Here is a 53,009-nt window from a genome sequence, read left to right as displayed (position 1 = left end):
GCTCGACGGCAATGGCCACCAGTCCGGCACGGGCGCCACCCAGCCCCAGCACGATGGCTTCAGACCCTTCTGGCGGCACGCTGGTGTGGCCGTAGTTCTGGAAGCGCTCGACATCATCCGCCCCTTCGTCTGCCAGCACCTTGAGTTGCAGGTTCTGGCGCTGCAGGGCGTCATTGACCAGTGTGACGATGGCGCGATCGGCAATCAGGCGCAGGCGGCGCTGCAGCGGGGCCAGCAGCTTCTGTACGTCACGAATACTTACCATGTGGTCACCTCTTTGGTCTGTTTCTTGGTTACTTCTGCGGGGATCAGCATCGCCTCGCGCGGGGTCAGGTTGATGATGGCCTCGCGGCCTGCCTGGTCGTCTTCCATCAGGGTTACGGAGACGATCAGCCAGTTAACATCCAGCCCCTGGATCTCGTCCTTCACTTGGCACATGCGGTTGATTCGCCAGAGCGGGCCGCTGTCTCCTTCCATCCCCTGAGTGCGCCAGCCAGCGACGGTGATCTCGGTCTGGGTACCTTCGCCAATGCTGCGCTGTTTTTGCCACTGGCCGCGCTTGCTGGCACCGGCCACGGTGGTGACATCTTCGGCGATGATGATGCGGGGGCGATAGCGCGGCACATCCGGATCGCTGATGGTGGCCTTCTGGCCGCCTATTGTAGTGGTCGGGGTGTTATCCCACGTCGTGCCGCCGCCGTAGCTGCTACCTTTGACGATCCATTCTGATGCCCGATCTCGCATGCTGAAGTTGCCACGGGCCGCCAGAATGTTCGTGCCCAGGATAAGGCTGGCGCCCATCTCCTGTTCGCTGGCCTGCGTCAACACCAGCTGGCCTTTCTCGTTGGTGGTGAGCAGCACTGCCCGCTGCTTGGCCAAGCGATCGAGCAGCTCGAAACAGGTCTCACCCTGCTCGATGGCCACGCGGGGGAAGGCAGCGCCCAGATCGCACTCGACCACTACCTCGATATTGAACGGCTTGGAGATATCGCGGGCCACCTTATCTAGGGTGACGTTCTGCCATTGGCCGCTCTTGTAGATGGCCGAGCAGTCCACCAGATCGCTGGTCTTGCTGCGGCCGCTGACCACCCAGCTCACTTCCTTGGCGTCATAGCTTGGGGTGAAGTCGTCCACGTACCCAGTCAACACCAGATCGTTGCCGATATGCACGGTGCAGGCGCTGCCTTCGCGGATGGCCATCGCTTTGGCGTCATCCCATTTACGGGTCATGGTCAGCTCGAAATCACCGGCAATATCGCGCAGGCTGCGGGTGACGCGCACCTTCTGCCAGCCACTATAGAGCTGACCATCCACGCGCAGGGTAATGGGTTCAGCCATTGGTCACCTCGTCAATCACCTGAATGGTGGTGCTCGGGGTGATGAAAGCAGGATCGCGCAGCTTGTTGCCCATCACCAGCCGATCGCGGTATTCGGCATTGCCATACTGCTGCCACGCCAGCAGCGCAGACGCGGTGGTGGTGGTCAGGGTAATCTGACGGCGGCGCGGCAGCTTTGCCCCCCGTTCGCGGCTGTCGTTGAGCAGGGCAAGGCGCAGATCGCGCAGGGCGCGCCAAACATCGCTCTGCTCGGCCTCTACCGCATCCATGGCCAGCTCGGCCAATATGTTGGCCCAGTAGTTTGCCAGCTGCTCCAGATCGTCTGCGGTGAGCAGCAGGTTGCGATCTGCCCCCACTACGCCATCCATGGTGACCGGACGGCTGATCTGGTTGTTGACCTGATCGCCGGTAAGCGACTGGCCGATAGTCACCTGACCATTCTGGTCTGGGGTAAAGTCGCGGTTGGTACCGAGATCCGCGCTGGCAATGGCACTGGCCGCCGCCGTAGCGGTGGCACGGTCAATCAGCGCGGTGAAGGCCTTGCCATTATCGAGCGCGGCATTCAGCTCGGTGGGGGTGTCGATGGTAGGTACTGACGAGGCCACGCCGGTGGTAACGTCGCTGTTGATGCTGGTCGGCAAGCCGCCAGTGATAGCCAGCTCGGCGCGCATCCCTTCCCAACGGCGGCTTACCTGGTCATAGACAGAGAGCGCTCTGATGGGGTCAGTCACCACGCCTTTGACATCCTCCACGATGCCGGTCACCTCGCGGGCAAGTTCGCCCGGGTAGGCCAGCAGCGATCCGACGCTATCCTTGGTGCGCATCAGGCGATCGGTCCACTCTCGGAACTGGTCAGGCAGGGATGGCAGGCCACGGGTCAACTCGTCCAGATCGTCGAGGAAGGTATCGACCATCACGCCCATGTTGTCGATGCCGGTGACGAAGGAATCGAGGAATGACTGCTCACTGGCACCCTGCGCAGCGGCGGCCGCATTGCCAAGGGTGGCGGCGGTATCGATGACAGCAGAGGGGAACAGGTTCTTGCCCGCTTCCCAGACCGTGAAGGTCACATAAGCAACGCCATCCTCTTCGTTATCCAGCCGGTGGCTAACGTCGCCGACCTGCACGGTGCGCACGCCCCACCACGGATGGATCATCTCGCCAGTGCCTGGTTGGTTCAGGGCATCGAGCAGGGCGCGCAGCTTGGATAGATAGTCTTTGCCGACCAGCTTGCCGGTGATCTGCTCGTTAGTGATCGCGGCGCCGTTGTCTTCGGTCCAGCTGCTTTCGCGCTTGGGGTATTCGCGGGGGATGGCACGGCGACCGCCTTTGCCTTCCACGGTATTCAGCAGGAATTCAACGCCCCTGATCGAGGCGGTCAAACGCTCTTCAAAGCTCATTCAAACCATCCTTACGGCATCAATGAAGGGCCGTTATCCACGCGCACCTGCAGCCCGGGAGCCGCATCGCGGGCACGAACGGTGATACGGTCATCGCTGACCTTGATGTCGATACCAAGGTTGTCAGGGCGCGGTGATGGCGTGATATCTCTGGTGAAGAATGCCTTCATCTCATCAAACACATCGAGAATGCCTGGGGCCGGAGAAATGCCGTCAGTGCTAAGGTTGAAAAGACCATTACCCTTATCAGCCAGCTCCTTGGCGCGCTCTTCCTTTCTGCTCCAAGATGGCAATCCACCGAGTTCAGGGATAAGCGAAACGCCATACAGCGCAGTTCCGCCCGCGATCAGCTTCTGAACATTAAGAACGCTCTTGTTGCCAGCCTGATTGCCTGCCGGAGTAAGAGATCCATCTCCAAATCCAGAACCCGGCATATTGACCACATAGACTGGCGTTGCACCCAGATCGGCCATGGCGTCACCAATACCCCCAGCACCGCCCTTTCCTTTCTTGAAAATTGCACCTGCAGCCCAACCACCGGCAGCAATAGCCCCCTTGGCAACCGGAGCAAGCAATCGGCCTCCTTTGTTGAGCAGATAGATGCTGCCCAGGATCTTGGCCAGATTCTCATAACCGCCAACCATGTCAGCGATGCCGCTTGCCGTCTCACCAACCGACTTAAGTACGGGGATCAGTTCTGCGCCAAGCTCCTTGGCATCACGGATTGCCTCAGCGGCGGCCTTGAAGGCATCAACCAGATTCCCACCAATCTTTTCGACCAGTTCATCGTATTCTCCGGTCTTCTTCATCTCGTCCAGCTGCTTGAGCAACGATCCAAGCTCCTGCTTGAGCACGGTAAAGGCGCCACTATCCATCACATCGGTTTTGAACATGGTCCAGCTGTCGCCCATATTGGAGATCATGCCGTTCCAGCTCTCCATCTGGGTTTTCGCTGCCCCCTTAGATGCCAGCCCCATCTGATCGATAAGGTCCTTGATCGCTTTCCTGGTCAACTGGCCTTTACTTGCCATGTCCTGCAATTGCTGGGTGGTGTAACCAAGGCCGTTATTCTTGCCAAGCTCCTTGCTGGCCTTCTGCAGGTAGTCCCAAACTGGCACGCCACGTTCCAGCAGCTGCAGCGCCTCTTCGCCCTGCAGCTTGCCTTTCGTCCATGCCTGACCAAGTGCCAATGAAATGCCATCCATCGTTTCGGCTGTGCCGCCCATCATGGCGGCCTGATCGGCAATGGCCTGCATGGTGCCATCCATCGGATCGAGGCCAAACGCCTTCAATCTGACGAATGATTGGGTCACCTCGTTGACGGCATAGGGGGTATCTTGGGCGAACTGCTTGACCCAACTCATTGCCTTGGCGCCACCTTCCGGCCCACCTTGCAATTTGTTGAGCATGATCTGATACCGCTCGAACTCGGCAGCGGTCTTGATAAAGGTACGTTCAAAGGCGATGGCAGATGCAGCACCGGCCAACACCAACCGATTGCCAAAGGTATCAATGCCCTGACTGGTCGCTGCCATGGTCGAGTTCATCATCGCCAGCGCGTTCTTGCTCTGGGCGGCAAACTGACTCATTGACTGACCATATTGGCGGGCTTTGACGGCCATATTGCCAGCCAGATTGATGACGATATCGGTAACAAGTTTATCGGCCATGATGACCTCTATTTACGACGTGGTGGTGATGGCGGGCGGATAAGTTGCTCATGGATCTTGAGCAAGCGACGGATGGAGTAACATTTCAGCTCGCTGATAGGGAGGCGATTCCCCATGAAAAAGAGAAACGCCTCCAAAGGTTCAGCCAGCTGCTTAAACTCGCCCCCGCTTGGCAATCTCCTCCAGCACCAGTCGATCAAGCTCTGCTGCTTTGTTTTGCAGCAATGTCAGATCATCACGATGTAGATTGCGCAGCTGTTTCATATTCAACGGGCCTTGAATTTCGCCAATATATTCAACTTGGCGGCAAAGCATATTAAGGCCCATGCGAACATCAGATGTATAAGCGGCAACTTTACCGCTAGCCAATTCAACTACCTGCTCAGCTTCAAGTTGCGAATCAATAATGTCACTGGCGGTTAATTCGCGTAGGCCAACTTCTTTTTCAAAAGTCTCCTGACCATCAGAACCAGTAACTTTATAACCATGTTCAAGATTGAAGGTCATGACAGCCATAATTAAATCCTTACAATCTTGCGACCCATGAAGCTGGTTTTAATATCGCCAGACTCTTCATTAAGCGTTGCCTGACCGCATACACAACCGGTCATCATATAACTGACGCCGTTATCACCATCCCAAACCAATTGGGCATTGCTGATGGCTTTGATATCGATGATATCGACATCTTCATCAGCGGCGATGGACAGGTTCTCAATCTTTGGCGGCAAATACTTTTTGGATTCACCCCATACCACACCAGGGCCGACATGCTGAGTCCAGTCGTTACCGCCCGGATCCAGAGTAGAACCGCCCTTGGTCTTGATTTGCTTGCCATTCACACGGATGGTCACTTCACCGAGGATTTGTCCCATGGTGTCCCCCTTAGAGTTTGAACTGGATCAGCGCTGCGAAGACGCGCAGCTGGTTGACGACATCCGGATGGCACACGCAGTTGAGGCGGTTGCGATCGGCGGTGTCGCGATAGACGCTCAGCGTCTCTTTGAACAGGTCGAAGTTTTCCATCAGGCCAGCGGTCACCCAGTCGAGCGCCACTTCCAGAATCGCCTGCTCCATCAGCTTGGGCGTGACCACCGGCTGTGCCGGGTCAATCTGCGCCAGCACGTTGTCATCGGCCAACTTGTGGCGCGGGAACCGGTTGGTGACCATCACCTTGATGTCGTAACGCATCTTGCCCAGGGTGGCCGGTGTGGTGATGTCGAGATAAGAGGGATCAGGGTCGCCAAAGGCGTTCTTCTGATACATCGACACTTCGCGCTCGATGGCCACCACGTCACCGGGCTGCACCTGATAGGTGGCAATGCCGGATTTGAGCAGGTTGTTACGCTCGTCAAAGGCGAAACGGTCAGCCTTGGCCGGCGCCAGAATGCCTGGCAATGCCAGCGTCTGCAGCGGGCGAGCCGGGTCAATGGCCAGCTGATAAGAGGCCACGCCGCAATAGCTGGCCGCGAACTCCCAGCTCGGGCTCGGTGACTTGCTGGTACCCATGCAGGAGAGCAGGAAGTCGTTGCGCGCTTCGCCGAATGTGATGGTCTCGCCATAGGTACCACGGAAGGCGGTATAGGCGATCGCCTCAGACATCTTGAGCGGTCCCCAGCGGGTCAGCAGTTCATCGCGCAAGGTGTTGAGGCTGGCAGTGTCGTTAAACGGCGTCATGATGTGGTTGTACCACTCGTCCGGCATGGCAGCGATCAGAGCGGCCATATCGGGAGCGCCGGAACCATTGGCCATGCCGGTATAGGTAATGGTGACACCGGGCGGCAGCTGCTCGCCTGCGTAGTAGTTGTAACGCAGGTCGATATCGTTGCCGGTCAGGCCCTTCCACTTGGCGGTGACGTTGACGCGGGCGGTGTCGGTGCCATCCACGGCAGCGGTCACCGGCAGGTTCTTGTTGGCATTGATGGCGGCCGCTGCCTTGGTGGCGATGCTGGCGGCGGTATCGGCGGCGATAACGCCAACCTGCACCGATTGACCGGCGATCAGCAGATAGACGGTACCGGCCTGAGTGGCAGGGCCACCGAAGATATAGGAGCCTGACGCTGACGCTCCGGCAGTCAGGTTGCCGCTGGCGATAGCAAAGGTGCGGGTGTAGCTGTTGGCCTTGCGGTAACGCTTGGCAGCCAGCGCCATCATGGAGCCTTGACCGAACAGGGCATCAATGGCCGATTCACTGACCGGGATCTCGACCACGGTCTCCGGATCGGCGGTACCGGCACCGGTACCCGATTCGATCATCTGACCGAACAGCAGCACGTTCTGATCCTGGGCGATGTTGCCGCTCAGGGCCTGCGAGTTGTTGATCTCGATATAGACGAGCGGCACGCGCACGTCATTGGGGATAGTTCCGAGAGCCATGGTCACTCCTTCGCTTGCGGTTTCTTGGTGGCCTTGGCGGCCGGTTTAACTTCGTTCACATCACCATCGGCCAGCCGTTTCAGCCAGAAGCTGGTGCGCGGTACCTTCTCGCCATCGGCGGCCAGCTTGCTGCCATCCGGCTTTTTGATGACCAGCCCGGGGGCCGGTTTCAGATGCAGTTCCATCATTGCTCCTAAGGTGTTGGGCCTGGCACGGTGATATCTGCCTCGCAGACCGGTGAGCCATCGCCCTGCTCGGCGCGCCAGTTCATACGCAAGAAGTCATCGAGCGTGGCGGGGTCGATGGGGTTATCCAGCGGCCAGTCTTGCCGCCATGTCACCGACCAGATCGCCAGCCCCAGCTTGTCGATGCCGGTGGTGTAGAGGTTGTCCATCCGCACGCCTTCCGGCGCTTTATAGGCACCAGTGCCACGCCAGCCGCCGGTCAACATCAGGGCGGTGGCCAGCCGACCGGCAATCACCTCGGCGCGCTGGTCTTTGGCATAGCCGAACTGGTCAGCACAGAACACGAAGGCGACAAACTCGATAGTGCCGATCAGGCTGCCTTCACGGCGCATCGATACCACCCGCTGGGCGCAGATACGGATGCCGCCATCGCGGTTCCCCATCCAATACTTGATATCGTCCGGCTCGTTGAAGCGGCCGATATGGCGCTCCACGGTTTGCACCCGGTCAATCAGCCGATCCGCGCCGGGGCCGGTGGCCTCCAGATAGGGCTTGAGGTAGTTCACTACCCCTTCGCAGGCGCTGACGGTGCTGCCGATGGTGCCAAAATCAGGGCGGCTCATAAGCCTGCCTCCTTCATCACGTCTTGCCAGAAGTCGCCAATCACGGCGAGCAACTCGGTCTGGTTATCGCTGGAGAGGCCCAGAAACTCGCGCTGGGGGATCTCCATCATGCGGGTAAAGCTGCCGACCGACTGATAGACCGGGAACTTGAGCGCCTTGCCAAACGCCTGACTGATGCGGCGAACGTGGGCAGGCACCTGCACCGACCCGCTGAAGCCGTCCTGATGCACTCCGGAATAAGCCAGCGGCGAGCCGACCCGCACGCTGTTTCTCTGCACCTGATACTCGATGCTATCGAGCAGGTCGCCTTCACCCTGCAGCAGGCTTTGGCCGCCGTGGCGGGTCTTGGCGTAGGCATCTGACCAGGGCGCCCATGGCGTACCATCCGGCGCGGTCTTCTCGTCACTGATGCGGCGGCGGGTCTGACTTTCGACAACTGCGCCGATGCTTTCCAGCAGCTCGGCCTTGTAGTCGTTGCGGCCCATGGTATCGAGCAGGCGCTGATAGCGCGCCAGCTCTTCGCCCCGGGTCGATACCTGCACCGAGATCGCCATCAGAGCACCCCTTTCAGGCTGTTGCGGGTGAACAGGCGCTCATTCTCTTGCACCAGCTCAACCTTGCCGACGCTGCCCTCTGGCGGCATATCCGGCGTGGGCAGGCCCAAGTCAATCTTGCCCGCCGCAATCTCTTTGATTTTGGCGATGGCGCGGTCATAGCGTTCGCGCAGCAGGTCGGTGGCCTGATTGTCGCGGTCGGCCAGCCAGTAGAAGGCGATCACGATGGCGTTGCGTTTGAGCAGATCCGGCACGGTCGGCAGCGGCAGCACAAAGCGACGAGACAGGTATCCATTGATTTCGTCATCGGCGGTGGCCAGTGCCTCATCAATCCAGACATCGTTCAGGGTGTCGGTGCTGCGGTCGAGCGCGAAGTTGTAGAGCATCGAGCCGTCGCGGTCTTCCAGATCCTGCTTCGTCGCGTAGATGGCCATGGTCAGTCCTTGATATAGCTGCTGATCAAAACTTGACTAGAAACAGTGGCGGCCGCTGCCATCAGCGAACCAGCTGCGGTTTCAAGCAGCTTTGCGACTTCTTTATCACCAGCACCGCCAAGCTCATTGACCAGTGGCATCAGCTCGTTCTGCATTTGGCCAATGATTGCGTTGGCGGTCTTCATCAGCTGGTCAATTTTGACCAACTTGGCAGGCGGCAATGCGATGCCAGCCAGTTTCTCTTCGATAATTACGGCCATGGTTATGCCCCCATCACTTCATATTCGGTGCAGACCAGCCACGGCTCGTGATAGACGCGCTGGGCCTGTTCTGCTGTCAGGTAGCAGCACGGGATCTCGCAACTGTGGTCGTGCGGCACATCGGCCTTGGCGGTAACCACAAAGACGCGGGTCGGGCTGGAATGCAGGAACTGGACCTCGCAGCGCCAGAAACCGGCCGGAGACTTGGCCTTGACGTCGAACTGGCCGAGCAGCCAGTCAGCGTTGATCTGATTTGCAGCGGCCTGCTGTTCGGCTTCGAGACGGGCAGCTTCGGCGGCTTGCGCTTCGGCGGCCAGTCGGGCCTCTTCGTCGGCCTGCGCTTCGGCAGCCAGTCGTGCCTCTTCGGCGGCCCGCTGTTCAGCTTCGAGACGCGCAGCTTCGGTATCAGGTTCTACCAGCACTTCGCCATCTTTCTTCTGTTGGGGCTGCGCTTGTACCAACTCGGTACCCGCGCCCACTGCTGCAGCTGCCAGCTGCTGGCTTTTGTCGTCACCGGTCGGGGTGGCTTTCTTTTTCGTGGCCATTTCAATGCTCCTTTAAACGGTCGTTACTAGCGGTTTACACCGCCGATATCACGGTTTCAGTGGTGATCTGCTCGGCTATCAACAGCACGCCGGTCAGGTTGAAGGTGCCACCATTGCTGCGGATCACCGGCTTGGTGCCGTTGAGCGCGATAAAGCCGTTCTTGTCGATAGAGAAGAAGGTCGCCAGGGTGATGACATCACTGGTGACGGCGACATCACGACTGGCCACCAGGCGGTTGCCATTGGTGCCGACAAAGTCGAGCTGCATGGAACGGTTGGTACTTCCGCCAGTCCAGCTGCCTTCCAGGTTGAGCTTGAAGGCCACACTAGCGTTGTCGTTGTAGACGTTTAGCTTGTCACTGGTTGTATTAAAAAACGGGGCCAGCGCGCCAGCAGCAGGAGCCGGCAAGGCTTTGAGCAAGGCAACAAGATCGCGGTTGGTATCACCGGGGATAGATACACCGGTCAAGCCAGACCAACGCACTTCGCTTTTCTTGCGCGCCGGCAACGGTGTGCTTGGGCCCTTGAGGAAGCTGTCTCCAAACATGGATTATCCCTCCACCACAACCAGCGGTCCGCCAGGCTGTTGCAGCGCACGGGCATAGATATTCTGGGCCGGGTCAAAGCTCCAACTTTCACGCTTTCCGCTCTCCAATGTCATGCCAACCATTTCAGTGGGCGCCGGCAGAGTATTGCCAGTACGAAAAATCATCCTCTGGCCTGTCTGGTTTTACATGGTGCCGCTGACAGCACTGGAAACCAGCACCCAGGCGGTCGTGCTCAGCGTCTTGGTGGTCGTGGCCATGTGGTTCTCCTGGTTGGATAAACAGTCGGGGCTTCAACGCTATGGTGTTGCCAGCTCCACCCCGACTGGATTGGTTACATCAGATGACCGGTCACACCAGATACGGGCTGACCACGACCTCGACGTTGTTGTAGTAGATGTTGCTCTGACCGTTATCGAGGAACTCGCGTTTGATCAGCTTGCGGGCTGCCGCTTCGTTGCTCGGGCCGACGACCAGAATGCGCGCCATGGTACCGATGGGGGTTCCGTTGGACTTCTTCATGTTGGCCAGCTTGGTCTTGGCCGCTTCGAAGTTGGCTTCATCCAGCGCAGCCTTGGAGCCGATGGCGGTCTGCGGGAAGCCGAAGCCGTAGCCATGGCGACCGTCAACACCCGCCGCGAACTTGTTGTTGAACCAGGTGTATTCGCTGGTTGCGTTCATGGTCTGGAAGTCAAACGGGCGACGTTCCTGGAACACGATGGGTTTGACCACCTGCATATCGTCGATAACGAACCACGGGGCACCGGTATCGGTTGCCGGATCGCCCACCACGTTGGAGAAGGTGGTGGCCGGAGTGGTATCGAGCGGGTGGTCGGTATCGAAGAAGTTCTGACCGTCATAGCAGAGGGTGGTAAAACCCGCCGCCAGCAGACCATAGACGTTCTTGTCAGGGAACTGCGCCGCTTCACGGCCGAAGTTCTCGGAGATGACCGAATACTTGCCGATCTGGTCGTCTTCCACGTCTTCGCGCTTGATGACGATGGATGATTCGAAGGTCTTGTTGAGGATCTGATAGCCATGGCTACCCACCTCGACCAGCTGGCGAGTAGTCAGCCACTCCTTGATTGCTGGCAGGTCTTTCAGCCAGCCGTAGAAGTTGGAGCTGCCAGCGCTCGGAACCTGAGTGGCCACGCGGTTCCACTGCGGGGAGATCGAGCCAAGACCTTTGGTATAGGCGGCGGACATGGAGACGGTCAGCGCCTCCAGAATTTGCGCTTCGGTAAATGCCATGATGGATTACTCCCCTTGTTTGGCTTTCATGGCTTGCTTGGCAGCCAGGAACTCTTCGGGCTTTTGGCCCATCTTGCGGCACAGGGCCAGTTCGTCAGCGCTCAGCGCACCGGTTTGCTCGGTGCTGGTCTTCACCTTGCTGGCATCGGCGATCACCGGCGCACGGCTGCACCATGCGGTGAACTGCTGGCGGCCTGCTTCGGTACTGCACAGACCGACATACATCGCTTTGTCAGCCGGGGCGACCTTGCCTTCGGTGATGGCAGCATCAACCAGCGCATCCACCTTGGACTGTTCGATTTCGGCCAGCTTGGTCTCCAGTTCCTGAGTGCGGTTCAGGGCCAGCTGATGGGTGGCAGCAGGAACAAACTTGGTCGGGTCTTGCTGGGCGTTGAGCGCGATCTGGTTTTGCGCTTGCATGGCGTTGATGGCTGTCACGGCCTGTTCGGCAGTGGCATCCTCAGCCAGGCCCAGCAGCTGGGTCAGGATAAGGGGCAGTTTCACAGTGTGATCCTCTTGGTTATTGAGGGCGGGGACATAGAGATTGGGTTTGTTGGTCAGGCCAGCGCTGGACATTGCCACCACCCGCCCATCTACCGGTGAATAGTCAAAGGCCGGTGAGTAGAAGCCGAACTTCTTGCCTTCAATCAGCTCACTGCCTTCGGCGTTCCACTCCACACGACCCCAGATTTCGCCGCTGCGGTTCTGCAGCTCGACAATCCAGCCGACCGCCTCGGTGTTGCCTTCGCGGGTTTCGGTTGCGTGTTCAACATCGAATGGCAGCTTCATGGTGAAAGCCGACACCACGCCATCCGGATCAGAGTTGTTCCAGCTGCGACCGTCACGCCCGGTAAAAATCCCGGTCGGGATCATCGGCAGCCAGTTGCTCTGGTCTTCTGCCACCATGCGGGACATGTCAAAGCAGATGGCGATGTGGGTACGTTGGTGCATGATCGCTCCGTCACATAACAACCTCCTGCCGGGTGGCGGTTGGTTGGGTGAACAAATGTTTGGACGAATCGATAATGGGCCAGCTGGGGGGCTGGCCTGTAATGACGCTTTTCGCGCTATGCAGAGGGGTAGTTGATGGTGGTGACGCGGTGATGACCGGTCATCACAGGATACAGATGGCGGGTCAGCTTGCCAATGTGATCGGGTCTATCTGGTCGCCGTGGTGACGATCACCGCTGGCGGGTGGATGGTGGCGCAGGCCGAAAACAGCACCCTCGACACCACCACACACCATCTTTAAAACCGATTTAAATCGACTCAGATTCAAAAGCTGGGTAATTGTTCGTGCGCTGGTAGCTAAAAACGCTCACAGAGGCTTAGAGAGCGTTTGGCGCAATGTTTGCTCCTTGGCTTTCAGGTCGGCTTGCAAGGCCTGCTCGCGGCGCTTGCCCGGGTTGTAATCCCACCCCGGCTCGATCCCCTTCGGCAGGGTCTCGACTTCACCGGTTCGCTTGTTCACCCACTCGCTGGTGCCATCGTTTGGCGGTTCAAATTTATATCCGCTATCGCTCTGCAGCTTGGCGTATTCAAACTTGCTGGTCTGGCGCACTCCGCAATGGCAGCCCCAGCCGTTGGGCGGCATATGGGTTTGCCACCATGGGTCATCCACCGGCAGGGTAATCCCGCGCCAGCTCAGGTGCAGGGCGCGGTGTTCCCGCGCTGGCCCGATGGTGTAGGTCAGGTATGGCATCGCCCGCTTGGTGCGCTCGATGCGTTGCCACTGGCCAGCGGCGCGGGCGGTGCGCATATTGGTGCGGTAAATGATCTTTATCCGCCCTTCACTGCCCAGTTGCACCGGCTTGGTTTCGCCGGTCAGCGGGTCGTCCAGCTCCTGCACGCCCCACCATCCCGACTTGACCAGCAGCGGCTTGAGCACGGCGGCGAACTGCTGATAGGTCTGTCCCTGCTCCAGCGCCTGCTCCACCAGGGTGCGCACTTCGACCAGCAGATCGGCGTTGAGCATCTTGGCGACGGTGAAGGCGTTGCTGTGCTCCTCCTTCCACACGTCGCGATAATCAAACCCGGGCTGCAGCCCCTTTTTCTTGAACCAGTCGAGCGCCTCTTTGGGCGGAAAGGCGGACGCTTTAGGCTCAGGCATCTTGCACATCCCCCATGCCGCGCATCCGGAACAGGTAATCGGCCAGCTGCGGGGTGAACTGCTCGGCGGTCAAGGTCTCTTGCAGCTTCAACAAACCATCGTTGAACTCTTCAAAACTCTGGGCCTTGGCCGCCAATTCGAGGATCGGGTTCATAAAGTCATCGCCGCCTACCTCCACCCAGTCTCCCATCGCCTCTTCGGTCAGCTGCTCGATTGCCTGTTCATTGGGCTGCTGGATCCGGTTGATGGCCAAGCGCTTAGGCTGCTGGCGGTTAAGGGCCAGCGGCTGCGCTGCTGCCACCTCCATCGCGCTCAGCGGTTGCAGCACAGCCTCATCGGCTTTCGGGTCGGCCAGACCGAACTTGTCACGCACTTCGCTCTCGCTCACCTTCATGCCGCGATCAACCAGCGGCATCAGGCTATCGACCAGCATCTTGAGGTCTTCCGGCTCCGGCACGCGGATGCAGACGCGGGGGTAAGCCTTCTGTTTGCCCCAGTTCAGGATGATGAAGTGCTTTACCAGGTACTCGTTGATGGTCGATTCGAGCTGGCGGGCATCCCACTTGGCGATATCCAGCCGCACTTCGTTATGCACCGTGGCCTGCGCCCGGCTGCTGCCATCGTCGGTGGTCATGGTCTGGCCGAGCACCGCCTTGCTGGTCTGCTCGTCGGCCCAGCGCACTTGGTTCTCGAACAGGGTATCGCCGCCGTTGCCCTTCGCGGTCTCGACAAATTCGACCATCATGCTATCGGGGATGATGGCCCCGGCATCGCTGGCGATGGTGGCAATGGCGCTCTTGAGGGTAGCAATCTGTTCGGGGGTGGCGTTCGGCCCGTACTTACCCACGCGAACAGGGATGCCGAACACTTCGGCAAACGCCCACCAGTCACGCACCGTGAAGCTCTTGAGCATATACATCACGGCGCACAGGCGGGTCAGGCCGTTGCGCCAGATGCTGCCAGACTTGGTGCGCGGCAGATGCACGATGAACTTGTACGGCTCCAGCGGTTTGCCCTGGGGCGCATCGTCACTGATCAACAGGATCTCGCTCAGGGTCTCGGCATCCGGCCGCAGATAGCGGGGGTCAACCCATTTGTAATCCTTCGGCACCCAGGGGGTGACGGTGGTATCCCACAGGATCTGACAGACCCCCATGCCCTTGCCAAGGCCATCGAGCAAGTCGAAGAACAGCTCGGGGATCTGGTCGCTATCCATCAGCTTGCGCACTTCATCGGCCAGCCGCACATCCGCAGCGTCATCACTGGCGGCCTCGACACTGGGCGGCAGCGCGGCCACTGCCAACTTGCGGGTACGCAACACGGAGGCGTAATGAAGATCCCGCTCTTCGATCTCCTCGGCCAGCGTCATGTAATCCTGCGGGTTGTTGCCATCCACCACTGATCGCAGCAGGCCAGCCAACCGCAGCGGGGTGATGGTGCTGGCCACGCTGTTGGGGCGCGGGTTGCGCACGCTGGTCGTGTGGGCCAGCGCGATATCTTCGCTCAGTTGCGGCTTGTCGGGTTTGATGGGGTTGCCCCGGCTATCGAGAATATTGGTCACAGTAATCCGCCTCCGCTACGCAAGCCGCGGGTCATGTTCATTTGCCGCTGGCCATCGCTGTCTTTTGCTGGCGCACCCACCTTGGCGATGCGGTGCAGTTCGTAAATCTGGTTTTCGGCACGGCTGGCGAGATAGGCCAGAAAGATGGCGACCGCCGAGTCGCCGTGGCGCTTGTTGCCATCACTGCCCTGGGTGCGGCTGTCGTCGATGCCTGGGGTGCCCCGGTAGATCTGGATTTGCCCCAGATCGGTGATGATGTCTTCGTGCCTTGGCAGTTCCAGCTCGTCATCTTCAAAAGCCGCCTTGAAGCGCGGCATGTTCTCGCGGTAGAAGCCGACCGACAGCATCACCTGCACCACCTCTTGGCCGTAGCGATAGGCGGCCTGTTCGGCCAGATACTGGCCGTTGCCACGGGCATCGAGCCAGATGCCATCGCGGCGCGGCAGGCGATCGCAGATGAAGTAAAGGGCCTGTTCCTGCTGTTTGAACGGGGTATTTTTCAGCTCGACGGTGAACGGTACCCGGCGGCGGGTATCCGGCAACACCTCAATGGGGGCGAACACCGTCAGGTCACCGGAACGGGCGAAGTCTTCGCCCAGGGCGTGGCGATGGCTGCGATCCAGCTTCATCAGCTCGGGGAAGACTTCGGCCTCCAGCCACTCCTGCATTTCGGCGTTGCGCTCAGATTCGCTGGCGCTGTTGAAGGTTGCCGAGCCGGTAAAGCGCAGCACTGGCCCATCGACCCGGCAGGCCCGTTCGCGCAGACCACGGGGCAGATAGGCACCGCCGCCGCTCTTTGGCTCGCAGTAATACTCCTCCCGCGCATCCTCTTCGGTGGCGGTGTCTTTGAGCAGGTTGCGCAGCCACTCGTCCTGCAGCTCTTGGCTCCACTCCTGTTTAGTGACCTGCCTGATGCGGCGGAACAGCCCCTCGTTGATGGCCGTCTCGATATCGATGCGATGCACGCTGTAACGCTTCTTGCCGGCGCGGCTGTCGATGATCAGGGTGTTGAACAGGTTCTCGATACCGTTATGGGTCGAGATGATGCGCACCTTGCTGCCCCACATGGTCAACGCCAGCGCGGCCTTGAGGATGGCGGCAAGGTCTTTGTGGAAAGCCCCTTCATCGATCACCACGTTGCCCTGCATACCCCGCAGGTTGCTTGGGTTCGAGCTGAGCGCCTTGATTTTGAAGCCGCTGGCGAAGTTGATGACATAGACCAGGATGTCTTTGTCTTCGTTCTCCAGCGCCTCTTCGCTCACCTCGCTGGCGGCGCAGTTGTAGGCGCGGGCCCACATGGCGCAGGCGTCGATAAACTCGCGGGCCATGTCCTTGGTGGTGCCGACATAGAAGGTATCACTGCCGCCTGCGGCCGCCGACATGGAGCCGGTCAGGGCAGCATCTGCCGCCTCTGCCCAGGTCAAACCGGTTCGGCGAGACTTCTCGGCGATCTTGAGCGGTGAGGTATCCGCTATCCAGCGCTTCTGATAGGGCAGCAGTACCTCATCAGGATTGAACTGGCCGCCGATAATGGCGGCCGCAGACTGGTTGCGAAGCTGGTTTTCTGCGGCGGTAAGGTGGTTCATCACGCAATCCCCAAGATCTGCTGTTTAATCTGGGCGGCGGTCTCTGCCGTCAGCCCTGCCTGCTTCACAATCTTCTCGGCAGCGGTGGCGGCCTCGGCAGCGAACGCGGCGCGGATCTCCTTCTCGACCTTGTGGCTGGTCATGGCGGCCTGCTCCACCCGCTGGATAACCAGCGCCAGCTGGCCAAGCGATTTCGGGTCAATCATCTTGCCCTCTTCGCCGTCGCTGGCGTCCATCATCTTCATGGAGGTTTCAAACGCCATGGTGCGCACGAACTCCTGCAGCAACTTGCCCACTTCAGAGGTGGGAGCCTGCCCGAGCTTTGAGGTCCAGACGGCGGCCACTTCGCGGGCCTGCTCCATGCGGCTGCCAGCTTCTGCCATCCGCTGGGCAAAGCGGTTAAGTCCGGTGCGGCTGATCTGCTCTTCCGGCGGAAGGCCGGATTCGACGATCAGCTTGTTCACTTCGGCCAGAATGTCCTTCTGTGACATGGAGCCAGATCGCAGCATCGCGGCCAGCTGGCTGCGGATGTCGTCCGGCAGCTGCTGGATCTTGCTCTTGGTGTTCTTCTTGGGGGCCATGATTACTCCAGCAGCTTGTCAATCAGCGGGGCGGTGCAGCCCCACAGTGCAGAGACGGGATCGCCGAGCATGACCAGCGCCAGCAGATAGCCAGTCACCATCATGGCGGCGATATCCAGCAGGCGGGCTTTCATCAGCGCCGCCCAACCTTCGCAAAGCTAATAACAAAGCAGACTCCAATAGCTGCCGCACCTAACACAATCAAGCCGAGCGGAATACCAATAACCCATAAAAGCCAAGTCGGAATAGTAATGCTCATGGTATGCCCCTCACTCCGGACGCGGTTTCTTGACACCCGGCACGGTGGATGCGCCAGTGGCGACATCAATCCCGCGGCCGGTCAGTTTGGCGATCAGGGTGTTGCCCAGTTCGCGTTGGGTAACGAGGCCCTGTTCGGCCAGCCAGCTGATGTGGGTGCGCACCGCATCGCGGCTAATCTTGTGGCCGTACTGGTCGAGGCAGGAGTCGAGGATCGATTCATTGGCCTCATAGCCCGGCATTTCGTTTAGAGAACGCAGCATCACCAGACGCTGATCTTCGGTAACAAGCTCTTTGAGCGACATACAACCCCCGTTTATTTGTCTTTTAAACCCTGCTCAATAAGCAGTCTCGCAAGATGATCAACCTGTCTAAGGGACTCTTTGAGCCCCTTCATATCCCCGCGAACGTCAGCTATTTCAAGGCGCAGGGCATTTACTTCATCCCGCGTTGGCAGGGACTCCAGTTTGTCTTCGATGTTGGCGAGGCGGTTGCTGTGATCAGCCATGGTCTTCTCCACCTGTTTCAGCTCCTCACGGCGGACGAACGTCTTGCTCAGCCACAACATTGCCACAGTGGCCAGCACCGCGACGGCCGTGGTGATAACGCCCCACCAACGAGGGATCCAGTCAAACTCCATAGCGATGTCTCCCCGCTTTCTCATTACGGCTCTGGCATGGCACACAGCGCACTGCTGCCGGTTCGGCCTGCAGTCGCTCGGCGGCGATCTGCTCCCCACAGCTCAGGCAAAAGCGATTCCCGTGCTCGTCCTGGTCTGGCTGCTCCTGCGGATGGCGCCTTGCTTTGGCAATGGCGCGCTCGCGGAACTCTTGCTCTTGTTGTTGTGCCAGGTCGAAAATGTCGGTCATTTGGCCCTCGTCATCAGCTTGGTGACAGCGCCGGTGATGGCCGCGCCGACCTTCTGGCCGCTGGCCTTGGGATGCGGGGCGAAGCCGTCCAGGGTGCGCAGGCCCATATAGGCCCAAGCCGGGGTGAGCATCAGCATGGCCATTTCGAAGTCGGGGCCATCGCCATAGCCAAAGGCATTCAGCACGGTGAACAGCACGATATAGAGCGCCCCGGCTTGCCAGCTCTGGCGCGCCATCAGCGGGCGGGTGTGGCGCACGTACTCATCCTTTGCGCCATCCCCTTCGCGGATGGTCTGCTGGGTGGTGGCCTGCTCGGCCTGCTGGTCGGCCAGCTCCAGCTCGCGGCGGCGGGTTTGCTCCTTCTCCAACTCCAGCTTGAGCTTTTCAAGCTCGGCACGTTGTTCCGGGCTGTAAATGCCGCCAAGCTGCCGCTCGATAGCAGCCTGCTGCTGTTCTGCTGTCATGCCGACGCCGGATACCTGCTCGACAATATCGGCGACCTTGTTCGCGGTTTCGCTGCCACCAAACAGGCTGGCAATGCCCCGGATCATGGCGGGGCCCTGCTGCACCGCCAGCGCGGCTAGGGCGGGGATTAACGGGAGTGGCATGGTGGTTCATCCTTCTTGAAAAGCGCACGCAGCCTGGCGCAGTGCTCTGCGGCCTTGCCGTTGCAGTTGGTGAGGATATTGAAGCGGTGACGGTTGCGGGCTTCGTAGATCTCGGATGGCGTCACGGAACACCATCCTTTTTTGAACTGGCTTTGCATGGTGCCGTCACGGCTATGGAGCGGAACACGGCGATCGACATCGCACTCGGCGATGCCCTGCTCGGCCGCCTCGCGCTCCAGTTTCAGCCGCTGCTCGCGGCCATGGTTAAAACTCCACTCCCAGTTGCGGCCCATATCAGCCCCCGTACACGCTGGCCCAGCTGCCGGTGCGCATCTGTTCGGCGTGGCGCTGTGCCCGCTTGGGGGTCTGCTTGGCCCAGCGGCTATCTAGCATACCGGCGGCGGCTTTGTCCCAGTTGCCACGGGCCACGGCGGCAAGGGTGTTCTTGAAGTTGCCAAGCCCATTGACCCCCAGCTGATAGGCCATGGAGTAGAGCACGGCAGTACGGGCTGGAGATGGGGCGCAGGTATCGAGCGCATCGGCCAGATGCGGGATGGTGCGCATCTCGCGTTCCATCTTCGCCAGATATTCATCCAGCCACGCTTCGCCAGCGGCCAGCGGCAAGGTGAATTGATAGAGCTTTATATCCGCGCCTTGCGGGCCGATTCGAAAGCCAAAGCCAACGGTGGGATAACCTTCGGTGCAGAGATAGGGTTTTTCGCGCCAACCCTCTTCGTATTTGATAAGCGCATAAATGGACATGACACACCTGAGAAATAATGAATTTCGTTGAGTGTGCTTTTTATATGCTCGGGTGGTGTATTGACGGATATCGTATAAAGCGCAGGCAAAATAAAAGCGGCCAGTTGGCCGCCTTTATTTGCTATCGAATTGTCGTTTAATACGCCCTACCATTACGCCGTCCATTTCCATCAGCAACCGGATCCAGTCCGGTGAACATATCAGGCTGCACTTTTCGCAATTCGCTGCGGCGCATCCGTGCCAGCACAAATTGAATTTCCCGTACCGATACCCCGAATTTACGGGACAGCTCAAACTGATTCTTGCCGTTGAACTCTTTCCAGATCTGGATGGAGCGCAGCACCGTGGTCAGCGTCTTGCCGTTCGGCACGTAGAAGGGGGCCCCGCCGAAGGTGCGGCAGAACTCGGAGAGCATGACGAACGACAGCATGGGCGAATCGCGGTGTGCTGCTACCACATGCTCAATGGTGTCGAACATGGCGCGCAGCTGCTCGCTCCAGCCCGGTGCGGTGTCATCACTCAGCATGCGGTAGGTTTCCGGATCGATGGCATTCAGGTCAACCCCTACGCCAAACAGATCAACAGTGCTCAGGTCGGTCTCGTCTTTCATATGGCCCCCAAACGGCGTGCAAACGGCAGATAAAGCAACACCCGGACGATGCCGGGTGTTTGTATGATAACGCAGTGGATCTGGGCGCCCAATTCAGGCCGGTTTATCTCTGCCTTCTATCAACCTTGGATAAACTTTCATGCCGAGGTTCTCATAGATCTTGATGGCAAGAGCATAATCAGTTTTATTCAAGAACACCCTGTTCGTGTCTTCAACAGACTCAAACCACTGTCTTACAAGGTGCAGCTCTTCATCGGTAAGTTCCATATCTCACTCCAGATTGACGATAAATTGAACATTATCATCGCTGTACCAGGTCACGCGATAGGGCTGGATCCGCTCAGCCACCGTGGCATTGCACAGGCGAGCTGCGCCAAACTCTTCACTATCTGGCCGCTGCGCTGGATTGGATACCGCCATTCCGTTCAGCAGCTTGCCCAGCACTTCGACCACCTCCGGCGCATCACAGGCTGGCAGCGCTTCCTGGCGCATGGTGTTGAAGGTCATGCCGCCAACCAGCACCACGACCACCGCCAAGCCGATCCAGCGGTTTCTGGGTGCCGGCGCCTGCGCTGCCGGTTCCAGCTTGTTGCGCTTGTAGAGGTAGTAAGGCAGCGCGATGATCCAGATCACCGCCACGAACACCGCCCAACCCGCCGGATTGCGCGCCCCTTTCTTGTGTGAATCAAACAGCACCCAGACCGCACAGGCCAGCACTACCAAACCGATAAATAACGTCATAACGCCTCCAATAAAAAGGCCCATATTGGGCCCTATTTGTCATTTATTCCAGGGTATTGCATTGCCATCGATCACCATTACCTGTGCGGGCCGCCAGCCGGGGTTTTCATAGGCTTCTCGGATCAGGTCATAACCCGGCATCGCATCAATCTGGTGACCGCGTGAGGCGGGGACGATATCCCCGCGTTCGATAATGGCGGCGGTCATCAGGCGGATATGCCACTTCTTCAACGCTTCCAGTACCCGCTCTGCCTGCGCCGATGTTAACCATTCTGCCCGATTGACGCCAATCCCGCCGTTGGCATTGGCCGTCATGCGGCGGATAAAGCTGCCCAGCGCGTCCTCTGAACCATCTTGCAGCAGGCCATCATTGCTCATGGTGATCCAGATGGCGCGCAGCTTGCGCACCTCCGGCGCCTGCACTTTGGCAGAGCTGGGCGGGGAACGGCGCCCGTTAACCTGGGCGCCCCCTTTGACTTTGAACCCCAACCCCTTCATGGCGGTGATGACTGCTTCGAGCTTGGCCGCGCTCAGCCACTTGGCAGAGCGGGCTCCGGTTACCTGCTCCAGCAGGGCGCGATATTCCTCTTCATCCAGCCCCAGTTCGCGGCGGCCGACTTGCACAATCTTGAGCAGACGCTTGGCATCAGGCTGCATGGCGGCCCCCGTTTATCTGGCAGATGTTGACGAACTGGGCGAGGTGGTCAGGGTCAACCTTGGACAGCGGGATATAGCGCAGCGTTTTGCTGGCTTTTCCCATCTTGGATAACTGATCAACCTGCTCGCTATGGATGCGGCTCTCATTATGGATCGGGAATCCAGCCTTCTTGCAGGTGGCGATTAACTCACGCAGTTTGCAGCGCCTTGCCGATTTTGTTGAAACGCTGTTGGCGCCCAGCACCTTCTTCACCAGATTGTCGATATGGCAATTTGTTTGCGGATTATCCAGCAGCTTATTCAGATGGTGGTAACGGGTGATTTGCAGCAGGCTCAACGGGCTGGCCTGTTCAATCTCTCCCCGGGCGCGCAGGGTCGCCATGGCCCCGTAAAGGTAGCGACCAGACAACCCCATTGCTTTGCCAAGTTCATCCGCGCTCATATGATTCCAGAGCGGAACAGCGATTATCTCAGCCTTGATGCTGGCCAGTCTTTTTTCTGTCAACTTGCAGTTCGCTTTAACAATCATCGTCTTCTTCCCAGTCGTCTTTGCTGACGGTCACAATCACTTTGTTGGTCTTGGGTGGCTGGCCTTCGCGCCAGCGCGGTACCGTTTTGTCTAGCCAGGCCATGGCGACGCCATCGGCCTGTTCATCCAGTTCACGCAGCTTGGCTTTGGTCATGCCTTTGTGGCGGCGCTTTGCGTAGCACGGCATATTGGCTTTGACGTAATTCACCATCCTGCGCTGGTAGCGGGTCAGTGCCATGGCGTTTGCTCCTTCGCTGCATCCATCCCTCTTGTTCGCAGGCCTTGCAGTAGTGCTGCAGGCCATCTTGCGAACGGGGATGATTGTTCGCAGACCAGAAGGCGGTGTCTTGGGGCCAGTAGTCGTTGCAGCAGGTGCAGAACTTCTCCAGTCCCATCTCGGGGTCGATGCGGGCTTTGCCGCTCTCCAGCCGCTTTTGCAGCAGTCCCGCTTTCATCAGTGGCGTGTATTCACCGTGCATACGGCCCCCTTGCCATCCATCAGCTGCAGGCGATCCGCCTCCAGTTCCGCCAGCAGCTGCTCTGCTTCACGTAGGGCATCACCGGCAATATCGTGGGCGCGGTACTTTCTGGCGCCCCGCGCCAGGGCGATAAAGCGGCGCTGCAGCACCACTTTCTCTTTCCAGTTCAGCGCTATGGCCATCTCGCCATAGAGCCGGTTTAACAGGTTGTTCAGCACATTTCGGGTCATAGCGTCCTCGCTTATCGTGAGTGGGTTATGACCGGGCCCGGTCGGCTGCTCATCAGTGCCCAGCCACCACGCTGGGCAGACCATACCGGGCAACCCCGGCATGGTTTCGCTTAGTTGAAAATTCGCTTGATGATGTTGATAAAACCGCCTGTGCGCTGATTGGCGCTCCGCTTTCTTCCATCTGCTGCAAAAGCAGGGATGATGCACACGGCATTCTCCAGCTCGATCACCACGTTGTGGCGCTCTGCCGCTGTCATGCCAACCATATCCCCGCACTCCAGCGCGCTATGCAGGCCATGCATAAATCCCATCAAGAAACTCAACTCTGACTCGGTGTGCTTTGAGATCTCTTCACCTGACAGCAGGGCATTAATCTTGTTGACATGGATAGCAATCTGGCGGCTCAGCTTCTCGGCTGCTGTTTGCATACGTGCTCCTATGCGTTCTTGACGAAAGGTGCGGCGGCTGATTTTCATCACGCTACCCCCAGTTTTTTCTGTTCTTGACCACTGACACCGGCATTCAGCTCCACATCTTTGGCCGCTCCCCAACCATGAAAAGATGCAGACTGGTCGCGCACCGTGGCCTTGGCTTCGCGGGTTTTTCCGGTGGCAAGGTTCGGGTGGTTCTTTTCCATGTACTGCGCAACCAGCTGGGTTTCCTGTTCGGTTGGCACCAAGGCCGTAACCTTTTCCCATACGCCATAGCACCACCCCTCACAGAACAGGTCAGCGCGGGCGGTCTTGGTGCTAGTCTTGAGGCGCTTGTTCAGCGTGGCGATGTATTCGCTGCGAGCAGCCTTGAGCTGACGGGCCAGCACGGTGTAGACATACCCGGCAATCTCGACCCGATCCGCTGGGCCAACAAACATCACCTGCGCGGTGGCATGGCCCATCAGGTAACGGCGGCTGAATATCACCTCAACACCAAAGACACCTTTCACCACACTAGCCAGCAGGATGCTCCACTTCGGCTGGCGCTCGCTGCTGTTGGCCGCTTTCACCTTGGCGGTATCGATATCGCTCAGGGCTACGTCTTCGCTGGAGAGCTGGTGCTCTGCCATCAGCGCCTGCACCTTCTTCATCGCGTTGGCGGATTCGTGCGGATTGCCGCGCTCTACCATGGCCATCAGCTTTTTGATCTTGGCCAGAATGCGTTTGTCGCTCATCACGCTGCCCTCTTGCCAAAGCGGTGGATACAGGTCAGGCAGAGATCGGCGCGCTGGCGGGCATACTCCACGTTGAGCGGGTTCTTGGCGGCCTTGGCGGCGGCCTTCCACATCTCCAGCGCGGCGGCGTAACGCTCTTCACGCTCAAGCTGGGCGGCCTGGGTGGCCAGTGCCAGATAACCGTTCGGATTCTTTGCGACTTGGCGGGCGATCTCGTCGCCCTTCAACACTGCATTAGCCATGGTGTAACTCCTGTTCAAATCGGGTTTGCTTGTCGTATACGGTGACGATGGAGCCGTTTTTCAGGATGAAATAGGCATCGTCACATTCGAGGATCCGGCGCGGGCTCCATCCCGCCTCGCGCTGCCGGATCCGCCGCAGCTGGCGTTTGCTTGGGCGCCATGCCCGTGACAGGGCGCCCAACATCTCCAGTTCGCTGCGGCCGGTACGTTGCACCCATCGCTCGAAGGCGTGGCGGGTGACGTACAGCGGGCCATAGCGGGTTTCAAACTCCATCTTGTTGCTGGCCAAACATCTCTTGATAGGTTTCATGACCCATCACCGGCCCGCAGTCAGGGCAGCCACGGCAGGTTGGCCCCATGGTCTTGCACTCGCTGGCTTTCACCAGACGGTTTGCTTCCGCCACGATCTCCGGGTATTCCTCCGGATTGAGGGGCGCCGCTGACGAGATCCAGCCAGCCACCCACTGCATGGCATCCCGAACGCCATGTTCATAGGTGCCATCTTCAAAGTCGGTACCGACTGTTTCGCTGCGTTCTGCCAGCAGAATTGACATCAGCAGTTGCTGCTTGAACTGGTCGCGGTCGATATCACACACGTCATGTTTGAGTGCATCTGCAGCCTGCTTGGCTGTGGCGGTGATGGACTCGGTAGTCCATCCCTCCATGCCGTTCTGGTCTTCCCACACAACCTCGAACTCGTCTGATTCGATGTCGTTGCTGGCGGTACTGGCGATCACTTCCAGCAGATAGATCAGGTTCTCGTTTTTCATGTCAGGCCTCACAGCTTCGACCAGTCGATAACGATGGCCTTGTAGCCCCCGGTGCCGGTCTTCTCGTAGAACCGGATGTATTCGGCCTTGCCGACTACGGTGATTGCGTCGGCGATTGCCTGCATGGCCTCCTTCCATTCGGCGTCCTGAATATCCAGTTTGCGCAGAGAGAGCACCTGATTTACGTCCACATGGCCGCCCTTGTTGACGCGGAAGGCGTGATCCACCAGGGCGCGGATCTCGTTGCTGCTGCCCTCGCTCCAGCGGCCTATGCAACCATCGATCAGGGTCTTGGCGGTCTGCAGGCGCTCGTCAAACTTGCGGTGCTCGCCGATGGCCCGCACCACCTGAAAGCGGCCGTCAAAGCTGGTCAGGGTGACGTTTCCCTTGGTGCCGCCGTACTGCACGCCGTACTCGGCGGCAGACAGGTCCATAAAGGCTTCAATCTCCTGGGCGATGCTGGCCTTGCGGGCCAGCAGGCGCAGCTGCTCTTCTTTTGCCTCGGTGCAGAGGCGGGTAGTCAGGTCATCGCGCAGCAGATCCACCGCAGGGATCAGGGACTCAGGCACGAAGTGGCCAAGGGCGTTTTTGCGCATTTTGTCGGTCTGGTTGGTCATTACTGTGCTTCCTTCTGTGATTCTGTTTTGTTGCATTCGCACATGCCGACCATGTGAACGGTCAGGGCATTTGGCTTTCCTTGATGCTCAAGGTGTTCTAATCGCAAGGTTTGCAGTGGCATGCGTGGCACTTTTACTGCAGCAAAATCGCCTTCAATCCATTGCACGACACCATCTTTGGCAGACATTCGGATCACTCCCTTTGCACTGCGCGTCGTGTTTATGAATGAAACCTTGTCACCCTCCTTGATTGGTTTTTTCTCCAACGCATCAGGCAAAAACTTCAGGCACTTCTCGCATCGAATAGTCATGATTTTTGCTCCTGTTAAGCGGGGAAACCGGCGGCCCGATAGGCCATGTATTCGCTGGCAGACATCTCTGCGGTGCGCTCGAACTCGTCACGGGTGGCCGCTTCACGCCAGTGGACGATGCAACCGTTCAGGCGGGCGGCGTAGGCGCGGCGGCGCAGGCCATCGACCTGCTCGATGATCTCGACGGCACCCTGACGCAATTCGTCAGTGGGGTATGAAATCTCGATCAGCGGGCGGCGCGGGGTGCTCTTGATGGCCAGCACTTGGCAGCCGAACTTGCGCAGGCGGCAGGCGACGCGCTGGGCCTTGATACCGATGGTGGTGGTCTGGATGTTCATGCTTGCTCTCCTTGTGAATCACTGTTCAGCGGCGCCCAGCTCAGGTGCAGGCGGTCTTCGTCATAGCTCTGTGCCCAGCCTTTCTCGTCTTGCATCACCACTTCGCCATCGCTCTGCCCCACCACGCGGCCCTTGCGTCCGCTGAGCAGGTTGATGTGCGTCCATGGCGCGGTCTTGACGCCGTAGAAGCTGGTTTGTTCCTTGGGTGCGTTCATTACTTCCCCTCTTGTTGTGAGGCAGGATGTGATGCTTTCAGATCTGCCCCACAAAATGGGCAGTAGTTGAAAATCACGCCGCCTTGGTACTCGCCACTTCTCAATCCGAAAAGCCGCCGAATCTCCGTTGGTTTCCCTGTCATCTGGGCGAAATGCCATTCAAAAACACCGCCGCCACGCCTTCCGGCAAAGTTCCCTTGGCTGGCCTTGGCCAGAAATTCACACGGGATGACGCGCATTCCCTCTACTCGGCACGTTTCCATCACTCCCCCTCCAGCTCGTTAAAGGCGTACCTCAGTACCTGTTCGGTCAGCGGCTCTCCGCCAGAGCAGGCCACAGCCAGTTTCAGGTTCTTGCTGACCAGACGCATGGCGCCTGGACGTTCGCTGATCTGCACCAGCAGGCTGCGCTCGGCATCGCCGTCGATATTCCAGGCGCTGGCGACGGCCATCACGTCGGCTTTCTTGGCCTTGGTCAGGGCGCGCTTCTTGGCGACGCGGGAGTAAAGGCGGGCGAAGTCCTCGCTGCGCTGGCCGCCGGTCAGCTGGGTGTAAACGCGGGAGTTGCCGACCAGCACCATGCCGATCCCCACTTCTTCAACCAGGATGCGCAGCTCTTCGAGGGTGGGGCGGTCGAGGTGATCCGCTTCATCCACCACAATCAGGCCTTTGGTGTTGAGCAGGCGGCGGCGCAGGGCGCGGGCCAGCGGGCCACGCAGGCGGGGGGCGTTTTCCATCCCCAGCTCCATGGCCAGCTCATACATGCATTCGGTCATGGTGCTGCGGCTCGGGGAGGTGGTGATCACCCACACGTTGTTGTTGGTGCGCTGGAACTCGCGCAGGGCGGTGGTTTTGCCCACGCCAGAGATGCCGTGGATGATGACGATGCTCTCTGTCGCCAACGCGTAGTTCATATCCGCGATGATCTGTTTGGCGGTCTCGGTCATCACAAAGCCGGGATCGCGGGGGGCATCAGCGCGCTGGTCGCGGGCGGTCAGCCAGTTGGCCAGCTTTTGCATCATCGGCGCGGGGTCTGCCTTATAGTTGCCGTTCAGCAGCTGGTTGACGGTGGATGGGCTAACGCCAATCTCTTTGGCGATCTGCGCCTGGGTGACGATGCTCTGTTCCAGCAGCGCCTTGATGCGGGTGATAGCATCGGTATTGCCGGTTTGGTCTAGTGCGACTACATTGGTCATTGAATTACTCCTTTCAGGCGGCCCGTATGGCCGCTTTTTTTGTGGTTTAAATGCCGGTTAAATCCGGTTTTTCTGTTTTGCAGCCATGGCTGCGGCGGCCTGTTGAAAACGGGCCTCAAAGTCGATTGCGGGTTCTGCTTCGCTGCGTGGTGTGGCGACCGGCTGAGCCATCGGCTGGATAGCCACGGCGGCATTGCCAACGCTGACCGGGCGCACCATTTCGACCACTTTGGCCTCTGGCGCCTCTTCGTCGCTGATGCTTGGCAGCAGCGCTGCGGCCTCCATTGCCGACATGCCTCTCTTGGCCAGTGCGGCGGCCTTGTTGGCCTTGACGAACTGGGTGCGCTTGCGGGTGTGCTCGCGGGCCTCTTGGGTATTGCCGAAGGCAACTTTCTCTTGGCATGCCGCTTCGCAGATATGCAGGCCGTTGAGAGTGGTGACGATCACCGCGTCGTGCAGGCGCTGCGGGTCGAACCGTGCCACTACCTTCTGACCCTGATAGGCGGCCAGATCTTCGTGGTAATAACGGTTGCTGCGGTTGCGAATGGTGCCGCCAGATTCCAGCTTGATGGTGCCGTGTTTGCTGACGCGGCAGGCTTCTGACTGCAGCATCATCATGGTCAGCTGTTCGCTGGTCGCCTTGCGCACCGCTGCCTGCATATAGCTCTGCTCGAATGCCTGGTCGAAGCTCATGACGCCGTGGCAGGCCTCGGTATTGCGGCCCAGCTTGCCGTTGTAATGGGCAACCCCTTCGGCAACCACGCGCAGAAACTCCTCTGCATCCACCGCCCGTTCACCATAATTCTCTGGCTTGGCCATCGGGTTGGGGCCGGTGTAGCAGCCAGCGAGCGCCGGATGCTTGTCGATGATTTCATCCAGACCGCCCACACCGAAGGCGCGCTCGATCGGCTTGGCCTGACCGTGGCCCTTGCCCAGCAGCACGCTGGACCAGTGCAGCTTGATGCCGAGCATGGGGATCATGCCGAGCGGGTCATCTTCCTTGACCTTGAAGCGGTAGCGATTCGGCACGCCGCCGGTCATCCATTTGTTGGCCGCTGCCCGGGTGTTATCGATGGTGATTTCACGCGGGATGCCGTATTTGCTGCACACATCCATCAGTGACAGGCGGATCGAGTCAGTGTTTTCACTGATATCGGTGCGCCAGCCGATGATTTTGCGGCTGTAGATGTCCTGCCAGAACCATGTTTTCGGGCGCAATATTTCGCCGTTGAACCAGCGCACGAACACGTTGTGCAGGTAGCCATCGCCGTTAATCCAGCTCATGGCGTCCAGCCCTTCGATGGTGCGCTCCTGCGGCGGGTACAGCTGCATCATGGCGTGCTCACCTTCGCGCAGCATGACCTGCTGGGCGTGCGGTACTTCCAGATCCATGCGGCGCATCAGGCTGTTGAGGCTAGGCACCACCAAGTTCTGATCGCGGGCGGCCAGTTTCAGGCGCTCGTAGCAGCTGGCGGCGTTCGGGCGCTCGTTGCGCAGGTAGTCAGCTTTGAAGAATTCCCAGGCCTGTTCGCTCACCTTGGCCAGCTTGCCAGCACGGTTTTCGAGCGCGGCCTGCTGCTGTTTTGGCACCAGCACGGCCAGCCAGTCGCTATCGTCAAAGCCTTTCACTGCTGAGCAGTGGCGGCGCAGGGTCGGCAGGGCGATCCCGAACTCGTCAGAGATATGCTGATAGGCCTGCATCAGGGTGCTGCCGCTGGCAACCATGGCATGGACGGCCTGCACGGCCTTGACCCGTTCCTTGGCGGTGGCGTGCGCCTTGTCGTTGGCCTTCTTCCAGTTGGCCCACAGCTGCTCTTTGCAGTAGCGCGGGGCCTTTGGCTTTGGCAGATCCAGCGTCAGGCCGCCGACCTTGACCTTGCCAGACTTGCGCAGCAGGGCGGCTTGGACGACAGGGGGCAAAATGCTGATGTGGTATTCGAACGCCTTGGAGCCTGCTTTTTTGCGCTTCTTGTCTTCATCGCAAGAGCACAGGCGATCAAGTTTGGCCCTTGTTTTGTGGACGTCAGTTGGCATCACTGAAATGCCAACGCAGTCTTTTGCAGTTACCCATTCCATAACCGGCTCCTTTACGCGCACTTGCTTTCGTAACGGGATGGCCAGATCTGGTCAGGTGTTTTGCCAATTGCTTCGGCAACAATGCGCTCGTACTTCGGGCATCTGAAGCGGAAAACATTGCGAAGAGTTGAAGGAGCAAGGTCATTTTCTCTGGCCAGTTGAGCCAGATTCGTCCCTGCTTTTGCCAGCGCGCATTTCACATCCGCGCTATGCCAATCTGTATTGCCTTGAATCATTTTGATACCCTCCGAAACTACACCACTGCGCAACTTTCTAGTGTTGCGTTAACGTGTAACACATCATTGATCAGAAAAATTCGCAGCGCAACCCCTTTGCGAATTTTTCTATCAGTAAGCGCGCAGATAAATAAACAATGGTATTTGAAATGAAATCAGGCACTTACGAAGAAAAATCCCAAGAGTGCGAGAAAAATCCCGAAGGAATTTTTCTTGGCATGCGAAAAATTCCATTTGCCGAGAGGTTGAAGGAAGCGATCGGAGAAGAGACGGTGCGCAGTTTTTCGCGCAAATGCGGATTATCTGAGGCGACACTAAGGGATTATTTGAAGGGAGCAAGCTATCCGACCATTGACAGGCTCCAGAAGATAGCCAGCACGGCCATGATGCCGATGACTTGGTTTATTGATGAGGCATTCGCTGTAAACGAAATGCCTGCTTCATACATGGATGATACTGGATTTTCAGACGAGTTCGCGCTGATTCCTGGATACAGGGTGCAGGTATCGGCAGGCCACGGCAGCCTGACGCAGGGCGAGCTGGAGCCGTGCAGGCATCTGGCATTTCGCCGTAAGTGGCTGAGATGGCGCGGGTTTGACGAGAAAGATCTGGCGATCGTCTGGAGCAAAGGCGACAGCATGGAGCCCACCATCAGCAACAACGACACCCTGGTGGTGCATCTTGGCCGAACGCGGCCAGTAGATGGCCACATCTATGTAGTGCGCAACGATGACCAGCTATGGGTCAAGCGCCTGCAGGTGCTGCCGAGCGCCTGGCTGCTCCTGAGCGACAACAAGCACTACCAGCCGATCGAGGTACCAAAAGACGAGCAGCATACCTTTGAGGTGATCGGACAGGTTGTTCACATCGCGCATGACATAGGGGAGTGAGATGGAGAATAGAATAGAGAGAGCCAAGCAACAATGGCAAAGAATTCAACGCACTAAGCGCGCATTGCCATACCTGCTGTATACCCTTGGCCCAAGCAAGGTGCCTTGCCATCCTCAATGGGATGGCGTGGTTCTGCCTGTTGATGATCCATGGTGGGAAACGCACTTCCCACCCAACAGCGATGAATGCAAGTGCGGGGTGAGGCAGATATCAAAGTATGAGTACCAGAAGCTGCTGGCATCAGGCAGAGCAAAGACCAAAGTTTAAAGCCCGTTTAAATGCCGATTCACAAATTCTCCAGTGCTCAATCTACTAGGAATTTTCGGCCGATTTTGGATCCAGTGATCAATCGTGCGATCTCCCATAACGAACACGGCCTGAAGAGTCTCAACAACTCTGCAGGCCGCGCCACTTCTGATTTGATCCCACTTTATCCCTGCTGATCCCACTTATTCCCTAACCATACTCTCCAGTGATCAATTCAATAGGTTCTATACAGTCGGCTACTTGAGTCATCTGCTGGGGGACTGGCTCACTCCGGCGGGCATTCCGCTCTTCTGGCCCATCAAGCGCCGCTACCGCCTGCCGGGCTGGCCGCTCAAAAGCGGTGGCACCATCGAAACCGGCTTTTGCACCCTCACCCTGCTGGTCGCGGGCTGGTGGTGTGGCTGGCACCTGTAAGCCAGAAACAAAAAAGGCCCCTGACCGAAGTCAGGGGCCTAAACAGTGGCAAGTGCCACTAGAGGATCAGAGCATGATGCCTGCGATAACTGCGGAGAGCAGGCTGACCAGCGTAGAACCGTATACCAGCTTCAGACCGAAGCGGGAGACCATGTTGCCCTTCTCTTCGTTCAGCGCTTTTACCGCACCGGCGATGATGCCGATGGAGCTGAAGTTGGCGAAGGAGACCATGAAGATGGAGAGGATGCCGACGGTGCGCGGAGAGAGCTGAGCAGCAACCTTGCCCAGATCCATCATGGCCACGAACTCGTTGGTCACCAGCTTGGTCGCCATGATGGAGCCCGCTTGCAGCGCTTCACCACTCGGGATACCCAGGATCCAGGCGATCGGGTAGAAGAGGTAGCCCATGACGAACTGGAAGTTGACGCCAAATGCCATCTCGAACAGGTAGTTGACCAGCGCGATCAGGGCGATGAAACCGACCAGCATGGCAGCCACGATAACGGCGACGGAGAAACCGGCCATGATGTACTCGCCCAGCATCTCGAAGAAGTTCTCTTTCTTCGGAGTATGGTGCTCGTCACCCTCGGCCAGCGCCTTGGCGTCGGTCACGGTATTGTCCGGCTCGTAGGGGTTGATCAGCGACAGCACGACGAAGGTACTGAACATGTTGAGCACCAGCGCGGCGACCACGTAGCGCGGCTCGATCAGCTGCATGTAGGCACCGACGATGGACATGGAGACGGTGGACATGGCTGTGGCGGCCAGGGTGTACATCTGCTTCTCGTTCAGGTGCGGCAGGATGTTCTTGAGCGCGATGAAGTTCTCGGACTGACCGACGATCATGGAGCTGATGGCGTTGAAGGACTCCAGCTTGCCCATGCCGTTGATCTTGGCCAGCACGGTACCGATGCCACGGATCACCAGCGGCAGCAGACGGATGTACTGCAGAATACCGATCAGCACGGAGATGAAGACGATAGGCATCAGCACCATCAGGAAGAAGGAGAAGGCCCCTTCGTTGACCAGACCACCGAACACAAAGTCGGTACCCTGTTTGGCAAACTCCATCAACTTGGTGAAGCCGGCGGCAAAGCCACCCACTACTGCCAGACCCACTTCGGAGTTCAGCATGAACCAGGCCAGCGCCAGTTCGACCACCAGCAGTTGGCCGATATAACGCAGCTTGATCTGTTTCCAGTTGTGGCGGTTAGCCAGCAGAGAGAGGGCAAGGACCATTACCAGTCCGAGCACAAAGTGAACGTATTCCATACCAGTAGCACCTGAGTAAATTGTATTTTTTGACGGCGCCATCATAGACATTTGCATATTTAAAAATCAGATAGCCATCACAATCCTGCTCAATAATATGCATGCTAGATAATACAAACGTTTTTAAATTAATTAAGCAATAAAACCATATTAATCATGCAACATCACCGCCAACAAACTTCATATAAAACATAATGATAGAAAATAAACGGATGTAAGCAACGATACCGACCGATATTTTCATATCATTTTCATAACAGCCAGTTAATTGCTCTACCCCCATTTGCGCCGTTTTTTCACCCGATAATTTAATCAACCCAAGCGAAAAACGTTTATCTGTGATGAATAATTAAAAACACGTTTAAAAAATGCCTGCTATTTATTCCCGGTCTCGCGTGTTTGTTACTTTGGCGACAAATGACCCCGAGATGACCCGATGCGGACCAGTCGTTCAAATTTCCGCCACATCCTGCGCCGGATTCTGGTATGATGCGCGCCCCTGGCGCCATGGCGCTGCCCGTTTTTCTCCGAAATAGAGCCTTTTTGTGAACAACAGCGAATTTAGCAGCCTGAACCTCTCCCCCGCCCTGCTCGAGAACCTCACCACTCTGGGTTATCTGCAGATGACCCCGATCCAGGCTCAAAGCCTGCCTCTGGTACTCGACGGCAAAGACTTGATCGCCAAGGCAAAAACCGGCAGCGGCAAGACCGCAGCCTTCGGCCTCGGCCTGCTCTCCAGCCTCGACGTCAACCGGCTCGAGGTACAGGCGCTGGTGCTCTGCCCGACTCGCGAACTGGCGGATCAGGTGGCGACCGAGATCCGTCGTCTCGCCCGCACCCTGCCCAACGTCAAGCTGGTGACCCTGTGCGGCGGCACCCCGACAGCACCGCAATCGGCCACCCTGAGCTTTGGCGCCCACATCGCCGTCGGCACCCCGGGTCGCATTCTCAAGCATCTGGAGCAGGGCACTCTGGAGCTGGACAGTCTCAAGACGCTGGTGCTGGATGAAGCGGATCGCATGCTGGACATGGGCTTTGGCGAAGATATCAACCGGGTCATCAGCCATGCCCCGCGCGACCGGCAGACCCTGCTCTTCTCCGCCACCTATCCGGAGGGTATTGCCCAGATGAGCCGCGGCGTGCAGCGCAATCCGGTTGAGGTAAGCGTAGAGGCGCTCCATGAAGAGAGCGCCATCGAACAGAAGCTCTATGAAGTACCGGCCAGCCAGCGCCTCGACGCCCTCACCTGGCTGCTGAGCCACTATCAGCCAAGCTCCTGCGTGGTGTTCTGCAACACCAAGCGCGCCTGCAATGATGTTGCCGACCATCTGGCCGCCAAGGGCTTCTCGGCACTGGCGCTGAACGGCGATCTGGAGCAGCGCGAGCGGGATCAGGTGCTGGTGCGTTTTGCCAACGGCAGCGCCACCATTCTGGTCGCCACCGACGTGGCGGCTCGCGGCCTCGACATCAAGGAGCTGGGCGCCGTCATCAACTACGAGCTCACCTATGACCCGGAAGTGCACGTACACCGCATCGGTCGTACCGGCCGCGCCGGTCAGCAGGGTCTGGCCCTGAGCCTCTATCAGCCGAATGAAGCGCAGCGGGTAAACCTCATCGAGGAATACCAGCAGGCACCGATGCCGCTGGGGGATCTCGATGCCATCGGCCGTGCCATCAAGCCGCTGGCGCCGCAGATGGTGACCCTCTCCATCGATGCGGGCCGCAAGACCAAGGTGCGCGCTGGCGATATCCTGGGAGCCCTGACCGGTGAAGGCGGCATTGCCGGCGCCGACGTCGGCAAGATCCAGATCTCCGAGCAGTACTCCTACGTCGCGGTCAAACAGAGCGTGGCCAAGGCGGCGCTCAAGCGGCTGCAGGAAGGTAAGATCAAGGGCCGCAGCTACCGCGCCCGCAAACTGGGCTAAGGTTCATCCAGCCCGGACACAGGCGCCGTCACGGCGCCTGTTTCATATCCATCAATGCCGCTATCCGGCCAGAGAGACAACATGCCCCGGACAACCCAGCCAGCCGTCAGCTGCCAGAATTGCGAAGCCTGCTGCTGCCGTCTCGAAGTGATGATCATTACCGATACCGGCGTGCCGGATCGCTATATCGAAGAGCGGGAAGGCGAGGTGCCGGTTATGCACCGGCTGGAAGATGGCTGGTGCGCGGCGCTCGACCGCAACACCATGATGTGCCGCATCTATGAAGTCAGGCCGCTGATCTGCCGCGATTTCGAGATGGGGGAACCCGACTGCATCGACGAGCGGGACAAGTGGTTTATCAACCTCAGCTGACGTGAGTGGCTCGGCTGTTCACTGCGCAGAGTGATAGCTCCTGCTCCAGCCAGCGAATGGCGGCCCCCTCCTGCTCGAAATAGTGCACCGCCCGAAACGGCAGGCCTTTGAAGATTTGATCAGCCAGATAGCGCTTGAATCCCCCCGACAGCACAACCGCCAGAAAGAGACAGCCGTTCTCGGCACACCAGCCAAACTGGCGGCGAAAACGGCTCAGCACCTCAGGCCCGGCCGCTTCAAACTCGGTCGCCACCTCGACGATTCCCCAGGGATGCGCCGCCAACCCGGTCAGCTCACGGGCAAAGTGCGCTTCATAGGCGGCGGCCCCCGCCAGATTGAAGGGGCCGCTCGGCCGGCAGATCATCATCTGCCCCCTGCGTTCCATCTCGAATTGACCGTGCGGCTGCATCCTTGCGTCCCTCTTTTTATTGGCATCCGAAATCGGATTGTTACCATAACGTAATAATTTATATAGGAAAGTCCAGATAAATCTGGTCTCCCCCCAGCCCTTCCCGAGCGGGTTATGTCGCGAATATCCCGCTGGCGGCACCGTCTCTCATGGTCAGACGAATAGCCAGAATGTGTGATTGCAGTTAACGAAACGTTGCTGCTATTATCCGCGCCACCACAAACCTTCCACCTACAGAAATGTTTGAACACTCAACAAGGACGGGCAATGAAAAGCAGGGATTCTAACCACTACCAGCGGATCTGGCGCTGGCACTTCTATGCAGGGCTCTTTGTCGCCCCCTTTCTGATCCTGCTGTCACTGACCGGGATCGTCTATCTGTTCAAACCCCAGCTCGACAACCTGATGTATCCCGAGCTGATGAAGGTCACCCCCGCCAGTCAAACCCTGAGTGCCGACCAGCTGCTGGCCAAGGCGATGATCGCCATGCCGGACGCCAGCCTGCGCAAATACCTGCCGCCCGCCAGCCCGGATGCCAGCGCCCAGTTCATCGTCAATCAGGGGGATCGCGAGCTGACCCTGTTTCTCGATCCCGCCAGCGGCGCCCTGCTCGGTACCATGGATAACAAGTGGAATCTGCAGGCGGTCGCTCGCGCACTGCACGCCGAGCTGCTGCTCGGTACCACCGGAGATCGGCTGATCGAGCTGGCAGCCGGCTGGGGCATTGTGTTGCTGTTGAGCGGCCTTTATCTCTGGTGGCCGCGCAAGGGTCCCGGCGTGGGCGGTATTCTCTGGCCCAGAGTCAGCCAGCGTGGCCGCCTCTGGTGGCGCGATCTGCACGCCGTTGTCGGCTTCTGGGGCGCTGGTTTCCTGTTGCTGCTGCTCTTGAGCGGCATGACCTGGACCGGCTTCTGGGGCGATCAGTTTGCCGCGGTCTGGAACCGCTTCCCGGCCGCCATGTGGAACGAGGTACCCAAGTCGGCACCGCAGGCCCGCAGCCTGAATCAGGCCCACGAGCAGACTGTCCCCTGGGCGGTTGAGAACACTCCCATGCCCAGCTCGCAGCCGGTTGATAAGGGACACGATCACGGCGCCATGAACCACGGCGAGCACGAGGGAATGGTGATGGCCAGCCAGCGGATCCCGCTGCAACAGGTGGTGGATATCGCCACTGCCCGGAAGGTGACTCCGGGGTACAGCATCACCCCGCCGGTCGGCACCACCGGTGTCTATACCATCGCGATCTTTGCCGATGATCCGCGCAACGACGCTACCCTGCATATCGATCAATACAGTGGCAAGGTGCTGGCCGATGTGCGCTGGCAGGATTACGGCCCGGTCGCCAAAACGGTGGAGAGTGGCGTCATGCTGCACATGGGCAAGCTCTACGGCTGGCCCCACCAGCTTGCCATGCTGCTCATCTGCCTGATGGTGCTGGCCAGCGCCGTGAGCGGCCTCTGGATCTGGTGGTACCGCCGCCCGCAGGGGCGTCTCGCCGCACCGCCGCTGCCCACCAAACTTCCGCCGATGCGTGGCGCCATCGCCCTGCTGATCCTGCTGGGCATTGCCTTCCCGCTGGTGGGCGCTTCGCTGGTCGCCATCTGGCTGCTTGATACCCTGCTCTTCTCCCGCCGGACTCCGGCGCTGGCCAAGGCCAGCTGAGCTGCCTCGATAACGATCAAAAAGGGCTCCCGTTCGGGAGCCCTTTTCATTTATCGCCGTTCCATCCAGCAGGTCAGGAGAGCGCCAACCCGATGGAGAGCAGCAGGCTGAACAGAAATGCGCTGATGGCGGTCTTCTTGAGGGCACCGGTCAGCACCTCGCCATCGAAGCTTTCACGCAGGGTTCTGGCAGCATCGGTGAGCGGCTTCATGGCAGGCAGGAAGATCCACGGCCAGAAGCTGGCGGGCTGGGTCAGGATAAAGGCGATGGTCGCCAGCAGCGCCGCCCCCAGCAGCACCCAGTGATAGGCGATGGCACGATTGCGGCCAAGGCGAACTGCCAGAGTGATCTTGCCGCTGGCGGCATCAGTCTCGATATCACGCACATTGTTGATGTTGAGCACCGCGGTCGCCAGCAGGCCACAGGCTGTCGCAGGGAGCAGCAGATCCAGCTCCAGCGTCTTGGTAAAGAGGTAGTAGGAGCCGAGCACCCCGAGCAGGCCAAAGAAGAGGAACACCGAGATATCGCCAAAACCGCGGTAGCCATAGGGAGTCTTGCCAACCGTGTAGGTCACTGCCGCGACAATGGCCGCACCACCCAGCACCACGAAGGTTAGGATCTGCAACCACTGGCCACCAAAGGCGCAGCCGAGCAGCAGCAGGCCGCTGGCCACCGCCGCCAGCGCGGTCAACGCCATCGCCACGCACATCTGCTTGCGGGTGATCAGGCCGGAAACGACCGCCCGTTGTGGCCCGATCCGCTCACCATTGTCGGCGCCGGAGACCGCATCGCCATAGTCGTTGGCCAGATTGGAGAGGATCTGCAGCAGGATGGCGGTCAGCAGGGAGAGCGCCATGATGGTGCCATCGAAGGCACCGCGGCTGGCAGCCAGCCCGGAGCCCAGCAGGATGGAGGAGCAGGCGAGCGGCAAGGTGCGCAAACGCGCCGCCAGCAACCAAACAGATACGTTATTTGTCATATTGTGATGGCCAAACTATCGGATATTGATCGGATTAAGGGTTATCGAACCGGATTTGGGTATACTTGGCCCCTGAGAGTGCAGCACCCTCGGGCGATTTACATGGACGAATGGGCAGATAATATATAGGAAATCATCGCCTTTGGCATAAACCTACGGCATCCCGCTGCGGGATCGGCCGTTACTATCCGGCTCAGACAAGAATCCATGTTGGCTCAGACCCATATCAAGCAACAACTGGACGCCCTGCGTCACAGCAAGGCCAGCGGCTTCGTGCGGCTGCGCGTGACGTTCGAGATCCGCTCTTTTCTGGGCTGGCTCGCGGCGCAAACCCTCTATCCGCGTATCTATTGGCATGCCCGTGGCCAGAGCAGCCCCGAATATGTCGCGCTGGGCGCCATTCAGGAGCTGACTGCGCCGGAAGATATCCGTCAGGTATGCAGCAACACGGCAGAGCCCCATGATGACAGCCCCCGCTACTATGGCGGTCTGGCGTTCGACCCGACCCAGCCGGGCTGGCAGGGCTTTGGCGCCTGTCGTTTCGTACTGCCGCGCATCGAGCTGGTGCGCCGCGGCGAGTGCGTCAGCCTCTGCCTCAACCTCTGGCTGACCGGCGACAATCTGGAGCAGGAGTTGTACGCGGCCGAAACCGCCCTCGATGCGCTGCAACCGGAAGCGCCGCTGCCCCCGCTGCAAAAACAGCGCTGGCATCGTCACGACTGCCCCGGCCCCGAGCGCTGGCAGACGCTGGTAGAGCGAGTCACCGCCCCCGACTTTCAGGCCAGCACCCCCAAGGTGGTGTTGTCGCGCGAAAGCGTGCTGACCAGCCAGCACGACGCCGGCCAGATCAATCCCTGGGCCATGCTGGATCAGTGGGCCAACCACGCACAGGATTGCTTCCACTTCGGTTTTCAATTCTCTCCAGAGCAAGCCTTTATCGCCTGCTCCCCCGAGCGGCTCTACCGCCGCGAGGAGCGCCACCTTTTTACCGAGGCGCTGGCGGGCACCATTCGCCGCTCCGGCGACGAGGCGACCGATGAAGTGCTGGCCACCGAGCTGCTCACCGACAGCAAAAACCGGCTGGAGAACCGGCTGGTTCACGCCGACATCCTGAGCCGACTGGCGCCGCTGGCCCACGATGCCACCCTGACCGAGCCGCGCATTCTCAAACTGCGGCTGCTGCAACACCTCAAGTGCGATATCGAAGCCGAGCTAAAACCCGGCGTCTGTGACTGGCAACTGCTCGACGCCCTCCACCCGACTCCGGCGGTGGGCGGTGCGCCGCGCGAGGCGGCGCTCGCCTTTATCCGAGAGTTCGAACCCTACGAGCGCGGCTGGTATGCCGGCGCCTGCGGCATGCTGAGCCGGGAGACCTCGGAGTTTTCGGTCGCCATCCGCAGCGCCCGCATCCAGCCCGGCAGCGTCACCCTGTTTGCCGGTGCCGGCATCGTCGCCGGTTCCGAGCCTGCCGCAGAGTGGGCCGAGCTCGACAACAAGATCGCCAATGTGCTCTCCCTGCTGGGATAGTCATTTACCCTTTTCACGCCACGAGAGCCCCTATGCCCACCCGTAAAGAGCCAGCCAGCGAAGTGTTTGCCTGCCGCCCGTTTTCAAATCAGCACGCCACCTTCAACCACGTCTGGTCCTCCCTGTTGCTGGAGGAGCTCTTTCGCCTCGGCGTGCGCGATCTGGTGCTGGCTCCCGGCTCCCGCTCCGCGCCGCTGACCATGGCGGCAGCCGCCCATACCGGTTTTCGCCGCCATCTGCACTTTGACGAGCGCGGCCTCGGCTTTATGGCGCTCGGGCTGGGCAAGGGGAGCAATCGCCCGGTGGCGGTGATCATGACCTCGGGCACCGCGGTGGCCAACCTCTGGCCCGCGGTGGCCGAGGCCCAGCTCACCGGTGTGCCGCTGATTATTCTCTCCGCCGATCGTCCCCACGAGCTTATCGACAACGGCGCCAATCAGGCGATCGACCAGCAAGGGATCTTCGGCCGCTACCCCGTCTATCAGCAGAACCTGCCGAGCCCCACCCCGACCATTCCGGCGGCGTTTGTGCTGAGCTCGGTAGATCAAGCCTTGGCCAGGCAGGCGCTCATCCCCGGGGTGGTGCACTTCAACTGCATGTACCCCGAGCCCCTCTACCCGGGCGAGCACTATCAGGATTTCTCCGACTATCTGGCCCCCCTCGGTGACTGGCTCAGCTCGCAGACGCCCTGGAGCCCGTGGCAACAGAGCGAGCCGACCTGCCCCCCTCAGGCTGAGTGGGAAAACTTTCGGCAAAAGCGCGGCATCGTTGTTGCCGGTCGCATTACCGACCCGCAGCAAGCAGAGGCTGCCGCCGAGCTGGCGGAGCGGCTTGGCTGGCCGCTGCTGGCCGATATCCAGAGCCAGCTGCGCTTCGATCGCCGCAATCTGATCGAGCTGGATCTCGCCCTCAACAATGCAGCCGTGGCCGCCGAGCTGGGCCGTGCCGAGGTGCTGCTGCAATTTGGCGCTCGACTGGTCTCCAAGCGCCTTGGCCAGTTCATCAAGCAGCAGGCGTGGCACGACTACTGGCTGGTGGATCCGCAGCCGGCGCGGCTCGATCCCGACCACCGGCTGCGCAACCGCCTGCTCTGCAACGCCGGCGCTTTTGCCTCTGCCCATCCGGTCACGGCCAGCAAGGCTCCCTGGCATCGGTTGCCAACGCTGCTGCAACCGGTCGGTCAGGCAATAGCCGCCGCCTGCGATCGCTTTTCCGAGCTCGGAGTCTGCCATCGCATCAATAGCCTTATCGAGGGGCAGCTCTTTGTCGGCAACAGCATGCCGGCCCGGTTGATGGACATGCTCGGCGAAACGGGCAAGGGGCCGAGCCGGGTGATGACCAACCGCGGCGCCTCCGGCATCGACGGCCTCATCGCAACCGCTTACGGATTTGCGCAAAGCAGCAACCAGCCCACCACCCTGCTGATCGGCGATCTGAGCGCCCTGCACGATCTCAACAGCCTGGCCCTGCTCAGCAAGGCGAGCCAGCCGCTGGTGGTGATCCTGCTCAACAACGATGGCGGCAGCATCTTTCGCATGTTGCCGGTGCCCACCGAAGGGGAGCTGCTGGAGAGCTACTACCGGCTGCCCCACGGCCTTAGCTTTGAACATACCGCCGCCATGTTTGGCCTCGCCTACCGCGCGCCGACGACCCTGGCCGGGTTCGAGCAGGCGTACGGTTTGGCCCTCAAGGGTGGCGTTACCCTGATCGAGATCAGGGTACCGAGCGAGCAGGTGGCCGATGATCTCAAGGCATTAGGAGCCACCATCCGTGAGCTGTAACGACACACAGCTGGTTCTGCTGCACGGTCTGCTCGGCGATGCAAACGACTGGCAACCGGTCATTGACCGCCTGCCCGGCCACCACTGCATTGCCCTCGACCTGCCGGGTCACGGCCAGCATCACGAGCTGCGGGTCAACGACTTCGAGCAGAGTCACCAGTGGCTGTGCCGCGAGCTAGCCAGTCGCGGTATCGAGCGCTACCTGCTGGTCGGCTACTCGCTGGGCGGGCGACTGGCCCTCTACCACGCCAGCCGTGAGCCGGTGGGGCTATCGGGACTGCTGCTGGAGAACTGCCACCCGGGGCTGCCAGCCGTTGAGCGGGCCGCCCGCATCGCCCACGATGAGAGCTGGGCAGCGCGCTTCGAGCGCGAGCCCCTGGCTGATGTGCTGGAAGACTGGTATCGGCAAGGGGTATTTGCCGATCTCGATGAGGCAGCCCGTGCTCGCCAGATCGCTCGCCGCCTTGGCAACGACGGCAAGGCCGTGGCCACCATGCTGCGCGCCACCTCCCTTGGCAAGCAGCCGGATCTCGCTTCCTGGCTGGCGCAAGGCGGGTTGCCTGTCACGTATGTCAGCGGCAAGCGGGATCACAAATTCCATCAGCTGGCTTGCCTCATGGCGAGTCAGCATCGCAAAATCAACCACTTGGAGCTGGATGGCGGCCACAACCTGCATGCCCACCAGCCCGAGGCTTTTGCCCGACTCCTTGCGGAGTGGGTCAACCAACAACAAGAAGAGAAGAGTCATGATTGAAGCAATGACTGAAGCGGAACTCTACGCACCTGTCGAGTGGCGTGATTGCTCCGCCGGTTACGAGGACATCCTCTATCACAAGTCCGGCGATGGCATTGCCAAGATCACTATCAACCGCCCCCAGGTACGCAACGCCTTCCGTCCCCGCACCGTCAAAGAGATGCTGCAGGCGCTGGCCGATGCCCGTTATGACGATCAGGTCGGTACCATCATCCTGACCGGTTTCGGCGAGAAGGCCTTCTGCGCCGGTGGCGACCAGAAGATCCGCGGCGACTACGGTGGCTACCGCGATGACGAGGGGACTCATCATCTCAACGTGCTCGACTTCCAGCGCGACATCCGCACCTGCCCGAAACCGGTGGTGGCCATGGTGGCCGGCTATGCGGTCGGTGGCGGCCACGTGCTGCACATGATGTGTGACCTGACCATCGCCGCCGACAACGCCCAGTTTGGCCAGACCGGTCCGAAAGTGGGCTCCTTCGACGGCGGTTGGGGCGCCTCCTACATGGCTCGCATCGTCGGCCAGAAGAAAGCCCGCGAGATCTGGTTCCTCTGCCGCATGTACGATGCCCGGCAAGCCCTCGACATGGGTCTGGTCAACACCGTCGTGCCACTGGCGGATCTGGAGCGCGAAACCGTGCGCTGGTGCCGCGAGATGCTGCAAAACAGCCCGATGGCGCTGCGCTGCCTGAAAGCGGCCCTCAATGCCGATTGTGACGGTCAGGCAGGGTTGCAGGAGCTGGCTGGCAATGCCACCATGCTGTTCTACATGACCGAAGAGGGTCAGGAAGGGCGCAACGCGTTCAACGAAAAACGCCGTCCCGACTTCTCCAAATACAAGCGGAACCCCTGATGACACTAGCCCTCTATCGCTATCAACTGCCTTTTACCCAGCCACTGACCTTTCACGGCAAGGTGGAGGTGGCGCGAGAGGGGCTGTTGGTGCGCATCAACAACGGCTGGGGGGAAATTGCCCCCCTGCCCGGCTTCTCGCAAGAGAGCCTGCAACAGGCGGAGCAGGAAGCGCTCGCCGCTCTGGCGGCCCTGGCCGCCGGAGATACCCCGAATCCCGTGCTGCCGTCGGTGCAATTTGGCCTCGACTGCGCACGCCGCAAATGGCCGGAGCAGAGCAACCCGCTGCCCGCGCCTTACCCCCTTATTCAGGGCTCGCCGCAAGAGCTGCTGAAAAACTGGAAAGAGTGGCTCCACAGCACCCCCAGCAAGGCCAAGCTGAAGGTAGCCCGCTATCCGATGCGTGACGAGCTGGCGCTGATCCGCCTGCTGTGCGATCGGGTGCCCTCTCTCAAACTGGTGCTGGATGCCAACCAGGGCTGGACCCGCGAGGAGGCATGGACCTTCTGCGGCCATCTCGACCCGAACCGCATCGAGTATCTGGAAGACCCTTGTGCCGACTTCGCCGATATCGCCTTCGTTGCCAACCGCACCGGCATGCCGGTAGCGCTGGACGAACTTTTGGCACAGGGCAAGCCATGGGAACCCATCCCGCAGCTGAAGGCGCTGGTGCTCAAACCCACCCTGCTTGGCTCGCTCGCCAACATCGAAGCGCTGGTCAACCGTGCCCGCGAGCTGCGACTCAAGGTGATCATCTCCTCCTGCTTCGAGTCGGGTCTCGGGCTGAATCAGCTCGCCCGTCTGGCGGGTGAGTGGGCGCCAGAGCAGGCTCCCGGTCTCGATACCCGTCGCTGGATGGCGGGGGATCTGCTCGATAGCGATGGCAAGCCCGACGTGAGCCAACTGACCCAGCTGTTTCTCCGTGATTGAGCCCGCCCACAGCAAGGAACCCTGCCCGGTACGCCACTGGGCAGGGCTCACGCCCGACCATATCGCCATTTATGGCCCAACCCCGCTCAGCTATCGCCAGCTCGATCGCCACATCAACAGCCTGTGCCAGCAGCTGGCACAAGCTGGGCTCCAGCGCGGCGATCACCTTGCTGCGGTAGTACGCGGCGCGCAGCAGGATGTGCTGCTGGCGTGGGCCTGCGTGCGCAGCGGCATCATCTTCTGTCCGCTCAATCCCGCCTTTCCGCTGGCGCGGCAGGCCGAGCTGGCAACCCTGCTCGATGCCACTGCCTTCTGGTCGGCTGGCGAGATCCCGACGGGCAGCTGGCAACCCTTGCGCCTCGACTTCGCCCATGAGCTGGCAGCAGACGAAAGTAGCTGCATGCTGGTGCCAGCCCAGCTCAACAACATGATCCTCACCTCAGGCTCCAGCGGTACGCCGAAGGCCGTGGTACACCGGCTGGCCAACCATCTGGCTTCGGCTCGCGGTTCAGCCGCTCTGATCCCCCTCGATCAGGGGTGCGGCTGGCTGCTCTCCCTGCCGCTGTTTCACGTTGGCGGTTACGCCATCCTGTTTCGGGTTTTTCTGGCGGGCGCCACTCTGGTGCTGGACGATCGCACTCAGCCGCTCAAGGCGCGGCTTGAACAGCAACCCATCACCCATCTCTCGCTGGTGCCGACCCAGCTCTGGCGCCTGCTGGCAGAGGGCTTTGACCCCGCCCGCACTCGCCTGCGCGAGCTGCTGCTCGGTGGTGCCGCCATCCCGCAACCGCTGGTGAGCCGTCTCTGCGCCATGGGACTCGAACCCAAGGTGAGTTATGGCCTCTCCGAGATGGGCAGTCAGGTCTGCACCACCATCCCCGGCAATGCCGGTGTGGTCGGCCACCCACTGCCGGGACGGGAGGTGTGCATCAGGGAGCAGGAGATCTGCGTGCGCGGTGCCACCCTGTTTGCCGGTTACTACCGCGATGGAACTCTCGAGCTGCCGCTTGATGGGGATGGCTGGTTTCATACCCGCGACAAGGGCCACTTCATCGAGAACGGCGAACTGGTGGTAGAGGGGCGACTCGACAACCTCTTTATCTCGGGCGGGGAGAATATCCAGCCCGAGACCATAGAGCAGCGGCTGGTGGACCACCCGGCCGTCGCCCAAGCACTGGTGGTGCCGGTACCAAGCGACGAGTGGGGGCAGCGCCCCGCCGCCTTTATCGACTGGCACGGCGAACCGGTCCCCTACCCCGAGCTGGCAGCCTGGATCCGCACCAGCCTGCCCGGCTTTATGGTGCCCGACCGCTGGCTCCCCTGGCCCAATCTCGGCGGTAATCTCAAACCCCAGCGCAAGCAATATCAGAATTTTTTTAAGGCGCAATAATCGGCCATGCGACAAAAACCGGCATGCAAGAGTCATCCAAATACGCACATTATTCGAAAGAAAATGCTGACGGCGTCAAAATTTCCCGCACAGGCAGGAGTAAGTGAGAACGATTACATAAATGGCCATTTTTTTGCACATTTTTTGAACCAAATTAATGAGCTGTAGTACCATATCTCCCGCCATGCGTTTAAGCAATGAGGTAACTGGTTGATAGTAAAGGAAATCAGTAATTTATCATTATTTGAACAAAGACTGCATGGTGGTAAAATGCACTCCTTGGCAGTAAGACGAGTCACACATGAGTAACAAAATTTATAAAATTGCAGAGGATATCTTTTTCTCCGCTGCAATATTCCGACTCTCAAAAGGAGACAAGGACATCAAGCTCAGCAACAAGGAAGCCGAGCTGCTCGAAATGCTGTGTGATGAGGCAGGTACTGTCATTCCCAGAAGCAAGCTGCAGGATGCCTTGTGGCCCAATCAGGACAATACCGACACCAATTTGAACCGGCAGATCCTCTCATTGAGAAGAAAGCTGGAATCATTCAGTTTGATGGATGCTATCGACACTATTCCGCGAGTGGGATATATCTTTTGTGCCCCTATTGAGGCAGCAGGTGAAACGGAAGAACCAACGTCAAATGAAGAAACTCAAGCGGCAATGACTTCCCATCCCCCTCAAGCCAGACGGCAATATACTCGCCGAAAATATGACCGCTATTTCAACCCCAAACGTATTCTGCTGTTTGTATTGCTGCTAGTTTCACTGACTTCGCTGGCCATCTTTATTTATAACTATCTGACGGCAAATACGTTGCGCACTATCAATCTCAGCCAGATTTCTCTCTATATGACCAGCGACACAGAAAAAGCGCTGAATGTCAAAATAGATTCAATAGCCCCCTTGATAAAGCGTATTTCGCGCAAGGCTGATGAGCAGATTTCCATTTTAGTCGGCAAAGAAGCCATCAGCTATTTTTCCATCGATAATAATCGCAGAAAATTATCAGAGAATGTTTTTTTACTGCGCAGTGGTCATCCGGTGGCTGAAGAAGTGCAATGCGTCATCACAACCATGACCAAACAGGTAGAGAATGTTTCCCACAACTATTACAACAATCCAGACACCACTGTCAGATATCACAGAAATTGTCAGGCACCGGACAACTGGGTAGAGATAACCAGAAAGAGTAAATTCATTGTAACCATGAACAGGGAAATAGTTGTGGCAACCATGATAGCGACCGACAATCAGGGAAAGATACTGTTCAATATGGATTCCGTCGGGGATCTGGAGCGGGATAATGGCGATATTTCGGTCGAGGTAAAAAATACCATTGTCAATTTCATTGATCAGCAGGCACTGACCAATAACGGTATGGTAGCCACTCTAGTGGCTGCGCTGACGCCACCTAAACAAAAGTCCCAATTCATTCAATTGCCTGGCGGAATTTACCTCTCCAGTTATCTGGGGGGTGTCATCACCTGGCCCAGCCTTGGTAACTCAAAAGTCATCCAGCGCAACGACTTCTGAGTTTATTCATAAGCAATGATGAAATTGGCGACGGCAGAATAGTCGCCAGGCTGAATGTTCTTAGCCGCCAGAGCCGCCGGATGCCCTTCAACCCGAGCAAAGAATTGCAGCTGATTATCTGCCGTACCTCCCAGCAGATAGCCGCGAGAGGCAGTACCCAAATTCAGGGGTGATTGAGTCACATCATATAGGCGGATACCAGCCCCCTTGGCAATCCCGGCCGTGAATGCCAACCCGCCGCTGAGTTGGGTATCCTGCGAGCCGGTAAAGGTCACCTTGGCCATACGGAAGATTCCGGGCTTGCAGTTGGTCAGCCGGATGGAGAAAGGTACCTGCTCCCCGGCCCCGTTGGCATAGAGCTGCTTGACATCGACCACGCCCATGTCCACCGCCTGATCGAGCGACTCAGGGGCAATTACACAGGGTTGATCGATGATACGGCCGTGAAGATGAACTGTGTTACCCAACAATTCCAAGTCATTGCTAGCACGGGGGGCTGCTGTTACCGCCAACAGTGGGCACACAGCCAAGCCTATCCACAATGTCCGTAGCATAAAATGACCCCTCATTGGAACTCTGCAACGATAGTGGCTGTGGCGTAAAAGTCACCTGCCGGGATATCCGCTCCTGCGGGTGTTACTGGCGCAGCGATAAAGCCCCAATCACCGATATTGCCCTGCATAGAAACCGGATAAAATTTGTTTAATAACAATGGGGAGCCGTCCAGTTGTTTGAATCTGATCCCCAGTTCTGGAATTACTGCCCCGCCTTGATAGCCATCCTTGGTGGTTCGTAAATATTCTTTATTAAATGATGTCGGCTTACCAGAAATACCCAAGTTAATCTTTAGAGCATCACCTTCAAACACCCCCCCTTCACAGCGGAAGGTCAATGGCAATGTTTTTTCAAAATTGTTGCCATCAAGACCACTACCTGGTATATCACCAAACTCTACCTCTATTGTCTGCCCACCATTTATTACACACTTCTCCGGAACATATAACAGAGCAGATTTAATTATGATGCGAGACATAGCCACAGCCCCGTAACCATTCGCAGCATTTCCACCTAAACGACCAAACATTTCGACTACCTTACGGTCTTCAATCTGCACACCATTGATAATTGGTTTACGAACCCTAAATGTGACTTTTCCTTTACTACCGCTACGATAACTAAAACGATCAGATTGAGAACGACATGTCCATCTCAATCTATTGCTTTCTTCTGTGAATGGGGCCGTAACATATGACATCCGCTCCCCTTCAAACCATATTTCCACCTTCATATCAAGAAATTCATTCAACTTCATAAAACCATCACCAATTGGCGACATGGATTCATTCATGACAGCTTTGAAATATGTAGGACCAGTTATCCGGCCATTTGAACAGTCAATGTGAGCACTATATTGCTGCCCCAAATCCCATTTCATGGGGGGATCGGTCACATAGCCTTTTTTATTTTGAATATCAGATTGTCCTAGGTCTATATTATATTCGTAGGTACCACTATCCGGATATACATAGCCATTGCCATATGCGAGCGCTGGACATAATGCAGCCAATAATCCAGCGAGAGATACCTTATATAGCATAAGTTTATTTCTCTTTAATGCTTTCACAACGCTCACCTTTGCACTGGTATTTGATATCCATATATCCGCCGTAGTCATTGACGTAGCTGATCACAAATTCGTTGCCCAGGGTTTCCGGGATAGTGACCGTCTGCTCTGACTTGGGGGCAACCATAAAGGCAGAGAAACCCTTGATGGTGGTCCGCTCCTTGCCCTGCGGATGGCCGAGGCCCACGTAGGTGATGTAGTAAGGGGTCGGGTTGTTGACCTTCAGGGCCTTGCCCTGCTTGGTGATCAGCACCTTATCCTGCCAGACGGCACCGCGCTCGGGCAGGATGGCCTCAGGACGATAGAACAGCTTGATCTTGGACTGCACGGCAATCTGCATCACGTTGCTCTTCTCGCTCTTGGGCGGGATTTCGCGCAGGTTGAAGTAGTAGATGGACTCGCGATCCTTGGGCAGGCTGTCGATGGCCGGCACACTGGCGATGCGCACGATGGACTTTTGGTTGGCATCCACCCGCTGTACCGGCGGCAGCACCACGAAAGGAGAAGAGATCTTCTGGCCCTGGGCATCTTCAATCCAAGCCTGCGCCAGGTAGGGCAGCTTCTGGTTCTCGTTCTTGATGTTTAGGCTGATGGACTTGGCACCGCCCGGATAAACGGCGCGAGTACGGTCCAGTACGATGGCGGCGCTGACGTTGAGAGAGGTCATGCCCAGCACAGCCAGACAGGTATAAGAGAGCAGCTTTTTCATCGGTATCCCATTACTTGCAAGTGAGAGTCTTCATCGACAGATCGGTTACTTGTTGCGGCGCCACTATCTTGCACTGGCGGGCCCCGCCCCATGAGAGTTCAAACGTTTCATTCGGTTTCACCCCGGTCAGATAGACCAGGCCATCTTCATCCACCACCGAGAGCACCCGGCCGGAATCCTTGACGACGGTAGCACCAAACGGCGGCACTGAACCATCGGGCAGCCTGACATTGGCCAGCAGCTTGAACCCTTCCGCAATTTCGAAGGCATTATACCCAATTGCCCCCTCGGTCAGGGTCCCCTGCTTGATGGCGTTCATCGCATCAATGTCATCGCTCAGCTGATCCACATCGACCCGGGTATCGCTCTTGCGATAATCGGTCATGTCGCTGATCACCGCGACACCAAAACGGTTGGTCACGGCGCGGCCGTTGTTGAAGGAGACGCCAGAGGTCTTGTCGGTATCCACCATCATGCGGGCACCACCACGGCGGGTCGCCTGGTGTAGGGCCGCGCCGTGCTGAGTCGCCGTCAGGCCACCACGCAGGCTGGCCCCGACCGAGGTGTATTCGCTCTGCACGCTATAGGCATTGAGACTGACCGCCCCGATGTCGCTATTGTGGTTGTAGTAGCCCCGCGCCACGGCGTGGCCATTGCTCTGCACACCCGCCCCCAGCTGATAGGTATCATCCGGCCGGCTGTAATCCTGATAAGTGGCAAGATGGGTCACCTTGCCATTGGAGGACTGCACGCTATATCCCGCGCTCTTTCTGTCCCCTATCGGCATGCTCAGGGTCAGCATGATGCTCTTGTCATCCTCGTAGTTTTCGGTCTTGGTCTTGTAGGCCGACACGTAGACGGAGACATCCTTGAAGCTGCCGATGTTCACGTTCTTGTTGATGGAGAGGCCATAGCGATCCTCGGCATCATGATCCCAGTAGGTTCTATGGGTGTAGTCCAGATAGACGGTCAGCGCCTTGGCCGCATCATCCGCCCAGAAGGTCTTGTTGGCGGTGATGGTATAGAGCTCCTTGTCACCCCAGTTGTTGTAGTCATCACTCGAGGTAGTCTCGTTTTTCTCCAACCGATCCTTGTTATTGAGGAACTGCGACATGGTCATGAAGTCATGTTGGGAGAAGCGATAACCTGCAAAGGTGATCGAGCTGTTGTATTCATCGAACTGCTTGGCGTAGTTCACCCGCACCGACTGGCCAATCTTGGTCGACAGGCCAGGCAGCTTGGAAATGGATTGGGTCAAGTCAGCCGAGATGGCACCAAACGCATAGAGGTCGCGACCGATACCCAATCCCATGGAGTTGTATTCACCTGCGATCAGGCTGCCACCGTACAGCGACCAGGAGTTCGCCACCCCCCAGGAGAAATCACCGGTCACAAAGGCCGGACCGTGCACATCATGAACCGAATCACTCTGCTCTGAAGGGGCGCCGACCGCCAGGTTGTATCGGACGTAGCCGGGGCGAGTCAGGTAGGGAACGGTCGCAGTGTCTACCTGGAACGAGTTGACGCTGCCATCCTGCTCTTCTACCCGCACGTCGAGGCGGCCGCGCACCGAGCTATCCAGTCCCTGGATGCGAAACGGACCGGCCGGCACGTTGGTCTCATAGATGACCCGGCCGGACTGGGAGATGGTCACCTTGGCGTTGGTCTTGGCAATACCGCTCACTTCCGGCGCATAACCCTGCAGACTAGGCGGCAACATGCGCTCATCATTGGCCAGGTTGACGCCGGTATAGCGGAAACCATCGATCAGCTGGGAGTTGAGCTGCTGCTCACCTACCGTCAGCTTGGCGGCCATGTTCGGCAGCGGACGATAGGCATAGATGCGGTTTAGCTCGGTCGACGTCCGCTCATTGTCGCCCCAGTAAGAGCTGGCCTGATAGTCACCCCGCAGACGCCAGGCGCCATAATTGAACCCCAGAGTACCGTAGCTGCTGATATTGCGATTGGAGTAACCATCCCCTTCGTTGACCTGGGCATTGATGTTGTAATCCAGCATCATCCCCGTGATCCCTTCATCCCATTGCTCGGGCGGAATCCAGTTGGGATCGCTGTATTTCATCCACGCTTGGGGCACGGCGATGCGCAGCAAACCGTTACCGATGTCGTTGGAGATCACCACGCCGTCCAGTGCCAGCAGGTTGGCACACTGGCCATCGTGCCAGGAATCGATCTTGGCGACAGCCTCGTCGGTCAGCGCCAGCTTGGGGATCACCTCTTGCGGCAGGCAGGCAACCCCGCCCTTTCCCTTACCTGTATCGGTCTCGTAGAAAGGGATCTTCTGCAGGGGCAGCTTGTTCTTGTTGACCTCGATCTCGAGGTAATAGTCGCCGGGCAGGATATAGCCTTCGTCGGCAAACTGGGAGAGGTCGATCTTGGTTCGCTCATCCAGATCGAGCGCATCAATATTAAACTCCGTTTCTGCCCATGCGTGATTTGCCACCGCCATCAGGCCTGGCACGCATAGCATAAAAGCCATTTTTGAATAATGTTTTTTTCTCACAGAGTCTGATGTTGAAACGCTCATATTTTCACTCTAGGAATTGCATAACGGTCTCACGTAATGAGGTATCTACACTAAGCAATTGGCTTGCTTACATATAATTGAGTTCCAACAGCGTCGTGCTGTCCGGAAAAAACAGTTGACTGCTGGTTAGCCCCAAATTGAATTCCAGATCACTGTTGACGATATCCGAAACAATAAAACGCTCGCCGGATACCTTGTGATATTGGCCGTTGTTGAGAATGCCCAGCTCATCGCTCATGGCACCGCGCACGGACATGGAAATAAAAGGCAGTAATGCCTCTGTCGCCCCTTCAACCTGACAGCCGCTGATTTTCAGCGTGCCAGGTTGCTGAGCCTGCAGCGGAATGCTGCGCAGCACCTCAAGCGTACAGCCCGATTCGGCTAGTCCATCCGTGAGTTCATTGGCGTGGACTGATCCCGCCATCATCACCAGCTGCAGCGCTATGGCTGCCATCATTGAAGTTTTCATGATCAAGGTTCGATGTGAGGAAACAGAATGTGTGAAGTTGTGGTGGCTCACACCACCACAACCCTTGTCACACGTTAAGGCACTCTATTACTCGTAGGAGAGAGTAAAGTTGGTCACTGCAGTGAAAGCGCCAGCTTTCAGCGGATTGGTGTCTTGGCTTGCATAACCTTTCAGCACAGCGCTGAAGGGCAGCTCGTTGTTACCGTTTACCAGACCGAAGGCGGCTGTCGGGGCACCCAGAACAATCGGAGCACCGCCCGGAGCGGTCATCTTGATACCGGCACCAGCGGCGTCACCACCACCGATAACCAGCAGGGTGGAATCTACCGGGTCCTTAGCACCGCTGAAGGTCACCTTGACGGCATCATCCTTATCGGAGATTTCACAGTTCAGCAGCTTGATGCTGAACGGCTTGGAGCTGGACTCACCACCATTGGCCAGCTCTTTAGTGCTGATCTGACCCATTTCAACTACCTGGTCAACAGACTCAGGGGCTACAGAGCAAGGGGCGTTGATGATTTCACCGTTAAAGGTGACTTTACCTGAACCAGCGCCGCCAGCAGCAAAAGCGGAGCCGCACAGCAGCATGGAACCAACACCCATAGCAACCAGAATCTTATTAGCTTTCATTCGTTTATACCTACATTAACGTGTGTTGTACTGCATCACTCACATCATGCTGGAGTCACGATATTTAGTGATGCTGCGATATACTGCACAGCAACTGTTGGTGCTCGCCCCTCATTAAGCCTGTCTCTTATACACATCTCC

The 53,009-nt window shown here is 58.5% G+C and carries 69 protein-coding genes, 1 other RNA gene and 1 pseudogene (1 of these 71 running past the window's edge); 12 read left to right on the top strand and 59 right to left on the bottom strand.

All coding sequences use genetic code 11. The annotated features are described in order from the left end of the window. From AACR93_RS13145 to AACR93_RS12900, 50 genes are all read right to left on the bottom strand, one after another. Positions 1–265: the 5' end (the start) of a phage baseplate assembly protein V gene (locus AACR93_RS13145; protein ID WP_043849630.1), read on the bottom strand. Its footprint begins 290 nt before the window's first position; the window shows 265 of its 555 coding nt (coding positions 1–265); the start codon lies at positions 263–265; the stop codon falls past the left edge of the window. Continuing rightward, entirely contained in the window at positions 259–1,338 is a 1,080-nt protein-coding gene (locus tag AACR93_RS13140) for a phage baseplate assembly protein (RefSeq protein WP_043849629.1), read from the bottom strand. The genes AACR93_RS13145 and AACR93_RS13140 overlap by 7 nt, the downstream gene beginning before the upstream one ends. Then, positions 1,331–2,737, bottom strand: coding sequence for a DNA circularization protein (locus tag AACR93_RS13135; protein WP_043849628.1), 1,407 nt, complete (start codon positions 2,735–2,737; stop codon positions 1,331–1,333). The genes AACR93_RS13140 and AACR93_RS13135 overlap by 8 nt, the downstream gene beginning before the upstream one ends. A gap of 11 nt (positions 2,738–2,748) precedes the next feature. Then, on the bottom strand, positions 2,749–4,407 hold the full coding sequence (locus AACR93_RS13130) for a tape measure protein (protein WP_082044037.1): 1,659 nt from the start codon (positions 4,405–4,407) through the stop codon (positions 2,749–2,751). Positions 4,408–4,560: 153 nt separating this feature from the next. Further along, positions 4,561–4,923: a phage tail assembly protein gene (locus AACR93_RS13125; protein WP_043849627.1), complete on the bottom strand. Its 363-nt coding sequence runs from the start codon at positions 4,921–4,923 to the stop codon at positions 4,561–4,563. 2 nt (positions 4,924–4,925) lie between these two features. After that, entirely contained in the window at positions 4,926–5,282 is a 357-nt protein-coding gene (locus AACR93_RS13120; protein WP_043849626.1) for a phage tail tube protein, read from the bottom strand. Positions 5,283–5,292: 10 nt separating this feature from the next. Next, on the bottom strand, positions 5,293–6,783 hold the full coding sequence (locus AACR93_RS13115) for a phage tail sheath subtilisin-like domain-containing protein (protein ID WP_043849625.1): 1,491 nt from the start codon (positions 6,781–6,783) through the stop codon (positions 5,293–5,295). A 2-nt stretch (positions 6,784–6,785) separates the two neighbouring features. After that, positions 6,786–6,968, bottom strand: a complete 183-nt coding sequence (locus AACR93_RS13110) for a DUF2635 domain-containing protein (protein WP_043849624.1) — start codon at positions 6,966–6,968, stop codon at positions 6,786–6,788. A gap of 8 nt (positions 6,969–6,976) precedes the next feature. After that, positions 6,977–7,591 (bottom strand): hypothetical protein, encoded by a 615-nt coding sequence (locus AACR93_RS13105; protein WP_043849623.1) that lies wholly within the window; start codon positions 7,589–7,591, stop codon positions 6,977–6,979. After that, on the bottom strand, positions 7,588–8,145 hold the full coding sequence (locus AACR93_RS13100) for a phage virion morphogenesis protein (protein WP_043849622.1): 558 nt from the start codon (positions 8,143–8,145) through the stop codon (positions 7,588–7,590). Before AACR93_RS13100 ends, AACR93_RS13105 begins: the two co-directional genes overlap by 4 nt. Beyond that, the gene (locus AACR93_RS13095) at positions 8,145–8,579 is read right to left on the bottom strand and encodes a gp436 family protein (protein ID WP_043849621.1); all 435 of its coding nucleotides are present in this window, start codon (positions 8,577–8,579) and stop codon (positions 8,145–8,147) included. Before AACR93_RS13095 ends, AACR93_RS13100 begins: the two co-directional genes overlap by 1 nt. Positions 8,580–8,581: 2 nt before the next feature. Further along, on the bottom strand, positions 8,582–8,839 hold the full coding sequence (locus AACR93_RS13090; protein ID WP_043849620.1) for a hypothetical protein: 258 nt from the start codon (positions 8,837–8,839) through the stop codon (positions 8,582–8,584). 2 nt (positions 8,840–8,841) lie between these two features. Further along, on the bottom strand, positions 8,842–9,384 hold the full coding sequence (locus tag AACR93_RS13085) for a hypothetical protein (RefSeq protein ID WP_043849619.1): 543 nt from the start codon (positions 9,382–9,384) through the stop codon (positions 8,842–8,844). A gap of 34 nt (positions 9,385–9,418) precedes the next feature. Then, a complete protein-coding gene (locus tag AACR93_RS13080) occupies positions 9,419–9,931 on the bottom strand; it encodes a tail needle knob protein (protein ID WP_043849618.1) in 513 nt (170 codons plus the stop codon). 349 nt (positions 9,932–10,280) lie between these two features. Then, the gene (locus AACR93_RS13075; RefSeq protein ID WP_043849617.1) at positions 10,281–11,180 is read right to left on the bottom strand and encodes a Mu-like prophage major head subunit gpT family protein; all 900 of its coding nucleotides are present in this window, start codon (positions 11,178–11,180) and stop codon (positions 10,281–10,283) included. 6 nt (positions 11,181–11,186) lie between these two features. Further along, positions 11,187–12,131, bottom strand: coding sequence for a phage protease (locus AACR93_RS13070; protein ID WP_043849616.1), 945 nt, complete (start codon positions 12,129–12,131; stop codon positions 11,187–11,189). Positions 12,132–12,498: 367 nt separating this feature from the next. Then, entirely contained in the window at positions 12,499–13,290 is a 792-nt protein-coding gene (locus AACR93_RS13065) for a phage head morphogenesis protein (protein WP_043849615.1), read from the bottom strand. Beyond that, the gene (locus AACR93_RS13060; RefSeq protein WP_043849614.1) at positions 13,283–14,851 is read right to left on the bottom strand and encodes a DUF935 domain-containing protein; all 1,569 of its coding nucleotides are present in this window, start codon (positions 14,849–14,851) and stop codon (positions 13,283–13,285) included. The genes AACR93_RS13065 and AACR93_RS13060 overlap by 8 nt, the downstream gene beginning before the upstream one ends. Continuing rightward, positions 14,848–16,437 (bottom strand): terminase large subunit domain-containing protein, encoded by a 1,590-nt coding sequence (locus AACR93_RS13055; protein WP_043849613.1) that lies wholly within the window; start codon positions 16,435–16,437, stop codon positions 14,848–14,850. Before AACR93_RS13055 ends, AACR93_RS13060 begins: the two co-directional genes overlap by 4 nt. Continuing rightward, positions 16,437–17,018 (bottom strand): DUF3486 family protein, encoded by a 582-nt coding sequence (locus AACR93_RS13050; protein ID WP_043849612.1) that lies wholly within the window; start codon positions 17,016–17,018, stop codon positions 16,437–16,439. The genes AACR93_RS13055 and AACR93_RS13050 overlap by 1 nt, the downstream gene beginning before the upstream one ends. Positions 17,019–17,020: 2 nt before the next feature. Continuing rightward, positions 17,021–17,152 carry a hypothetical protein gene (locus AACR93_RS13045; protein ID WP_269429837.1) on the bottom strand — a complete coding sequence of 44 codons (132 nt, stop codon included), beginning with the start codon at positions 17,150–17,152 and terminating at the stop codon, positions 17,021–17,023. Beyond that, complete coding sequence (locus AACR93_RS13040; protein ID WP_269429836.1) at positions 17,152–17,277, bottom strand: hypothetical protein; 126 nt, start codon at positions 17,275–17,277, stop codon at positions 17,152–17,154. The genes AACR93_RS13045 and AACR93_RS13040 overlap by 1 nt, the downstream gene beginning before the upstream one ends. A 10-nt stretch (positions 17,278–17,287) precedes the next feature. Continuing rightward, positions 17,288–17,581 (bottom strand): VpaChn25_0724 family phage protein, encoded by a 294-nt coding sequence (locus AACR93_RS13035; RefSeq protein WP_043849611.1) that lies wholly within the window; start codon positions 17,579–17,581, stop codon positions 17,288–17,290. A gap of 11 nt (positions 17,582–17,592) precedes the next feature. Then, the gene (locus AACR93_RS13030) at positions 17,593–17,916 is read right to left on the bottom strand and encodes a DUF2730 family protein (protein WP_043849610.1); all 324 of its coding nucleotides are present in this window, start codon (positions 17,914–17,916) and stop codon (positions 17,593–17,595) included. Further along, entirely contained in the window at positions 17,906–18,145 is a 240-nt protein-coding gene (locus tag AACR93_RS13025; protein ID WP_043849609.1) for a TraR/DksA C4-type zinc finger protein, read from the bottom strand. The genes AACR93_RS13030 and AACR93_RS13025 overlap by 11 nt, the downstream gene beginning before the upstream one ends. Then, the gene (locus tag AACR93_RS13020) at positions 18,142–18,753 is read right to left on the bottom strand and encodes a hypothetical protein (RefSeq protein ID WP_043849608.1); all 612 of its coding nucleotides are present in this window, start codon (positions 18,751–18,753) and stop codon (positions 18,142–18,144) included. The genes AACR93_RS13025 and AACR93_RS13020 overlap by 4 nt, the downstream gene beginning before the upstream one ends. After that, the gene (locus tag AACR93_RS13015) at positions 18,738–19,046 is read right to left on the bottom strand and encodes a hypothetical protein (protein ID WP_043849607.1); all 309 of its coding nucleotides are present in this window, start codon (positions 19,044–19,046) and stop codon (positions 18,738–18,740) included. The genes AACR93_RS13020 and AACR93_RS13015 overlap by 16 nt, the downstream gene beginning before the upstream one ends. Before the next feature lies 1 nt (position 19,047). Further along, positions 19,048–19,515, bottom strand: coding sequence for a glycoside hydrolase family protein (locus tag AACR93_RS13010; protein ID WP_043849606.1), 468 nt, complete (start codon positions 19,513–19,515; stop codon positions 19,048–19,050). A gap of 136 nt (positions 19,516–19,651) precedes the next feature. Further along, positions 19,652–20,125 carry a Mor transcription activator family protein gene (locus tag AACR93_RS13005; RefSeq protein WP_043849605.1) on the bottom strand — a complete coding sequence of 158 codons (474 nt, stop codon included), beginning with the start codon at positions 20,123–20,125 and terminating at the stop codon, positions 19,652–19,654. A 93-nt stretch (positions 20,126–20,218) separates the two neighbouring features. Further along, the gene (locus tag AACR93_RS13000) at positions 20,219–20,392 is read right to left on the bottom strand and encodes a hypothetical protein (RefSeq protein WP_156152857.1); all 174 of its coding nucleotides are present in this window, start codon (positions 20,390–20,392) and stop codon (positions 20,219–20,221) included. A 3-nt stretch (positions 20,393–20,395) separates the two neighbouring features. After that, positions 20,396–20,866, bottom strand: a complete 471-nt coding sequence (locus tag AACR93_RS12995; RefSeq protein ID WP_043849604.1) for a hypothetical protein — start codon at positions 20,864–20,866, stop codon at positions 20,396–20,398. A 39-nt stretch (positions 20,867–20,905) separates the two neighbouring features. After that, positions 20,906–21,523, bottom strand: coding sequence for a gp16 family protein (locus AACR93_RS12990; RefSeq protein ID WP_043849603.1), 618 nt, complete (start codon positions 21,521–21,523; stop codon positions 20,906–20,908). Further along, positions 21,513–22,052, bottom strand: a complete 540-nt coding sequence (locus tag AACR93_RS12985; protein WP_156152856.1) for a hypothetical protein — start codon at positions 22,050–22,052, stop codon at positions 21,513–21,515. Before AACR93_RS12985 ends, AACR93_RS12990 begins: the two co-directional genes overlap by 11 nt. Further along, positions 22,042–22,206: a hypothetical protein gene (locus AACR93_RS12980; protein ID WP_231556872.1), complete on the bottom strand. Its 165-nt coding sequence runs from the start codon at positions 22,204–22,206 to the stop codon at positions 22,042–22,044. Before AACR93_RS12980 ends, AACR93_RS12985 begins: the two co-directional genes overlap by 11 nt. Then, positions 22,184–22,531 (bottom strand): hypothetical protein, encoded by a 348-nt coding sequence (locus tag AACR93_RS12975; protein ID WP_197077927.1) that lies wholly within the window; start codon positions 22,529–22,531, stop codon positions 22,184–22,186. The genes AACR93_RS12980 and AACR93_RS12975 overlap by 23 nt, the downstream gene beginning before the upstream one ends. Continuing rightward, positions 22,507–22,761, bottom strand: a complete 255-nt coding sequence (locus AACR93_RS12970; protein ID WP_043849600.1) for a hypothetical protein — start codon at positions 22,759–22,761, stop codon at positions 22,507–22,509. The genes AACR93_RS12975 and AACR93_RS12970 overlap by 25 nt, the downstream gene beginning before the upstream one ends. Before the next feature lie 39 nt (positions 22,762–22,800). Further along, positions 22,801–22,873, bottom strand: an RNA gene (locus AACR93_RS12965) — hammerhead ribozyme type II. Beyond that, entirely contained in the window at positions 22,872–23,237 is a 366-nt protein-coding gene (locus AACR93_RS12960; protein WP_156152855.1) for a hypothetical protein, read from the bottom strand. The genes AACR93_RS12965 and AACR93_RS12960 overlap by 2 nt, the downstream gene beginning before the upstream one ends. Continuing rightward, the gene (locus tag AACR93_RS12955) at positions 23,237–23,929 is read right to left on the bottom strand and encodes a DUF2786 domain-containing protein (protein WP_043849598.1); all 693 of its coding nucleotides are present in this window, start codon (positions 23,927–23,929) and stop codon (positions 23,237–23,239) included. Before AACR93_RS12955 ends, AACR93_RS12960 begins: the two co-directional genes overlap by 1 nt. Beyond that, positions 23,929–24,171, bottom strand: coding sequence for an ANR family transcriptional regulator (locus AACR93_RS12950; protein WP_043849597.1), 243 nt, complete (start codon positions 24,169–24,171; stop codon positions 23,929–23,931). The genes AACR93_RS12955 and AACR93_RS12950 overlap by 1 nt, the downstream gene beginning before the upstream one ends. Beyond that, complete coding sequence (locus AACR93_RS12945; RefSeq protein ID WP_043849721.1) at positions 24,164–24,445, bottom strand: hypothetical protein; 282 nt, start codon at positions 24,443–24,445, stop codon at positions 24,164–24,166. The genes AACR93_RS12950 and AACR93_RS12945 overlap by 8 nt, the downstream gene beginning before the upstream one ends. Then, positions 24,435–24,941, bottom strand: a complete 507-nt coding sequence (locus tag AACR93_RS12940) for a hypothetical protein (protein ID WP_043849596.1) — start codon at positions 24,939–24,941, stop codon at positions 24,435–24,437. The genes AACR93_RS12945 and AACR93_RS12940 overlap by 11 nt, the downstream gene beginning before the upstream one ends. 8 nt (positions 24,942–24,949) lie before the next feature. After that, positions 24,950–25,558 carry a DUF3164 family protein gene (locus tag AACR93_RS12935; RefSeq protein ID WP_043849595.1) on the bottom strand — a complete coding sequence of 203 codons (609 nt, stop codon included), beginning with the start codon at positions 25,556–25,558 and terminating at the stop codon, positions 24,950–24,952. Continuing rightward, positions 25,558–25,869: a hypothetical protein gene (locus AACR93_RS12930; protein ID WP_043849594.1), complete on the bottom strand. Its 312-nt coding sequence runs from the start codon at positions 25,867–25,869 to the stop codon at positions 25,558–25,560. Before AACR93_RS12930 ends, AACR93_RS12935 begins: the two co-directional genes overlap by 1 nt. A 14-nt stretch (positions 25,870–25,883) precedes the next feature. Next, positions 25,884–26,207 carry a hypothetical protein gene (locus tag AACR93_RS12925; RefSeq protein ID WP_043849593.1) on the bottom strand — a complete coding sequence of 108 codons (324 nt, stop codon included), beginning with the start codon at positions 26,205–26,207 and terminating at the stop codon, positions 25,884–25,886. Beyond that, positions 26,204–26,422, bottom strand: coding sequence for a hypothetical protein (locus AACR93_RS12920; protein WP_043849592.1), 219 nt, complete (start codon positions 26,420–26,422; stop codon positions 26,204–26,206). The genes AACR93_RS12925 and AACR93_RS12920 overlap by 4 nt, the downstream gene beginning before the upstream one ends. Beyond that, positions 26,422–26,661 (bottom strand): hypothetical protein, encoded by a 240-nt coding sequence (locus AACR93_RS12915; RefSeq protein WP_156152854.1) that lies wholly within the window; start codon positions 26,659–26,661, stop codon positions 26,422–26,424. Before AACR93_RS12915 ends, AACR93_RS12920 begins: the two co-directional genes overlap by 1 nt. A gap of 23 nt (positions 26,662–26,684) precedes the next feature. Further along, on the bottom strand, positions 26,685–27,617 hold the full coding sequence (locus tag AACR93_RS12910) for an AAA family ATPase (RefSeq protein WP_043849590.1): 933 nt from the start codon (positions 27,615–27,617) through the stop codon (positions 26,685–26,687). 57 nt (positions 27,618–27,674) lie between these two features. Beyond that, complete coding sequence (locus AACR93_RS12905; protein WP_043849589.1) at positions 27,675–29,693, bottom strand: transposase domain-containing protein; 2,019 nt, start codon at positions 29,691–29,693, stop codon at positions 27,675–27,677. 11 nt (positions 29,694–29,704) lie between these two features. Then, positions 29,705–29,929 (bottom strand): helix-turn-helix domain-containing protein, encoded by a 225-nt coding sequence (locus AACR93_RS12900; RefSeq protein ID WP_082044036.1) that lies wholly within the window; start codon positions 29,927–29,929, stop codon positions 29,705–29,707. Positions 29,930–30,078: 149 nt separating this feature from the next. On the opposite strand from AACR93_RS12900, the gene AACR93_RS12895 reads away from it, so the two are divergent. Both AACR93_RS12895 and AACR93_RS12890 read left to right on the top strand, forming a co-directional pair. Next, on the top strand, positions 30,079–30,819 hold the full coding sequence (locus tag AACR93_RS12895; RefSeq protein WP_043849588.1) for a LexA family transcriptional regulator: 741 nt from the start codon (positions 30,079–30,081) through the stop codon (positions 30,817–30,819). A 499-nt stretch (positions 30,820–31,318) separates the two neighbouring features. Then, a pseudogene (locus tag AACR93_RS12890) lies at positions 31,319–31,501 on the top strand (metal-dependent hydrolase); the annotation flags it as partial. A 66-nt stretch (positions 31,502–31,567) separates the two neighbouring features. Here the strand turns inward: AACR93_RS12890 and AACR93_RS12885 are convergent. After that, positions 31,568–32,773, bottom strand: a complete 1,206-nt coding sequence (locus AACR93_RS12885; protein ID WP_043849587.1) for a NupC/NupG family nucleoside CNT transporter — start codon at positions 32,771–32,773, stop codon at positions 31,568–31,570. A gap of 545 nt (positions 32,774–33,318) precedes the next feature. Between AACR93_RS12885 and dbpA the strand changes: the two genes are divergently transcribed. Next, on the top strand, positions 33,319–34,698 hold the full coding sequence (dbpA, locus tag AACR93_RS12880) for an ATP-dependent RNA helicase DbpA (RefSeq protein ID WP_043849586.1): 1,380 nt from the start codon (positions 33,319–33,321) through the stop codon (positions 34,696–34,698). Between the two features lie 81 nt (positions 34,699–34,779). Continuing rightward, on the top strand, positions 34,780–35,070 hold the full coding sequence (locus tag AACR93_RS12875) for a YkgJ family cysteine cluster protein (RefSeq protein ID WP_041209276.1): 291 nt from the start codon (positions 34,780–34,782) through the stop codon (positions 35,068–35,070). On the opposite strand, the gene AACR93_RS12870 is transcribed toward AACR93_RS12875, so the two are convergent. Next, positions 35,063–35,479 (bottom strand): hypothetical protein, encoded by a 417-nt coding sequence (locus AACR93_RS12870; protein WP_043849585.1) that lies wholly within the window; start codon positions 35,477–35,479, stop codon positions 35,063–35,065. The two genes, AACR93_RS12875 and AACR93_RS12870, sit on opposite strands and share 8 nt — an antisense overlap. 267 nt (positions 35,480–35,746) lie before the next feature. Between AACR93_RS12870 and AACR93_RS12865 the strand changes: the two genes are divergently transcribed. Next, positions 35,747–37,141, top strand: coding sequence for a PepSY-associated TM helix domain-containing protein (locus AACR93_RS12865; RefSeq protein ID WP_043849584.1), 1,395 nt, complete (start codon positions 35,747–35,749; stop codon positions 37,139–37,141). Positions 37,142–37,214: 73 nt separating this feature from the next. Here AACR93_RS12865 and AACR93_RS12860 read toward each other — a convergent pair whose 3' ends face one another. Then, positions 37,215–38,120: a 1,4-dihydroxy-2-naphthoate polyprenyltransferase gene (locus AACR93_RS12860; RefSeq protein ID WP_041209279.1), complete on the bottom strand. Its 906-nt coding sequence runs from the start codon at positions 38,118–38,120 to the stop codon at positions 37,215–37,217. A 207-nt stretch (positions 38,121–38,327) separates the two neighbouring features. Between AACR93_RS12860 and AACR93_RS12855 the strand changes: the two genes are divergently transcribed. From AACR93_RS12855 to AACR93_RS12825, 7 genes are all read left to right on the top strand, one after another. Continuing rightward, positions 38,328–39,647 (top strand): isochorismate synthase, encoded by a 1,320-nt coding sequence (locus AACR93_RS12855; protein WP_043849583.1) that lies wholly within the window; start codon positions 38,328–38,330, stop codon positions 39,645–39,647. 32 nt (positions 39,648–39,679) lie between these two features. Further along, complete coding sequence (gene menD / locus AACR93_RS12850) at positions 39,680–41,428, top strand: 2-succinyl-5-enolpyruvyl-6-hydroxy-3-cyclohexene-1-carboxylic-acid synthase (protein ID WP_043849582.1); 1,749 nt, start codon at positions 39,680–39,682, stop codon at positions 41,426–41,428. Then, complete coding sequence (gene menH / locus AACR93_RS12845; RefSeq protein WP_043849581.1) at positions 41,418–42,182, top strand: 2-succinyl-6-hydroxy-2,4-cyclohexadiene-1-carboxylate synthase; 765 nt, start codon at positions 41,418–41,420, stop codon at positions 42,180–42,182. Before menD ends, menH begins: the two co-directional genes overlap by 11 nt. Beyond that, positions 42,175–43,035, top strand: a complete 861-nt coding sequence (gene menB, locus AACR93_RS12840) for a 1,4-dihydroxy-2-naphthoyl-CoA synthase (protein ID WP_041209282.1) — start codon at positions 42,175–42,177, stop codon at positions 43,033–43,035. Before menH ends, menB begins: the two co-directional genes overlap by 8 nt. After that, complete coding sequence (gene menC, locus AACR93_RS12835; protein ID WP_043849580.1) at positions 43,035–43,964, top strand: o-succinylbenzoate synthase; 930 nt, start codon at positions 43,035–43,037, stop codon at positions 43,962–43,964. Before menB ends, menC begins: the two co-directional genes overlap by 1 nt. Next, a complete protein-coding gene (locus AACR93_RS12830; protein WP_043849579.1) occupies positions 43,957–45,354 on the top strand; it encodes an AMP-binding protein in 1,398 nt (465 codons plus the stop codon). The genes menC and AACR93_RS12830 overlap by 8 nt, the downstream gene beginning before the upstream one ends. Before the next feature lie 301 nt (positions 45,355–45,655). Continuing rightward, positions 45,656–46,891, top strand: coding sequence for a winged helix-turn-helix domain-containing protein (locus AACR93_RS12825; protein ID WP_043849578.1), 1,236 nt, complete (start codon positions 45,656–45,658; stop codon positions 46,889–46,891). 2 nt (positions 46,892–46,893) lie between these two features. Here the strand turns inward: AACR93_RS12825 and AACR93_RS12820 are convergent, their stop codons facing one another. The 6 genes from AACR93_RS12820 to AACR93_RS12795 form a co-directional block, all read right to left on the bottom strand. Beyond that, the gene (locus tag AACR93_RS12820) at positions 46,894–47,445 is read right to left on the bottom strand and encodes a fimbrial protein (RefSeq protein ID WP_043849577.1); all 552 of its coding nucleotides are present in this window, start codon (positions 47,443–47,445) and stop codon (positions 46,894–46,896) included. Positions 47,446–47,456: 11 nt separating this feature from the next. Beyond that, positions 47,457–48,488 (bottom strand): fimbrial protein, encoded by a 1,032-nt coding sequence (locus AACR93_RS12815; protein WP_043849576.1) that lies wholly within the window; start codon positions 48,486–48,488, stop codon positions 47,457–47,459. Positions 48,489–48,492: 4 nt separating this feature from the next. Next, positions 48,493–49,224, bottom strand: coding sequence for a fimbrial biogenesis chaperone (locus AACR93_RS12810; protein ID WP_043849575.1), 732 nt, complete (start codon positions 49,222–49,224; stop codon positions 48,493–48,495). Between the two features lie 10 nt (positions 49,225–49,234). Continuing rightward, complete coding sequence (locus tag AACR93_RS12805) at positions 49,235–51,769, bottom strand: fimbria/pilus outer membrane usher protein (RefSeq protein WP_043849574.1); 2,535 nt, start codon at positions 51,767–51,769, stop codon at positions 49,235–49,237. Between the two features lie 67 nt (positions 51,770–51,836). After that, positions 51,837–52,226 carry a hypothetical protein gene (locus tag AACR93_RS12800; RefSeq protein WP_043849573.1) on the bottom strand — a complete coding sequence of 130 codons (390 nt, stop codon included), beginning with the start codon at positions 52,224–52,226 and terminating at the stop codon, positions 51,837–51,839. Positions 52,227–52,325: 99 nt separating this feature from the next. Then, on the bottom strand, positions 52,326–52,868 hold the full coding sequence (locus AACR93_RS12795; protein ID WP_043849572.1) for a fimbrial protein: 543 nt from the start codon (positions 52,866–52,868) through the stop codon (positions 52,326–52,328). Positions 52,869–53,009: the final 141 nt, after the last annotated feature.

Source organism: Aeromonas sp. L_1B5_3, from assembly GCF_963866575.1.
Taxonomy (GTDB): domain Bacteria; phylum Pseudomonadota; class Gammaproteobacteria; order Enterobacterales; family Aeromonadaceae; genus Aeromonas; species Aeromonas jandaei.
This window is presented reverse-complemented; position numbering and strand designations above follow the sequence as displayed.

Excerpts from the sequence above, each read along its gene's own strand:
- AACR93_RS13140 (WP_043849629.1), bottom strand. The coding sequence starts at position 1,338 with ATGGCTGAACCCATTACCCTGCGCGTGGATGGTCAGCTCTATAGTGGC.
- AACR93_RS13135 (WP_043849628.1), bottom strand. The coding sequence starts at position 2,737 with ATGAGCTTTGAAGAGCGTTTGACCGCCTCGATCAGGGGCGTTGAATTC.
- AACR93_RS13130 (WP_082044037.1), bottom strand. The coding sequence starts at position 4,407 with ATGGCCGATAAACTTGTTACCGATATCGTCATCAATCTGGCTGGCAAT.
- AACR93_RS13125 (WP_043849627.1), bottom strand. The coding sequence starts at position 4,923 with ATGGCTGTCATGACCTTCAATCTTGAACATGGTTATAAAGTTACTGGT.
- AACR93_RS13120 (WP_043849626.1), bottom strand. The coding sequence starts at position 5,282 with ATGGGACAAATCCTCGGTGAAGTGACCATCCGTGTGAATGGCAAGCAA.
- AACR93_RS13115 (WP_043849625.1), bottom strand. The coding sequence starts at position 6,783 with ATGGCTCTCGGAACTATCCCCAATGACGTGCGCGTGCCGCTCGTCTAT.
- AACR93_RS13110 (WP_043849624.1), bottom strand. The coding sequence starts at position 6,968 with ATGGAACTGCATCTGAAACCGGCCCCCGGGCTGGTCATCAAAAAGCCG.
- AACR93_RS13105 (WP_043849623.1), bottom strand. The coding sequence starts at position 7,591 with ATGAGCCGCCCTGATTTTGGCACCATCGGCAGCACCGTCAGCGCCTGC.
- AACR93_RS13100 (WP_043849622.1), bottom strand. The coding sequence starts at position 8,145 with ATGGCGATCTCGGTGCAGGTATCGACCCGGGGCGAAGAGCTGGCGCGC.
- AACR93_RS13095 (WP_043849621.1), bottom strand. The coding sequence starts at position 8,579 with ATGGCCATCTACGCGACGAAGCAGGATCTGGAAGACCGCGACGGCTCG.
- AACR93_RS13090 (WP_043849620.1), bottom strand. The coding sequence starts at position 8,839 with ATGGCCGTAATTATCGAAGAGAAACTGGCTGGCATCGCATTGCCGCCT.
- AACR93_RS13085 (WP_043849619.1), bottom strand. The coding sequence starts at position 9,384 with ATGGCCACGAAAAAGAAAGCCACCCCGACCGGTGACGACAAAAGCCAG.
- AACR93_RS13080 (WP_043849618.1), bottom strand. The coding sequence starts at position 9,931 with ATGTTTGGAGACAGCTTCCTCAAGGGCCCAAGCACACCGTTGCCGGCG.
- AACR93_RS13075 (WP_043849617.1), bottom strand. The coding sequence starts at position 11,180 with ATGGCATTTACCGAAGCGCAAATTCTGGAGGCGCTGACCGTCTCCATG.
- AACR93_RS13070 (WP_043849616.1), bottom strand. The coding sequence starts at position 12,131 with ATGCACCAACGTACCCACATCGCCATCTGCTTTGACATGTCCCGCATG.
- AACR93_RS13065 (WP_043849615.1), bottom strand. The coding sequence starts at position 13,290 with ATGCCTGAGCCTAAAGCGTCCGCCTTTCCGCCCAAAGAGGCGCTCGAC.
- AACR93_RS13055 (WP_043849613.1), bottom strand. The coding sequence starts at position 16,437 with ATGAACCACCTTACCGCCGCAGAAAACCAGCTTCGCAACCAGTCTGCG.
- AACR93_RS13050 (WP_043849612.1), bottom strand. The coding sequence starts at position 17,018 with ATGGCCCCCAAGAAGAACACCAAGAGCAAGATCCAGCAGCTGCCGGAC.
- AACR93_RS13045 (WP_269429837.1), bottom strand. The coding sequence starts at position 17,152 with ATGAAAGCCCGCCTGCTGGATATCGCCGCCATGATGGTGACTGGCTAT.
- AACR93_RS13040 (WP_269429836.1), bottom strand. The coding sequence starts at position 17,277 with ATGAGCATTACTATTCCGACTTGGCTTTTATGGGTTATTGGTATTCCG.
- AACR93_RS13035 (WP_043849611.1), bottom strand. The coding sequence starts at position 17,581 with ATGTCGCTCAAAGAGCTTGTTACCGAAGATCAGCGTCTGGTGATGCTG.
- AACR93_RS13030 (WP_043849610.1), bottom strand. The coding sequence starts at position 17,916 with ATGGAGTTTGACTGGATCCCTCGTTGGTGGGGCGTTATCACCACGGCC.
- AACR93_RS13025 (WP_043849609.1), bottom strand. The coding sequence starts at position 18,145 with ATGACCGACATTTTCGACCTGGCACAACAACAAGAGCAAGAGTTCCGC.
- AACR93_RS13020 (WP_043849608.1), bottom strand. The coding sequence starts at position 18,753 with ATGCCACTCCCGTTAATCCCCGCCCTAGCCGCGCTGGCGGTGCAGCAG.
- AACR93_RS13015 (WP_043849607.1), bottom strand. The coding sequence starts at position 19,046 with ATGGGCCGCAACTGGGAGTGGAGTTTTAACCATGGCCGCGAGCAGCGG.
- AACR93_RS13010 (WP_043849606.1), bottom strand. The coding sequence starts at position 19,515 with ATGTCCATTTATGCGCTTATCAAATACGAAGAGGGTTGGCGCGAAAAA.
- AACR93_RS13005 (WP_043849605.1), bottom strand. The coding sequence starts at position 20,125 with ATGAAAGACGAGACCGACCTGAGCACTGTTGATCTGTTTGGCGTAGGG.
- AACR93_RS13000 (WP_156152857.1), bottom strand. The coding sequence starts at position 20,392 with ATGGAACTTACCGATGAAGAGCTGCACCTTGTAAGACAGTGGTTTGAG.
- AACR93_RS12995 (WP_043849604.1), bottom strand. The coding sequence starts at position 20,866 with ATGACGTTATTTATCGGTTTGGTAGTGCTGGCCTGTGCGGTCTGGGTG.
- AACR93_RS12990 (WP_043849603.1), bottom strand. The coding sequence starts at position 21,523 with ATGCAGCCTGATGCCAAGCGTCTGCTCAAGATTGTGCAAGTCGGCCGC.
- AACR93_RS12985 (WP_156152856.1), bottom strand. The coding sequence starts at position 22,052 with ATGATTGTTAAAGCGAACTGCAAGTTGACAGAAAAAAGACTGGCCAGC.
- AACR93_RS12980 (WP_231556872.1), bottom strand. The coding sequence starts at position 22,206 with ATGACCAAAGCCAAGCTGCGTGAACTGGATGAACAGGCCGATGGCGTC.
- AACR93_RS12975 (WP_197077927.1), bottom strand. The coding sequence starts at position 22,531 with ATGCACGGTGAATACACGCCACTGATGAAAGCGGGACTGCTGCAAAAG.
- AACR93_RS12970 (WP_043849600.1), bottom strand. The coding sequence starts at position 22,761 with ATGACCCGAAATGTGCTGAACAACCTGTTAAACCGGCTCTATGGCGAG.
- AACR93_RS12960 (WP_156152855.1), bottom strand. The coding sequence starts at position 23,237 with ATGAAAATCAGCCGCCGCACCTTTCGTCAAGAACGCATAGGAGCACGT.
- AACR93_RS12955 (WP_043849598.1), bottom strand. The coding sequence starts at position 23,929 with ATGAGCGACAAACGCATTCTGGCCAAGATCAAAAAGCTGATGGCCATG.
- AACR93_RS12950 (WP_043849597.1), bottom strand. The coding sequence starts at position 24,171 with ATGGCTAATGCAGTGTTGAAGGGCGACGAGATCGCCCGCCAAGTCGCA.
- AACR93_RS12945 (WP_043849721.1), bottom strand. The coding sequence starts at position 24,445 with ATGGAGTTTGAAACCCGCTATGGCCCGCTGTACGTCACCCGCCACGCC.
- AACR93_RS12940 (WP_043849596.1), bottom strand. The coding sequence starts at position 24,941 with ATGAAAAACGAGAACCTGATCTATCTGCTGGAAGTGATCGCCAGTACC.
- AACR93_RS12935 (WP_043849595.1), bottom strand. The coding sequence starts at position 25,558 with ATGACCAACCAGACCGACAAAATGCGCAAAAACGCCCTTGGCCACTTC.
- AACR93_RS12930 (WP_043849594.1), bottom strand. The coding sequence starts at position 25,869 with ATGACTATTCGATGCGAGAAGTGCCTGAAGTTTTTGCCTGATGCGTTG.
- AACR93_RS12925 (WP_043849593.1), bottom strand. The coding sequence starts at position 26,207 with ATGAACATCCAGACCACCACCATCGGTATCAAGGCCCAGCGCGTCGCC.
- AACR93_RS12920 (WP_043849592.1), bottom strand. The coding sequence starts at position 26,422 with ATGAACGCACCCAAGGAACAAACCAGCTTCTACGGCGTCAAGACCGCG.
- AACR93_RS12915 (WP_156152854.1), bottom strand. The coding sequence starts at position 26,661 with ATGCGCGTCATCCCGTGTGAATTTCTGGCCAAGGCCAGCCAAGGGAAC.
- AACR93_RS12910 (WP_043849590.1), bottom strand. The coding sequence starts at position 27,617 with ATGACCAATGTAGTCGCACTAGACCAAACCGGCAATACCGATGCTATC.
- AACR93_RS12905 (WP_043849589.1), bottom strand. The coding sequence starts at position 29,693 with ATGGAATGGGTAACTGCAAAAGACTGCGTTGGCATTTCAGTGATGCCA.
- AACR93_RS12900 (WP_082044036.1), bottom strand. The coding sequence starts at position 29,929 with ATGATTCAAGGCAATACAGATTGGCATAGCGCGGATGTGAAATGCGCG.
- AACR93_RS12895 (WP_043849588.1), top strand. The coding sequence starts at position 30,079 with ATGAAATCAGGCACTTACGAAGAAAAATCCCAAGAGTGCGAGAAAAAT.
- AACR93_RS12885 (WP_043849587.1), bottom strand. The coding sequence starts at position 32,773 with ATGGAATACGTTCACTTTGTGCTCGGACTGGTAATGGTCCTTGCCCTC.
- AACR93_RS12875 (WP_041209276.1), top strand. The coding sequence starts at position 34,780 with ATGCCCCGGACAACCCAGCCAGCCGTCAGCTGCCAGAATTGCGAAGCC.
- AACR93_RS12870 (WP_043849585.1), bottom strand. The coding sequence starts at position 35,479 with ATGCAGCCGCACGGTCAATTCGAGATGGAACGCAGGGGGCAGATGATG.
- AACR93_RS12865 (WP_043849584.1), top strand. The coding sequence starts at position 35,747 with ATGAAAAGCAGGGATTCTAACCACTACCAGCGGATCTGGCGCTGGCAC.
- AACR93_RS12860 (WP_041209279.1), bottom strand. The coding sequence starts at position 38,120 with ATGACAAATAACGTATCTGTTTGGTTGCTGGCGGCGCGTTTGCGCACC.
- AACR93_RS12855 (WP_043849583.1), top strand. The coding sequence starts at position 38,328 with ATGTTGGCTCAGACCCATATCAAGCAACAACTGGACGCCCTGCGTCAC.
- menD (WP_043849582.1), top strand. The coding sequence starts at position 39,680 with ATGCCCACCCGTAAAGAGCCAGCCAGCGAAGTGTTTGCCTGCCGCCCG.
- menB (WP_041209282.1), top strand. The coding sequence starts at position 42,175 with ATGATTGAAGCAATGACTGAAGCGGAACTCTACGCACCTGTCGAGTGG.
- menC (WP_043849580.1), top strand. The coding sequence starts at position 43,035 with ATGACACTAGCCCTCTATCGCTATCAACTGCCTTTTACCCAGCCACTG.
- AACR93_RS12825 (WP_043849578.1), top strand. The coding sequence starts at position 45,656 with ATGAGTAACAAAATTTATAAAATTGCAGAGGATATCTTTTTCTCCGCT.
- AACR93_RS12820 (WP_043849577.1), bottom strand. The coding sequence starts at position 47,445 with ATGCTACGGACATTGTGGATAGGCTTGGCTGTGTGCCCACTGTTGGCG.
- AACR93_RS12815 (WP_043849576.1), bottom strand. The coding sequence starts at position 48,488 with ATGCTATATAAGGTATCTCTCGCTGGATTATTGGCTGCATTATGTCCA.
- AACR93_RS12810 (WP_043849575.1), bottom strand. The coding sequence starts at position 49,224 with ATGAAAAAGCTGCTCTCTTATACCTGTCTGGCTGTGCTGGGCATGACC.
- AACR93_RS12805 (WP_043849574.1), bottom strand. The coding sequence starts at position 51,769 with ATGAGCGTTTCAACATCAGACTCTGTGAGAAAAAAACATTATTCAAAA.
- AACR93_RS12800 (WP_043849573.1), bottom strand. The coding sequence starts at position 52,226 with ATGATGGCAGCCATAGCGCTGCAGCTGGTGATGATGGCGGGATCAGTC.
- AACR93_RS12795 (WP_043849572.1), bottom strand. The coding sequence starts at position 52,868 with ATGAAAGCTAATAAGATTCTGGTTGCTATGGGTGTTGGTTCCATGCTG.